This window comes from Waterburya sp., assembly GCF_058530065.1.
Genome location: NZ_JBZNBU010000183.1, coordinates 1 through 40,936 on the forward strand (window position 1 = coordinate 1; position 40,936 = coordinate 40,936).

Annotated in this window: 40 protein-coding genes; 23 read left to right on the forward strand and 17 right to left on the reverse strand. The window is 39.0% G+C overall.

Annotated features, from left to right (window positions below; all coding sequences use genetic code 11):
• Positions 1-30 precede the first annotated feature (30 nt).
• The 4 genes from cpeA to AC33VI_RS11610 all read left to right on the forward strand — a co-directional run bounded on the left by cpeA (position 31) and on the right by AC33VI_RS11610 (position 3,795).
• Positions 31-525, forward strand: a complete 495-nt coding sequence (gene cpeA, locus AC33VI_RS11595) for a C-phycoerythrin subunit alpha (RefSeq protein ID WP_491782456.1) — start codon at positions 31-33, stop codon at positions 523-525.
• A gap of 196 nt (positions 526-721) precedes the next feature.
• Entirely contained in the window at positions 722-1,327 is a 606-nt protein-coding gene (locus AC33VI_RS11600; protein WP_491782419.1) for a HEAT repeat domain-containing protein, read from the forward strand.
• Between the two features lie 62 nt (positions 1,328-1,389).
• Positions 1,390-2,046: a ComF family protein gene (locus AC33VI_RS11605; protein ID WP_491782420.1), complete on the forward strand. Its 657-nt coding sequence runs from the start codon at positions 1,390-1,392 to the stop codon at positions 2,044-2,046.
• Between the two features lie 531 nt (positions 2,047-2,577).
• Complete coding sequence (locus AC33VI_RS11610; RefSeq protein ID WP_491782421.1) at positions 2,578-3,795, forward strand: ABC transporter permease; 1,218 nt, start codon at positions 2,578-2,580, stop codon at positions 3,793-3,795.
• Here the strand turns inward: AC33VI_RS11610 and AC33VI_RS11615 are convergent.
• Entirely contained in the window at positions 3,792-6,542 is a 2,751-nt protein-coding gene (locus tag AC33VI_RS11615; protein ID WP_491782422.1) for a PAS domain-containing sensor histidine kinase, read from the reverse strand. The genes AC33VI_RS11610 and AC33VI_RS11615 overlap by 4 nt on opposite strands.
• Before the next feature lie 483 nt (positions 6,543-7,025).
• On the reverse strand, positions 7,026-7,775 hold the full coding sequence (locus tag AC33VI_RS11620) for a TIGR00297 family protein (RefSeq protein ID WP_491782423.1): 750 nt from the start codon (positions 7,773-7,775) through the stop codon (positions 7,026-7,028).
• A gap of 73 nt (positions 7,776-7,848) precedes the next feature.
• Here AC33VI_RS11620 and AC33VI_RS11625 point away from each other — a divergent pair, with 73 nt between their 5' ends.
• Entirely contained in the window at positions 7,849-8,073 is a 225-nt protein-coding gene (locus AC33VI_RS11625; RefSeq protein ID WP_491782424.1) for a hypothetical protein, read from the forward strand.
• A 126-nt stretch (positions 8,074-8,199) separates the two neighbouring features.
• Here the strand turns inward: AC33VI_RS11625 and AC33VI_RS11630 are convergent, their stop codons facing one another.
• A complete protein-coding gene (locus tag AC33VI_RS11630) occupies positions 8,200-8,859 on the reverse strand; it encodes an HAS-barrel domain-containing protein (RefSeq protein WP_491782425.1) in 660 nt (219 codons plus the stop codon).
• Between the two features lie 94 nt (positions 8,860-8,953).
• Complete coding sequence (locus tag AC33VI_RS11635) at positions 8,954-9,145, reverse strand: NAD(P)H dehydrogenase subunit NdhS (protein WP_491782457.1); 192 nt, start codon at positions 9,143-9,145, stop codon at positions 8,954-8,956.
• Between the two features lie 101 nt (positions 9,146-9,246).
• Here AC33VI_RS11635 and AC33VI_RS11640 point away from each other — a divergent pair, with 101 nt between their 5' ends.
• Entirely contained in the window at positions 9,247-9,558 is a 312-nt protein-coding gene (locus AC33VI_RS11640; protein WP_491782426.1) for a hypothetical protein, read from the forward strand.
• A gap of 57 nt (positions 9,559-9,615) precedes the next feature.
• Here the strand turns inward: AC33VI_RS11640 and AC33VI_RS11645 are convergent, their stop codons facing one another.
• Entirely contained in the window at positions 9,616-10,092 is a 477-nt protein-coding gene (locus AC33VI_RS11645; protein WP_491782427.1) for a DUF4079 domain-containing protein, read from the reverse strand.
• Between the two features lie 76 nt (positions 10,093-10,168).
• Here AC33VI_RS11645 and AC33VI_RS11650 point away from each other — a divergent pair, with 76 nt between their 5' ends.
• Both AC33VI_RS11650 and AC33VI_RS11655 read left to right on the forward strand, forming a co-directional pair.
• Positions 10,169-11,080, forward strand: a complete 912-nt coding sequence (locus AC33VI_RS11650) for a S66 peptidase family protein (protein WP_491782428.1) — start codon at positions 10,169-10,171, stop codon at positions 11,078-11,080.
• Positions 11,081-11,151: 71 nt separating this feature from the next.
• Positions 11,152-11,379 carry a ferredoxin family protein gene (locus tag AC33VI_RS11655; protein WP_491782429.1) on the forward strand — a complete coding sequence of 76 codons (228 nt, stop codon included), beginning with the start codon at positions 11,152-11,154 and terminating at the stop codon, positions 11,377-11,379.
• Between the two features lie 73 nt (positions 11,380-11,452).
• Here the strand turns inward: AC33VI_RS11655 and AC33VI_RS11660 are convergent, their stop codons facing one another.
• The 4 genes from AC33VI_RS11660 to AC33VI_RS11675 form a co-directional block, all read right to left on the reverse strand.
• Positions 11,453-12,646 (reverse strand): M20 family metallopeptidase, encoded by a 1,194-nt coding sequence (locus AC33VI_RS11660; protein ID WP_491782430.1) that lies wholly within the window; start codon positions 12,644-12,646, stop codon positions 11,453-11,455.
• Between the two features lie 68 nt (positions 12,647-12,714).
• Positions 12,715-13,443, reverse strand: a complete 729-nt coding sequence (locus AC33VI_RS11665) for a Stp1/IreP family PP2C-type Ser/Thr phosphatase (RefSeq protein ID WP_491782431.1) — start codon at positions 13,441-13,443, stop codon at positions 12,715-12,717.
• Positions 13,444-13,522: 79 nt separating this feature from the next.
• Positions 13,523-15,247, reverse strand: coding sequence for an ABC1 kinase family protein (locus AC33VI_RS11670; protein WP_491782458.1), 1,725 nt, complete (start codon positions 15,245-15,247; stop codon positions 13,523-13,525).
• A 274-nt stretch (positions 15,248-15,521) separates the two neighbouring features.
• A complete protein-coding gene (locus AC33VI_RS11675) occupies positions 15,522-15,878 on the reverse strand; it encodes a DUF6825 family protein (protein ID WP_491782432.1) in 357 nt (118 codons plus the stop codon).
• A 278-nt stretch (positions 15,879-16,156) separates the two neighbouring features.
• Between AC33VI_RS11675 and AC33VI_RS11680 the strand changes: the two genes are divergently transcribed.
• Complete coding sequence (locus AC33VI_RS11680) at positions 16,157-17,020, forward strand: LapA family protein (RefSeq protein ID WP_491782433.1); 864 nt, start codon at positions 16,157-16,159, stop codon at positions 17,018-17,020.
• Between the two features lie 201 nt (positions 17,021-17,221).
• On the opposite strand, the gene AC33VI_RS11685 is transcribed toward AC33VI_RS11680, so the two are convergent.
• Positions 17,222-18,319 (reverse strand): RDD family protein, encoded by a 1,098-nt coding sequence (locus AC33VI_RS11685; protein ID WP_491782434.1) that lies wholly within the window; start codon positions 18,317-18,319, stop codon positions 17,222-17,224.
• 826 nt (positions 18,320-19,145) lie between these two features.
• Between AC33VI_RS11685 and AC33VI_RS11690 the strand changes: the two genes are divergently transcribed.
• From AC33VI_RS11690 to AC33VI_RS11700, 3 genes are all read left to right on the forward strand, one after another.
• The gene (locus AC33VI_RS11690) at positions 19,146-21,371 is read left to right on the forward strand and encodes an OmpA family protein (protein WP_491782435.1); all 2,226 of its coding nucleotides are present in this window, start codon (positions 19,146-19,148) and stop codon (positions 21,369-21,371) included.
• 7 nt (positions 21,372-21,378) lie between these two features.
• Complete coding sequence (locus AC33VI_RS11695) at positions 21,379-21,912, forward strand: Rab family GTPase (protein WP_491782436.1); 534 nt, start codon at positions 21,379-21,381, stop codon at positions 21,910-21,912.
• Between the two features lie 95 nt (positions 21,913-22,007).
• On the forward strand, positions 22,008-22,325 hold the full coding sequence (locus AC33VI_RS11700) for a 2Fe-2S iron-sulfur cluster-binding protein (RefSeq protein WP_491782437.1): 318 nt from the start codon (positions 22,008-22,010) through the stop codon (positions 22,323-22,325).
• 9 nt (positions 22,326-22,334) lie between these two features.
• Here the strand turns inward: AC33VI_RS11700 and lepB are convergent, their stop codons facing one another.
• Entirely contained in the window at positions 22,335-22,892 is a 558-nt protein-coding gene (lepB, locus tag AC33VI_RS11705; protein WP_491782438.1) for a signal peptidase I, read from the reverse strand.
• Positions 22,893-22,903: 11 nt separating this feature from the next.
• On the opposite strand from lepB, the gene AC33VI_RS11710 reads away from it, so the two are divergent.
• The 3 genes from AC33VI_RS11710 (at position 22,904) to AC33VI_RS11720 (ending at position 25,213) form a co-directional block, all read left to right on the forward strand.
• Positions 22,904-23,653 (forward strand): phosphorylase family protein, encoded by a 750-nt coding sequence (locus AC33VI_RS11710; protein WP_491782439.1) that lies wholly within the window; start codon positions 22,904-22,906, stop codon positions 23,651-23,653.
• Positions 23,654-23,773: 120 nt separating this feature from the next.
• Entirely contained in the window at positions 23,774-24,523 is a 750-nt protein-coding gene (locus tag AC33VI_RS11715) for an SIMPL domain-containing protein (protein ID WP_491782440.1), read from the forward strand.
• Between the two features lie 63 nt (positions 24,524-24,586).
• On the forward strand, positions 24,587-25,213 hold the full coding sequence (locus AC33VI_RS11720; protein ID WP_491782441.1) for an esterase/lipase family protein: 627 nt from the start codon (positions 24,587-24,589) through the stop codon (positions 25,211-25,213).
• Between the two features lie 8 nt (positions 25,214-25,221).
• Here the strand turns inward: AC33VI_RS11720 and AC33VI_RS11725 are convergent, their stop codons facing one another.
• On the reverse strand, positions 25,222-26,148 hold the full coding sequence (locus AC33VI_RS11725; protein WP_491782442.1) for a lysophospholipid acyltransferase family protein: 927 nt from the start codon (positions 26,146-26,148) through the stop codon (positions 25,222-25,224).
• Between the two features lie 517 nt (positions 26,149-26,665).
• Here AC33VI_RS11725 and AC33VI_RS11730 point away from each other — a divergent pair.
• Positions 26,666-27,004 carry a hypothetical protein gene (locus AC33VI_RS11730; protein WP_491782443.1) on the forward strand — a complete coding sequence of 113 codons (339 nt, stop codon included), beginning with the start codon at positions 26,666-26,668 and terminating at the stop codon, positions 27,002-27,004.
• Positions 27,005-27,044: 40 nt separating this feature from the next.
• Here the strand turns inward: AC33VI_RS11730 and AC33VI_RS11735 are convergent, their stop codons facing one another.
• Positions 27,045-27,734 (reverse strand): glutathione S-transferase family protein, encoded by a 690-nt coding sequence (locus tag AC33VI_RS11735; protein WP_491782444.1) that lies wholly within the window; start codon positions 27,732-27,734, stop codon positions 27,045-27,047.
• Positions 27,735-27,792: 58 nt separating this feature from the next.
• Positions 27,793-28,392 carry a TetR/AcrR family transcriptional regulator gene (locus AC33VI_RS11740; RefSeq protein ID WP_491782445.1) on the reverse strand — a complete coding sequence of 200 codons (600 nt, stop codon included), beginning with the start codon at positions 28,390-28,392 and terminating at the stop codon, positions 27,793-27,795.
• 266 nt (positions 28,393-28,658) lie between these two features.
• Here AC33VI_RS11740 and carB point away from each other — a divergent pair, with 266 nt between their 5' ends.
• The gene (gene carB / locus AC33VI_RS11745) at positions 28,659-31,895 is read left to right on the forward strand and encodes a carbamoyl-phosphate synthase large subunit (protein WP_491782446.1); all 3,237 of its coding nucleotides are present in this window, start codon (positions 28,659-28,661) and stop codon (positions 31,893-31,895) included.
• 239 nt (positions 31,896-32,134) lie between these two features.
• On the opposite strand, the gene AC33VI_RS11750 is transcribed toward carB, so the two are convergent.
• The 3 genes from AC33VI_RS11750 to AC33VI_RS11760 form a co-directional block, all read right to left on the reverse strand.
• Positions 32,135-32,884 (reverse strand): class I SAM-dependent methyltransferase, encoded by a 750-nt coding sequence (locus AC33VI_RS11750; RefSeq protein ID WP_491782447.1) that lies wholly within the window; start codon positions 32,882-32,884, stop codon positions 32,135-32,137.
• Positions 32,885-32,961: 77 nt separating this feature from the next.
• A complete protein-coding gene (locus AC33VI_RS11755; protein ID WP_491782448.1) occupies positions 32,962-34,083 on the reverse strand; it encodes an ABC transporter permease in 1,122 nt (373 codons plus the stop codon).
• Positions 34,084-34,100: 17 nt separating this feature from the next.
• The gene (locus tag AC33VI_RS11760; protein WP_491782449.1) at positions 34,101-34,790 is read right to left on the reverse strand and encodes a hypothetical protein; all 690 of its coding nucleotides are present in this window, start codon (positions 34,788-34,790) and stop codon (positions 34,101-34,103) included.
• 216 nt (positions 34,791-35,006) lie between these two features.
• Here AC33VI_RS11760 and AC33VI_RS11765 point away from each other — a divergent pair, with 216 nt between their 5' ends.
• From AC33VI_RS11765 to dndD, 6 genes are all read left to right on the forward strand, one after another.
• Positions 35,007-35,930, forward strand: coding sequence for a pentapeptide repeat-containing protein (locus AC33VI_RS11765; protein WP_491782450.1), 924 nt, complete (start codon positions 35,007-35,009; stop codon positions 35,928-35,930).
• 27 nt (positions 35,931-35,957) lie between these two features.
• Positions 35,958-37,127: a n-acyl-d-glucosamine 2-epimerase gene (locus tag AC33VI_RS11770; RefSeq protein WP_491782451.1), complete on the forward strand. Its 1,170-nt coding sequence runs from the start codon at positions 35,958-35,960 to the stop codon at positions 37,125-37,127.
• A 421-nt stretch (positions 37,128-37,548) separates the two neighbouring features.
• Positions 37,549-37,779 carry a phospholipase D-like domain-containing protein gene (locus tag AC33VI_RS11775; RefSeq protein ID WP_491782452.1) on the forward strand — a complete coding sequence of 77 codons (231 nt, stop codon included), beginning with the start codon at positions 37,549-37,551 and terminating at the stop codon, positions 37,777-37,779.
• A gap of 79 nt (positions 37,780-37,858) precedes the next feature.
• Positions 37,859-38,338 (forward strand): hypothetical protein, encoded by a 480-nt coding sequence (locus AC33VI_RS11780; RefSeq protein ID WP_491782453.1) that lies wholly within the window; start codon positions 37,859-37,861, stop codon positions 38,336-38,338.
• 92 nt (positions 38,339-38,430) lie between these two features.
• Positions 38,431-40,050 (forward strand): DNA phosphorothioation system sulfurtransferase DndC, encoded by a 1,620-nt coding sequence (gene dndC / locus AC33VI_RS11785; protein ID WP_491782454.1) that lies wholly within the window; start codon positions 38,431-38,433, stop codon positions 40,048-40,050.
• Positions 40,051-40,125: 75 nt separating this feature from the next.
• The coding region (gene dndD, locus AC33VI_RS11790; protein ID WP_491782455.1) for a DNA sulfur modification protein DndD at positions 40,126-40,936 on the forward strand (811 nt) is incomplete at its 3' end.

Below are 40,936 nucleotides of genomic sequence, written 5' to 3' on the forward strand. Positions count from 1 at the left end.
CTCGATCAAATCCAATCTGGAGATAAAAACATGAAATCAGTTATTACCACGGTAGTTGCCGCTGCTGATGCAGCAGGTCGTTTCCCCTCCACCTCTGACCTAGAATCCGTTCAAGGTTCTATCCAGCGCTCTGCTGCTCGTATGGAAGCTGCTGAGAAACTAGCTAGCAACATCGATAACGTTGCTCAAGAAGCTTACGATGCTTGCATCAAGAAGTATTCTTACTTGAACAACGATGGCGAAGCTAACTCTACTGATACTTTCAAAAGCAAGTGTCTTCGTGACATCAAACACTATATGCGTTTGATCAACTACTGTCTAGTTGTTGGTGGTACTGGTCCTTTGGACGAATGGGGTATTGCTGGACAGCGTGAAGTATATCGTGCGTTAAATTTGCCTACTGCTCCTTACGTTGAAGCTTTAAGCTTTGCTCGTAACCGTGGTTGCGCTCCTCGCGATATGTCCGCTCAAGCTTTAGTTGAATACAACGCTCTTCTAGATTACGTAATCAACTCTCTTTCTTAAGAGATAAGCTGGTATCCAGTTTGATAGCTGTAGATTTAAGATTGATCGGCTAATGGGGGCTTTAGGTCTGTTGCTTTGACTTTGAACTAGTTTGAGTATCAGTCTTAAAGCCCTCATTGTTTTTTGACCGTATATTTTTTAACAATCAAAAAAATTTTAAGATAGAGTTATTAACTTTATTAGTTTAATTGGGTAAATGACCATAGACGCTATTTTTGAGAAACTCAAGCACCCTAACCCCAAGTTGCGGGGTAAAGCAATGTGGGAATTAGCCGAAGCCAGAGATGAGAATACTATTCCTCGTCTGATGAGCATTCTGGATGAAGAAGATGTGACATACAGAAGAACTGCCGTTAAGACATTAGGAGTGATTGGAGAAGATGTCGTTCCCTATGTAGTGGATTCTTTGCTTAATAGCGATAATCCTACAGTACGTTCTAGTTGTGCCAAAGCTTTAGCTCAAATAGTGGCTCACCATCCAGAGACACCAATGCCAGAAGCAGGTATTCAAGGATTGAAACAAGCTTTAAACGATCCTAATCCTGTAGTTTATATTCCTGCGGTAATGACTTTAGGGGAAATTGGCTCTCCTGTATTCGATTTATTGGTAGAAACTTTAGAAGCAACTGACAACCCCGCAGTAGGAGTAACAATCTTAAATGCTTTGGGTTCTATGGGCGATCCTAGAGCAGTTGAAGTTTTAAATAAGATTTCTCAAGATGATTCGGCAGATCCTTATATTAAAGAATCCGCTGTAAGTGCTTTGTCTCGTTTAGAGATGGTCATGAAATACAAAAATTAAATTAAGTTTTAAATTTCAATTAATACTTCGATCGCGATGGTTTTTTTGGGAAAACTAAGAATATGCTCAAACAATTTCTTTCAGTTTTCCTCGAATCTCCCTGTCCTTTGTGCCAAAGAACTAGTGCTAAAACAATTTGTCAATACTGTTTTAATAAGCTCATAACTCATCAATTCAAGCAACGCGATCGCAACTCATGGTGGGGAGATTTACCCGTCTTTGCTTGGGGTAGGTATGAAGGACAATTGAAGAGAGCTATTTTGGCGATGAAATATCATAATTCTCCCGAAATAGGTTTGGTTTTGGGAGAATTATTAGCTAAAGCTTGGATGGAGAACAAGTCAATTGATTTGCAAAAAGTTACTGTCGTTCCGATTCCTCTGCATTGCCAAAAAATGAAAGATCGGGGTTTCAACCAAGCAGAAAAAATAGCTCGCGGTTTTTGTCGGTTAACGGGATACGATTTATCTCCTCAAGCTCTAGTTAGGATACGAGAAACTAAAGCCATGTTCGATCTTAGCCCTGAAGAGAGAAGCCATAATTTAAAAGGTGCATTTGGTTTGGGCAAAAAATTACCTTCTCATCCCGTCTTGTTGTTAGATGATATTTACACTATGGGAACTACTGTTAAGGAATCGGCAAGAATTCTTAGACAGAATAAAATTCAAGTCATTGGCTCTGTGGTTGTTGCTAAAACTACTAGTTTTCGGCAGCTATAGAAAATTAATCAATTACAGCCGTTTTCAGTTGAATAACTCCCTTGGAAAATTTACTAGTTCGTAGTTCTTCACGACTTGGAAGGTTAGCATAATTATTCATCACGAAAGCAACGTAATTGCGTTGAAATAGTATTTGTGTTTGCCTTCCAAAACCCTTGTTAAGCATAGATTTTAGAGAAACCTTCCAAGTCGTGAGTTCTTAGTTTTCAGTTTTTAGTTTTTAAAGTTTAATTTATGTGGTCTACCCATGTGAAAAGCACAGTAAATTGATTTTCCATAAATAATTAAGTGGAAGGGAAAGATTTGTCTAGACATCTAGATGAAAGCGATAAATTTAAAGAAAATAAGCGATCCAGATGAAGGAGGAGAGAGTGATTCTAGCGTTGTAGAGTCAGAGATGAGTTTAATAAATTCAGATTCAGAATATGAGTTTGTTGGGTATTTTTTTCTACAATGTATTGTTAAGTCCGCGACTGAGTAACGATTGGTGCGATCGCTTGAATTGGCTATATTGAGTATTAATTATCTAAAATGAACATAGTAGAAAGCTTTAGAATGGCTGTGGCGACTTTGGTAGCCAATAAAATGCGTAGCAGCCTGACCATGTTGGGTATTATTATCGGTAACGCTTCGGTGATTGCGATGGTGGGAGTGGGGGAAGGAGCAAAAAACCTAGCTTCCGAACAGTTTGAGGCTCTTGGCCCTAATGTAATTTTTGTAGTTCCTGGTACACAAGAAGAAAGACGCACTACTTTTAATGCCCCCAAAACCTTAGTTTGGGAAGATGCGATCGCTATAGCCGAACAAGTCCCTACAGTTAAAGAAACTGCACCGCAAATTACTAGCAGTCAATTAATGACCTATCGCAATCGCAATGTCAACGAGCAAATTGTTGGTACGACTCCAGAATATCTGACCGTAAGGAGTTTTGAAGTAGATCGAGGGCGATTTTTTAATAATGTCGATATCAAGCGCAACCGTAGAGTAGTAGTTTTAGGTTCGGAAATAGCAGAGAAGTTTTTTCCTTACGAAAATCCTTTAGGTAAAAAAATTCGAGTTAAAAATATCAATCTAGAAATCATTGGGGTATTAGAATCGAAAGGAGCTTTTTTAGGACAAAATCAAGATCTAACTGCCTATGTACCCCTGACAACCATGGCAAATCAAATAGTCGGTAATGATTCTCCCTATGGTACTCAAGTAACTTTTATTTCTATTGCTGCTAAAGATGAAGATAGCATTCGCGCTGCTAAGTTGCAGATCGAAAACCTGTTGCGTCTACGTCACAAAATTACGGGAGAAGATGATTTTAGCGTCCGCACTCAAAAAGATGTTTTAGAGATTGTCGGCACTATTTCCAGTGGTTTAACGGTGCTATTAGCTGCGATCGCAGGGATTTCCTTGTTAGTTGGGGGAATTGGCGTAATGAATATTATGTTAGTTGCGGTCACTGAAAGAACCAAAGAAATCGGCTTGCGTAAAGCGATCGGTGCTAAGGAAAAAGATATTTTGTGGCAATTTCTGATTGAAGCAACGATTCTCTCTGCTGCGGGGGGCGCAATTGGAACGGCAGTGGGAATCACGGGAATTTTAATTGTGGGTTTGGTTTCTCCTCTTTCTCCTGCTATTTCCCCCATTGCCATTGTTCTGGCGGTAGGAGTTTCTGGGGCGATCGGTTTATCTTTTGGTGTCTTTCCTGCTAAGGCAGCAGCCAAATTAGATCCAATTGTTGCCCTCAGAAGTATTTAAAGGGAAAAATAAATAGTCGCACCGCGATCGTATTCTCCATCTGCCCAAACTTTTCCACCGTGACGGTAGATAATGCGTTGTACTGTAGCCAAACCGATTCCCGTACCTGGGAATTCTTCTTGAGTATGAAGACGTTTAAAAGCAGTAAACAATTTATCGGCATATTCTAAATCGAAACCCGCACCATTATCTCTCACGTAGTAAATAGGGCGATCGCAATCACTAAAAATTCCCTTAAATTCTATTAAGGCTCGCTCTCGCTTAGAAGTATATTTCCAGGCATTGTGCAATAGATTATTTAAGACGATCCTCAACAGCTGAGGGTCTCCATAAGCAGTAAGATTTTCCTGAGTAATAAATTCTACTTGGCGATCTGGTTCTGTCGAGCGTAATTCTTCAATAATATCTCCCGCCATTTTGCTGAGATTGACTCGAACCGATTTCATTTGAGTGCGAGTAACTCTAGACAGTTGCAATAAAGCGTCGATCAAGTCGCTCATTTTTTTGCTGTTGGCTTGTATGCGTTGTAAATAGTGCCTACCGCGATCGTCTAAATTGGGTTGGTAATTTTCCCACAGTACTTGACTGAAGCCGTTAATTACCCGCAAGGGTGCTTGCAAATCGTGAGATACAGAATAGGAAAAAGATTCTAATTCTTTGTTGGCAGCTTCCAATTGCAACGTACGCTGAGAAAGGGCTTTTTTGGTATCTGCCAAGTCGGGAATATCGTTAGAAGTATGCAACAAAGCATATATTTCGCCACTTTTGTTGCGTAAAGGAGTTATTGTCGTGTCAAAATAATGGACTCCATCGGCGAGAGTTACTTCTTCTTGAACTTTAATTTCTTTGCCGTAGGTAATAACTTGTTGTTGTTGCCAAACAGCTTGACGAGCATAATCTGAAGAGAAGTATTCGGCGATGCTTTTGCCTCGAACTGCTTTGGTATCGGACAAACCCAAACTCTTAGCTAGTTTGCGATTAACGAAAGAAATTGTTTCGTCGTGAAGATTAACTACAAAAATATAAGAAGGTAGTAAATTGATGATGTCGGCTAGATCTTCACAGGATTGTTTCGCTGATGTTGGGGATTCTAGTTGATTTTGATGTTTGATTTCTTTCGTTCTAATTTTAGATTCGGTAATATCCATTGCTGTACCAGTTAGTCCAGTTACTTCTCTAGCAGAATTGTAATTAATTTTACATTGAAGTTGAATCCAGGAAATGGCGTAATTTAAGCTGATAATTGGATATTCAATTTTTAGATTGCGATTGGTTTTAATGGCTTTAACCAAGCTCAAATCTACTTTCTCTATAGCTTTAGGGTGAATAGATGCCAAGAAACTTTTATAACTGCCATCAAATTCGGCTAAACCAAGAATCTTACGAGCGCGATCGCAAACTCGAACGGTATTATCTCTCAGATCCCAACTCCAATGACCAATATAAGAGGTTTCTGGGACTGAATCTAGTTTAGTTACTGTTTTTGCCAGTTCTCTAGTTTTATTGACTACTTCCGTAATATCTTTAACGATGGAGATCGTTAATTCTTCTTGTTCTTGTCCCCAACGAAGAGGGGCGGTATATAGTTCCCAAAAACGCTTTTTTCCATCGCTGGTAGTAATGCTGGCTTTGCTTTGAATGGCTTGTTCCAGGGAATATTCAAGCTTGATGTGATTCATTTCCTCCGCCAAATTGCTGAGGGAATGGGCAATGTCCTGCAATATATTTTTGGTTTGAGTTCCCATCAGAGGAACTTTATTTATTTTTTGAGTAATTGGCGGTGAAATTGCAGGAGTTATGAAGTCTGAATTTATTGGATTTTGCTTGACTCTTGCTTTTTGCTTCCATTCAGCGAGCGTCGAAATGTCAGAAATACTATAGCCCGTCACCTCAACCCAATTGCGATTGAGATAGAGAATACGATCGTCATGATTATGAATCATCACGGGAAAAGGTATATGTGCCAGACAATTGGCTAAAGTGGTATGTTGAATTTGCCATTTATCTGTAGAGTTAGACTCTTGACGAGGAGATAAGGAAGAAGGTCGTCTATTATTTCTGGCGATCGCCAGTTCTGGTTTAGCGAACTGAGTTTCTTCTAATTGAATATTGCTTTGAAAAAACTGACCCAATCTACTTTCGGCGAGTAACAAAGAGCCTAAATGCAGTTGAGAACGACGATCTTGTTGGTGAGAAATACTGGGATGGCTGGCTACCCATTGATGGCAAAGTTTGATATATCCTAAGAAAATTACTAAATAATTGTAATAAGTAGTTCCCAAGATTTTTTGCAGAGTTGAGATACTGGTATTGGCTTGAGAGGAATATAAAAAAATGTAATAGGCGCAACGCAACAAACTCTTTTCTAATTCGGGATCGTTTTGCCAACCTTTGCCATCTCCCCATCGATCGTCCAATATTTCTAAGTCTGGGGATATATCTTCTTCTTGATGGGGAGGCGTAATTTCTTCTAAGGTGAGAATTTCTGGCGCGCTCATTCCCAGAGATAAAAGAGTGCAACTATGGCAAATAGTGAAATAACTCACACCAAAATAACGAGATAAACAAACAAAAAGTTTTTCTTTAAATAAATTGGGTAGAGGATTATTGATATAAGCCGAAAAAGTTTGTTGAACTAAGCTGCGAAAAATTAGAGATGAATCGATCGCAGGAGTTAAAAATGCAGGAAAATAGCCTAATTGTTTGACCAATTCGGTTTTGGACAAATATGAATGAACATGATTCATTGAGATTGCTGTTGTGGGGAAAGGGCAATTATAAGCTGAGAATCTTGAGTCTTTGATAAATCAGCTTTTAGATTAACTTTCGATCTGAGTAATAGTGCTGTTAGTTCAAATTTTCTTTAGTAGTTTAGCCAAAAATGTATTTTTTGATACAGTTTATTCGCAACCCCATTGATTTAAAACCGTACTTTCAATTGATTTTAATTTAAGTCTGCATTACAGTTTTTCTATACTCCAAATTATGAATAATCTATACTTACAGCCGTTTTCAGTTGAATAGCTCTCTGGGAAAATTTACTAGTTCGTAGTTTTTAGTTTTTAGTTCTTAGTTTTTAAAGTTTAATTATGTGGTCTACCCATGTGAAAAGCGCAGTAAAATTAGTTCGAGAAATAAATCTAGAATAACTGGGCAATTTGCTCGATATTGTAACACTTTGTGACTTGTAGTTACAAAAATTAATATAAATATTTAAAACTAGCGATCTATCAGCCAGCGAGCCAACCTAACAAAATAGCGACAAACGCACCTATAATGGTGTTAATCAAGTTAACCAGATCGTTAGTCAGCCAACTAAAACGAGATTCTAAAGTTGCACCAATCAAACTTTCAATAGTAGTAGCCACAAAAGCAGCAACTACACACCAAATAATACCCAAAGAAGAGATCGTGCCAATTATCCAAGCGATCGTAGCTAATATGAGCGAAGCAACGATCCCCGCCATCGTACCTTCCAAACTAACCGCACCTTCCGTACCTCTAGGGACTATTTTGAGAGTAGTAATCAAATAAGTTGTCTTACCATAAGCTTTGCCCACTTCACTGGCAGTAGTATCAGAAAGCTTAGTACAAAAACTAGCTACATAACCCAAAACTAACAACTCTTGCCAAGGAGAATCCACAAACAAAGTCGCGATCGCACAAATAGTTGCTGTCAGTGCCGATCCCCAAACATTTCCCGCCCCCCGAACTCCAGAACGTTCTTCGGCAATCCCTTCTGCTTCTTTTTGCTCGATCCCCACAAAAGTTAAAGCCGAACCGCCCAAGAAAAACAACATCACAATGGCATAACCTTGCCAGCTTAAAGTACCCCAAACTAAAACCCCTAACACCAGAGCGTTTAAATATCCCCAGGGAGTCAATAATTTTTTGGGCAAAAACCAGGCAACACCTAATAAAATAGAGTTTACAGCTAAAGCGATCGTCCAAGAATTAGACAGGGGCAAAGTATCGAGCATCTCAAAGATTTTGGTAATAGATATTTTATGTCTTTAGCCTATCAACTAATCTTTATCTTTCTATTCAGAATTCATGTCTCTTGATAAAACCGAAGCCAAACAACTATTAGAACGAATGATTTTTGAAGATTTACCACCCCAACAGTGGGTAGAGGATGTTTGGGGAATCACACCAATCCTAGGAGATAGTGCAGCCAAACTTTATGAGGCTTTTGAGGCTTTAATTGAATGCTGTCCAGAAGATAAGCTAGACGGATTGTTACAGACTTATTTGCAAGAACAGATGGATAATAACTAACCACAAATTTCTTGGTAAATATCGTAGTCTTCTGTTGTAAAACAACAAAAAATTATCTTAGGGCGATCGCTCATTATTTTTTAAGATCGAATTTGAATTTATTTAGTGTAATTTGTTTCTTAAAAGTTAATAATGAATCTGACTGAGAATGTAGCGCAAGCGATCGTAATCATCTTTTAATAGGGTGCTGAGAGTTCGACCCACATTTACCAGCCAATCGCGATTTGCTTGTCTGAGACGGTAAATTTCTCGCACTGAAGCAGCTACTAAAGACTCGACTGGTATGTCTTTAGCTTGCAGGAGAGTCCGCAAAAAATCTAGATTTTCAGTAAAGTTAACCACTTCTGCTGGGTCGCAATGATAAACTGATTGGTGGATTTGAGGGGGGCGAGGGGGCAAATACTGATATACTCGCCCCAAACTATTACCATTGTTGTTGCTCGGAGCTTCAAACCCGACAATGGCAGCTTTAAACTCAGTTTTAAGCATGGCAAAAATTTGTGGTTGTTGTTCGCGCAATTCTGACAAAGACAAGCCCAATGCTCTGGCACGATGAACCGAATCTATAGGACTAGTAGTAACGTAGGTGACAACTGCCAAAATTTTGTTACCAGATTCTTCATCAAAAGACTTGATCCAGCTACCAAAAGGGGGCATTACAGGAAATTTTAAATCTTCTGGTTCGAGACATTGGGCTAAATATTGAGTTGTAGAAGTTTCAATTACTTCGCCAATATGTTGGGGATTGCGATCGTCAACTGTAAATTGAGGTAGTGGAAGACGCATTATTTATATAGCAAATAGCAGTTATGGAATAATACTAAATTACTCTATGTGGATTTGCCGAATATTATGACAAATTTAATCGATTGGCAAACAATTACTTTTTTTTCTTCTTAGTAAGATCTACTGGTTCTAATTCCGATAAATTAAAGGTAACTAGCTTATCCCAGTTGCCTCCTTCAAATAGTACTGCTACTCTGCTAGCATCTATCCGCTGTACTAAACCTTGAAAATTGTAATAAATATCGTCAGCATTAATAACTTTAACTGTTGTGCCAGGTAGAATCATCATTATTTTATTGGCGATCGCTCTGCTTATATTTGATTTTGTGTTTTATTCTATATTAAATCTGCGGTTATTATGGTTGAGACGCAAATAGGGCTAAAGATATGCCACGAAAAAAAACCAATCTACCCAAACAGCTTCGCCTGGGACGAAATAAAAAATCCTGCGACGCACAACCTCCTAAATATGATATAGACAAAGGAAGATACGGCATTAAAACCGATGTTCCAGATATTAATTGGACGTTCAGTAGATTAACCATAACTATTATTGTTTTATGTATTCCTTATTTGATTGCTGTTATTCTGTCTTTTGCCGTAAAAAATTATTTGATTGCAGGGGTATTCGTAGGAATTGGATTATTGGTGATTGGAATGTACTTTTTGATTCGTTTTTTAGACAAAGCTGACCTTTAAGCTAAAAGACTTGTCTTAAGTAACAGACAAGTCCACAATATATTTGAATATCCCCAACTAAGACATCATGCGATCGAGAATTTTCTGGACGATTTGCATACCGCTAAAAGCCTGCCAGCCAAATAATCCTAACAACACAACATTGAGGGATACGTGAGTAGTGCGAGCCAAATCATTACCTTTTTGCATATAAGGTACTAAAGAAGCAGAAACAGCAATCATCGCCGTCATCACTAATCCTGCTATTAAATGAGGACCAACAAATAATTTACCGTTATTAATATAGGTAACAGCCATGCCACCCATATTTCCGACCACCATTAAAGCCAATAGAATTGAACCCATTTGGTGATGTCTTTGGGTAAATTTTTTGCCGATTAATTCTTTTCTGGTTTCTTTATCTGCGCTGCGAATTTTAGAACTTTTAATTCCTAAATACAAAGCATATACAGTAATGCCAAATAAGACCCACATTAGAATGGGGTGACCGAATTGAGACCAAGTTTTAACTCCCTGGGGAATTTCAAACGCCATGATGTTCTCCTCTTGATATTTCAGATTCTAAAGACTTTATAAAAAGTAACTTAACATATATTCATATTGTCCTACGATGCTAAGTACGATTTATCCCTATCAACTTCCACCTCTACTAAAACCTGGAGATTTGGTAGTGGCGATCGCCCCCAGTGGTGCTTTAAAAACTACCGATGCTTTGGAGAAAGGCATAGCTATCTGGAAAAATAGGGGTTATTCCATTGAATTAGGCGATAATTATCAGTCCTGTTACGGTTACCTCGCAGGGAGCGATCGCCAGCGTCGCGAGGATTTAGCCGCAGCATGGCAAAATCCAGAATGTAAAGCGATCGTGGCAATTCGGGGCGGTTATGGCGCAGCTAGACTATTAGAAGATTGGCATTGGGATTCAAACTGTCAAAAATGGCTAATTGGTTTTTCTGACATTACTAGCTTGTTGTGGAGTTTAGGGACGGTAAATATTTCGAGTCTCCACGCACCAGTTTTAACTACCATTGCTGACGAACCAGATTGGGCGATCGCCAGAATGTTTGACTATTTAGAGAAAGGCGAGATCGAATCCTTACAAGGAAAACCAGGAGGGGGCGGAGAAGCTACAGGAATATTATTGCCAGGAAATTTAACAGTAATTACCCATCTTTTACACACGCCTCTCCAGCCCAATTTGCAAGGAGTAATTATCGCTTTAGAAGATGTCACCGAATATCCTTATCGAATCGATCGCCTTTTGACTCAATGGCATATGAGTGGAGTATTTAAGCATATTAAAGGCATTGCCCTCGGTCGATTTAGTCGTTGCACGCCCTATCCAGGTACAAAAAGCTGGACAATTGAAGAAGTATTGCGCGATCGCCTTCAAGACTTGAACGTTCCTCTTGTGTGGAATTTACCTTTTGGTCACGATGGGATAAATGCTGCTTTACCCGTAGGACAAATTGTTACTTTAAATGGCGATCGAGGTAGCTTGAGTTGGCAGCTTTCAACTTAAAGCTGTTATGAGAATCTGGTAGAATTTCAAACACAGAGAATGCTTAATAAAACTTAAAGGAGAATCCAGTTTTGTCTCATACTATTGTCACTGATGTTTGCGAAGGCGTTGCCGATTGCGTCGATGCTTGTCCCGTTGCTTGTATCCACGATGGGCCTGGAAAAAATGTTAAGGGAACTGAATGGTATTGGATCGATTTTGATACTTGTATTGACTGCGGTATCTGCTTGCAAGTATGTCCCGTAGAAGGGGCGATCGTTCCTGACGAAAGACCAGAATTACAGAAGACTCCCCAGTAGCTACCTACTACCGTAGGGGCGGTTCGGACGCAAAACTAATCCTTTAGGGCGAACCGCCCCTACCTACTACCTATTACTTATTACCTATCTCTTCGTTTCCCAATAAATACTTATAAGCAGCATAAGCTAGGGTGACTACTCCAGTCATAATTGCTGCCTCGTCTACTTCAAATTTGGGGTGGTGTAGGGGATAGTTTGTTCCTTCCCCCCCAATTCCCAAACGGAACATACAACCAGGAACTCGATCTAAATACACAGAAAAATCTTCTGCACCCAAAGAGGGTTCGGGCAGCAGTTGAACGCTCTCATCGCCCCAGGCTTCGCGGGTAGCTGCTTCTAAAATTTGAGTTAGTTTTTCGTTGTTTTGTACTGAAGGAACACCACGACGATAGTCCACTTGATATTTTGCGCCAAAAGTATCGCAAACCCCTTTGACAACGTTCTCAATCCATTGGGGTAGGGTAGCATGGCTTTCGGGATGAAGCGATCGCACTGTACCGACCATTCTCACTCGGTCGGCAATGACGTTAGGGGCGCGTCCTCCTTGTATTTGACCGATAGACAAAACAATAGGGTGTAAGGGGTTTTGAGTCCGACTGATGGCTTGCTGGAGGGTGTTAATTACTTGGGCTGCAATCCAAATGGCATCGATCGCCTGATGGGGACGCGCCCCATGTCCCGATTCTCCTTGAATGATAATTTCTAATTCATCGGCAGCAGAAGTTAAAGCACCATAACGAATGCCCACTTGACGGGCAGGAATTGAGGGAAAAACGTGAACGCCATAAATTGCATCTACTCCTTCCATCGCCCCATCTTTAACCATCCATTTTGCTCCTTGAGCGATTTCTTCGGCGGGTTGAAACAAGAAACGAATATTGCCTGGTAATTTGTTCGATAGCTGGGACAAAACCATTGCCGTACCTAAGCCCAAGGTGGAATGAACGTCATGTCCGCAAGCGTGCATAATTCCCTGATTGCGGGAAGCAAAGTCATGTTTGGGATACTCTTGTATGGGTAGAGCATCCATATCTGTCCGAATCGCTAGAGTACGGCGGTCGTTCCCCGAACCTGCTAATTCTCCTAATACTCCTGTTTTTCCTACCGCTTCAGTAACGTTCAAACCGCAAGAAGAAAGTACTCCTGCTATGTAGGCAGCAGTTTGATATTCTTCTCCACTCAATTCGGGGTGAGCGTGAATGTGACGGCGAATTTCGATCAGTCGCGGGGCAAAGTCTTGGGCGATTTTTTTGATTTCAGAGAGCATTAAGTTATGGTGGCGGTGAGCTTTATGGTTTCTCTCCTCGCCAGATTGATTTTGAGGATTGCGGGATGTTAATCCTGAGTAACTATTACTACAGTAATGTTATCAGATCCTCCTGCTGATTTGGCAGATTCAATCAACTGTTGTGCTGTAGTTTTGGGAGATTCTAAATTAGATAAAGCCGTTTCAATTTGCTCGTCAGCCACTTCTTCAGTCAAACCATCGCTGCAAATTAATAGGCGATCGCCAGATTGAATTTCAAATTCTTGAATATCTATGTGCTGTAGGTCTTCCCTACCCAAACACTGAGATAAAACGTGTCTCCAGGGGTGGAATTTCGCTTGTTCTGCGTCAATTTCGCCTTTTTTCAAAGCCATTCCCACCCAAGTGTGGTCGTCGGTAATTTGCTCCAAGTTAGAACTGCGCAGGCGATATAAGCGCGAATCCCCTACGTGAGCGCACCAAGGTTGCTCGTCTCGAAATATGAGAACTACTACAGTTGTCCCCATATCTCTTCTTTCAGGGTGAGAACGCTGGTCTTCAACGATCCCCAAGTTGGCTTTTTCTACTGCTTCTTTGAGTAATTCAGGAGAGGAAATAGAATTATCTTCCCAGTGTTGTTCCAAATAGTTACGGATAATTTCCGTAGCAATACGACTGGCTTCTTGTCCCCCAGCGTGACCGCCCATGCCATCAGCCACTATGAAAAAACGCCCTAACTTTTCATCGACGAAGTAGTTATCTTGATTGGCTGTTCTAACAACCCCGGTATCTGTAAGACCTATAAAATGACGCTTCATAAACAGTTAAGCTATAAACTGAAACAGAATGCAAGTAATAAACAACAATACAATAATGTTGGAAAAATTATTATCTTGCTTAGAACATACGGTCAATGCGATCGAGACGTTTTAACAATCGCACAAAAGCCCAACCAGGGATTAGGGCGATCGCGGCAACAACGGCTGCAACAATCTGATAATCGTTGACCAATAGGAGTGTGGCGCATATTAATAACGCACTCAACAACACAGTATAGTTTGTACCGAGTTGAATTGCACTCAAACGGCGTATTGTTCTTTCTGATTCTATCGAACGAACTCGAACTCGTAAATCTCCTCTCTCTAATTTATCGATAGTATCATCGATTCTTCTGGGTAGTCCCAGAGCAGTAGTACCTACCTGGGCAGCTTGCCTGCCCAATTCATCAAAGATGGTGTTGCCGTTAGGTCCATTACTAGTCATAAGCTGCATTGCATAAGGTTGAGCGACTTCCATAAAATTAAATTCAGGGTCTAAACCCTTGCCCACCCCCTCTAGGGTAGAGAAAGCTCGCATGACAAAGGTAAAGGTGGCAGGAAAACGAAAAGGCTGACCGTAGGCTATATCGTAGAGGTCTTCGCTGATAGCATCGATCGATTGTTCTTCAAAGGGTTTATCCATGAAGTTATCTAACATATATTGGATCGATCGCCTGACGGAAGTCATGTCTCCCGTGGGGACTAACGCTCCTAAATTGATTAGAGACTTAACTACCATATCGCCGTTTTTCTGACTGATGCCCATCAAAGTATCGATCAGACCTTCGCGAATGTTGTTTTCGATTTGCCCCATCATGCCAAAATCATAAAAGATTAAAGCCCCGTCGGTATTGACTGCTATGTTACCAGGGTGAGGATCGGCATGGAAAAATCCTCCGTTGAGTATTTGTTGGAGGTAGGCTTTTGCTCCCAAACGAGCTAAGATTTTTCGGTCTAAACCTGCTGCTTCTAAAGCTTCGTAGTGGCTGATTTTTATTCCTGGCATATATTCCAAAGTCAATACTTTGGGGGAAGCATATTTCCAATATACGCGGGGTACGCAAACCCAATCTTCACCACGAAAATTACGGCGGAAGGTATCTGCATTGCGACCTTCCCGAAGATAGTCGGTTTCTTCCCATAGAATACGACAACATTCATCGTATATGCCCATCCAATCTCTATTCTTGCCCCATTTGGGGTGATTCTGAAAATAACGAGCAATTTGGCGCAAGATAGCTAGATCGATCGTAAATAACTGCTTTAGCCCTGGTCGTTGTACTTTGACTACCACATCTTCGCCACTGTGTAGTCTGGCTCGATGTACTTGTCCCAAACTGGCTGCTGCTAGGGGAATCGGGTCGAAGCTAGCATATAGTTTAACGACTGGTTTGCCAAATTCCCCTTCGATAATTTGTTCGATCTGCTCGTAAGGAAAAGCAGGAACTCTATCTTGTAGCTTAGAAAGTTCCTCAACATATTCTACGGGAAACAGATCGGCACGAGTGGAGAATAGCTGTCCTAGCTTGATAAAAGTAGGTCCTAATTCTAGAAAGTTCTCTCTAATCCAAATCGCTTGCTTTCTGCGCCTAATTGCTTGTTTTTCTGGGGTAAAACCACCCTGATAAGTCCACTTGCGATTGTTACGCCAGTTTTTGAACAGAAAGGTGAAGACAAACAACCAAATATCTATGCGACGACGATTGCGAGAATAGTTACGCCGATTCCAGCGATAAGACTTGCCTGATGCCACTACGACCGATTTAGAGATTTGAGATGTTGGACTAGCAACATTCAAAACCATTGGGGAAGGGTTGGATTTGCTTGACTCGCGAGCGATTGAATTTTGATGGGGAAGGGCAGGAGACACAGAAATTATTAACTTATATTAAAGTAAAGTCTTATTGGTTAAGTAAAATTAACTAATCTAAATCTTAGCGATTTATGGCTCAAAAAACTCAATTTATGATACTCGATCGCATTAACTTAAGCTTTTCTCAAACAAGTTGGCTAGGGTCGAACCAGCACAAAGTAATTGATGACAGCCAAACTTAATTGTTGATTTAGTTTGATCGCCCTCAGTCTTGATATTGTTTTAATTCGGCTCTTAAAGTAGCAATTTCTGCCCTTAGTTTATCCAACATTGCCTGAAGATCGTCAGCATAAATGTCAATTTCGATCTTAGAGGTAGGAGTCGTGCTAGAGGAATTAGAGGAAGTAGAAGTGTTGGCAGGATTGGAATAAGTTGGATTCCCCGCTGCGCGATCGGCTCGCGACTGTACTTCTTCTAAAAATATTCTTAAATTTTCTCTTTGTTCGGCATCAAATTTACCGAATTCGCTCATAGCGTTGGTAAAAGATTCTTCTAGTTTTTCGCTGAATACTTCAGCTAATGCTCTCCCAAAAAAGAAAGCATCAGTAACGGGATTGCTCATAGAGATCGAGTTTATTTATGGCTATTTGTTACAAATTATATACTAGACCTTAGCGCAAAAGTTGGTTAATATTCCTGTTTATCTTTATACTTTGCCCCTTTCCCTGACTCTTGGCTAAAAATTTACTCGATCGCTTTTTTACTGCTGACTGGTAATTTAAAAAATTTATTTAAGTGTTTTTGTACTATTCAATTGAACGGAAAATATCGGTGACAGTTATTCGATAAAATTGATGGCATACGAAACAATATTATACTTTTTTATCTAAATTAATTTACATGGTTTTTTTAGTAATTATTGGTCTAGCCATGGCTATATTAGCCGTATTATTTGCCTTCCAAAATTCTACTTTGGTGACTATTAGTTTTGGTGCTTGGCAATTTGAAGAGTCTCTAGCAATTGTTTTAATTGTTGTTTTAGGTTTGGGTATTATTATTAGCTTGTTGTTATCTCTGCCAACTATTATTAAGCGAGGTTGGCAAAATGCTCAACAAAAAAAGAAAATTACCGAATTAGAAACTCAATTAAGGGAACAAAATCGAATCAATTCCCAACAAGAATCGGCAAATCTCGCCCGACAATCAGCTACTCAAGAGCTATTACAAGCATTTGAACTATCAGATAATGTTACGGGATTGCTCACTAAAGATGCCACCATCAAGGTAACAGATCGACTTTTACAACAAATTCAAAATCAACCGAATAACCCCCGCTATGGTTCTTTGTTGGTTGCTTTGTTAGCTGTCGAACCTGGCAAATCTTCATTGACTTTTGCCGACGTGGGAAGTGAAAATGCAGTTTATAAAGCGATCGCCAAAAGATTTAAAAATGCTGCTATTCCCGACAGTTTTTTGGGTATTACCGAACGCAAACGTCTTATTTGTTTGGTTTTGGGTTTAAAAGGCACAGAAATTACTCAATATACCAATTATTTGCTAGAGAAAATTAGCGAGTCTCCCTTGCAAAAAGCAGATGGAACTTCATTACCCTTAAAAGTAAGTCTTGGGGCAGTAATAGTCGATCCCACAGATACTCTCGACAGTCGTAGCATTCTCAAACAAGCAGAGCATAATTTGGATGTGTCCCAACATCAAAACCGCAACTCTCCAGAAATCACGGAAATAACTACTAAAACTCTTTAAAAGTCTAGCAGTAATAGTCTTTGACATCCTCCCATCGTGCATGGGCAAAGGATTCCTAAACCTAACGATTTAAGTTTCTGTTTCTTTCTTCCACTAGAAGTCCTTCGCAACTGCTATTTAACGCTGTTGAATTATACACATATTCCTCTAAAGCCTCAGAATTGAAAAACAAACGCTCAAGTAGTTTACGTAGAAATATTCTCACCGATTTATATCACAGTAAAAACGATAAGATAGAACCTTAGCAATACTGCTCTTCTTAACCAAATTAGTAAGGCTTGTTGCAAGTTCTTTTTCGTCTGCGGATTTGCTGATAAGAATTAAAGCTACATTTTCGTGGCAAGTTTCTGGCATCGACGGTATGTGAGGAATCATAAAAAGGTATGTTGCTACCTTTGGACGTTCGCCCTTAAGCATTCTTTCAATTCCAATAATTCTCTTTACTTCCTGATTATCTGCTTTCCAAGATCTTAATTGTTGTCCTAACTCTACAATAGAATTTTTATCGGAGGATACTTTTAAAGTAATTACGCCAAATTGAATTTCATTTTCTCTTAACTGGTAGGGAATATTATTTTCTTGCCAATATTTAATTAGAGCTTTTTGTTCGTTTTGTCTATTCATCCAGATATTATCATGGGGGGATTTTTTCTGAGAATAATTATTTTGTTGTTTTGTGTAATTAACTTTTACTTTTCTTTGTTTGCTCTTTTTAACTACTAAAGTATTTGCCATAATATCTTGAATACTTTGTTTTTGATTGCTAAAAGCTACAATCCTAAACTTATTAAATATAAAAAGTACCGCACAGAAATATTTCCCTAAATATCTTACCGAACCTTGACCAAAAGATATTCGTTTGCCATCCAAGTCAGTTACTTTAATACTCAGTAATTTCTTACCTAGAGTTGCTTGGTTTGTAGAACTTTCTAGAATCCCATTGTAAAGCCAGTCAATTACAAGAAATGTTGGAAATATCCAATCATCATTTGCTAATTTAATTTCCAAAGCATTCAAAACCAACATCAATAATGAAATTACGACAATGAAAATAATTACAGAGATCGCGCGATCGATAACTGCTGCCGTAAATCTCGACCAATAATTAGCATATATAGGTTTCTGCAAACCTTTCTTATTCAATGAAATTTTAGTATCAGAACGAACTTTATTAAGTCCTCTTTTGTGGATTTCAAAAAGTATTGCTTGTTGTGCGGGCTTTTCGTAATGGTCTAGTTCTCTTGCAGCAATCTCCAACTGATAATCGCTTTTCTGTTGCCAAACATCTTTTAAAGACACGATCTACAAACCTTAAACTATTGGATAATCTAGATTGAAAGCATTATAAATATTCAACCTAAGGTCTTTATAATTCGAGCGCAAATTATTTATATTTCAGACGAGGGTTCTATGCAGAAACTAACTTTATCGTTGAATTGATTTTCGTAAACTGTTTGTCATACTCATAATGCTTGAGACTGTAATATGTATTTTAGATGAAATTACCAGCTTCTCTATCTTCGTACACCATGAAAAAAAGCTCTACTATTTCCTTTACAGGTTAGTCTTTGCACTGTCGGTTATCTTTACACTTCAAGTAGTATTGCACAGGCTCAAGTCACATCAGACGGCACGGTCAATACTGGACTTGTTGAGAAATAAACATCGAGAATATCTTCATTAGCTATAGTTGTTGTAATTGGAACAGAATGTTAGTAAAACTTTTTACCCTTTTTACGCCACCAAATTAATTTCTATTTATCTCCCACTTGCTCTAGAAATCTTTCTAGAGCAATGCCAATTCGTAGGGGCGCATGGCAGGGAAGAAACAAATAATCCACATTCGAGCAATTGGATCTGGAAGCTTGTGTAAATTCTTTTCTATCTGTTCTCGAACAATGTCTGGTATTGGATCTGGATTACTAATTTTTTGTTTCGGATAATCGCTATCTCTAATAATGTCAGGGTCAATCTCGAACCAGCCTTGAATATTGTCTATTAGGAATAATTGCCGTAATTTCTCAAGACGATTTCTAGTAGTATAAATGCTAGGTTTATTCCAACTTATGAAATCCAGAATTATATCTCGGTTATTTTTTTGAAAACATAAAATATTTTTTTTTAGATGAATTTTTCTTCAGATCGCTTTTCTCTTGCTCCACAAAATTCTGCTACTGAAGCAGAATCAATTGATAATTTAATTGATATTTTATTGGATGATTCATCACTTCCAACTAATATCATCTCTGAGAAGAAAGTGGAGGTATCGGCAGAAAAAAATACCAATTTAGATCCAGAGTTACTAGCAGCAGAAGAACCAAAGGCGATCGACCATAATCCCCAATACTCCGATTTAGAAGTTGAAGTTGAAGCAGTAAAACAAGATCTCACTCCCAAAGAAGCAGTAGAGTATGAAGCATTTTTACGGCAAACTGTAGATTCAGCACCAAAGTTCGATGCCAAATTATCGAAGGACAATACTTTAAAATTAGAGGAAGGGGTTCTAGAATTAAAAACGGAATCCACCTCTACCGAAGAATTAGTCGAATCGGTTAATACTTTGATTCCCCTAATTGTAGAACTCTTAAAATATAAAGTTGACGAAGATCGCGAAACCCTTTTAGAAACGATCGCGCCAGTAATCGAGCAATTAATCGAACGAAGACATCTAGAAGAACCGAAAAAGATGGCAAGAGCGATCGCGGAAATTCTGCCATCAGCAATCGCCGCAAAAATCCAACTTTCCCCTCAAGAAATTGCCAAAGCGATCGCGCCAGAATTGGCACTATCCATTGAAGAACAGATTAAATTGGATGAAAATGCCATATCTAAAGCTTTGGGTTCGGAGATGGGCAAAGCCATTAAAACCCAAATAGAAGTAGAAAAAGATGCTATGGTGGACGCTCTTTATCCCGTGATTGGGGATACTATTTCTAAATATATGGTGGAAGTAGTCCAAGAGATCAATCACAAGGTAGAAAATACTCTTTCTCCAGAAGGATTTAAACGCAAGATTAGAGCCAAAATTAAAGGAGTATCGGAAGCAGAATTAATCCTCCAAGAATCCATCGGTTGCCACGTACAGGCAATCTTTTTAATTGATAAAGATTCGGGTTTGATAATTCAAGAAGTACAAAAGTTAGGGGAACAGCAACTAGATTCGGATATGGTAGCGGGAATGCTCACTGCGATCCGCAGTTTTGCTAATGACTGTCTTGTTTCGGGTTCGGAATTAGATACTGTTGACTATGGAAACTGGCAAATCCATTTAGAAGTGGCAGGATATTGCTATCTAGCAGTAGTACTTAGAGGAGATCCGACTAAGAGTTTTATCGATCGCATCAGACGTACTTTTGGCAAAATTATTTTAGAGCATGGTAAGGCGATCGAAGAATTTGCAGGAGATACAGCTACAGTTCCTCCTGAAATTAAACACCAACTAGAAGATTTGTTTCAAATAGAAGTAGAGCGACCAAAATCTTCCTCGCCCACTACTTTGTTATGGTTGCTGGCTTTTATTTTGGCAATAATTTTGATTCCTTGGGGTTGGGTTAGCTATCGCGGAAGGATCGCTCGTAATGTAGAAACCATAACGGCTGTGGAGTTGGATGCTACTCCTGAATTATCGGTATATCGTTTAAATTCCCAGGTAGAAGGAGGAAAACTAACTATTACTGGGAGAGTGCCAACCCCAGATTTACGACTTCAAGCAGGAGAAATTGCTAGTAACATTGCCGAAGCCAATCAATTAGAATTGGACAATCAAATCGTTACAGTAAATATACCCTATAACCCTCAGGCGATCGCGGGAGAAATTGCCAGATTGACCAAACTATTCAATCAACGAGAGGGAGTAGCAATTGATACTCAATATCAATCTCGTCGTTTATCAATTGATGGATTTGTGCTGGAGGAGGGGGAGCAAAAATCCCTCGTTGAAGCTTTTGCTGAAATTCCAGGCATCGAAACAACCTTAATCAACCTGAGAGATCGCCTGCCAATAGTTAATGAGCGGATTTATTTTGAGATCGGTTCGGATAAATTAGAGATCGCAGAAAATTCTAGTAAGATTAAATACATCGTGCAGTTTTTAGATCGATATCCAAAGCTGCATCTCAAATTAATTGCCCATAGCGATCGCGAAGGTTCGACGCAACTCAATCAAAAGTTGAGCATACAGCGTTGTTCTAAGGTGAGAAATGCCCTTGTAGATCGGGGTATTGAGTCTAGCAGACTAATAACAGATTGCGATCGACATCGTTTTTCATCCCAGCCCAGCCAAAGTGCAATTGACTCGATTCGTTACGTACGTTTTGAGCCTTTTATTCCCACGAAATCGCCCGAATCATAACTAAACAATGTCAATCATAACTAAAAAAATTTGTCTATTAGGAGATTTTAATGTCGGTAAAACTAGTTTAATTAGACGTTTTGTTGAAGATAAATTTAGCGATGAATATTTATCTACCGTTGGAGTTAAAATATCTCGCAAATCTATTCAAGTAAAAAATAATTTGGATATCGATCAAATTAACTTGATCGTTTGGGATTTGGAAGGAAATACTAAATTTAAAGGAATAACTCCCAGCTATCTTACGGGTGCTAGCGGTTCGATTATTGTGGCTGATTTATCTCGTACCAACACTCTCAGCAATATAAGCAATCATATCGAGCTTAGTTTAAAAACAAATCCCCAAGGAACTATTGCGATCGCTCTTAATAAGGCAGATTTAGTCCCAGAAGAAAAGCTAGCCCAGCTAAGGGAGAATTATAATTTTCTCGATCGCCCTGAAATACTCCTTACTCGTCTCACATCTGCTAAAACAGGAGAAAATGTAGCTGAGATATTTACCGAACTTTCTCAAGAGATGATCAACCCTCCCAGTGGTTAATCGGGATTTATCTTTTCTCCAAATTAAATAGAAAGACTTTTGTGAGAAAATAATAAGCTCAGTTAAATTAATCGAGCAAAAATTTATTTACACCAATGTCTAATACCTACACTGTTGAAATAAACCACAAAGGTGAAACCCACACTATTCAAGTAGCAGAATCCCAGAATATTCTCGATGCTGCAACGGATGCAGGTATTGATTTACCTTTCTCTTGCAGTGCAGGAGTCTGTACCACTTGCGCTGCTCAAATCCTTTCAGGGGAAGTAGAACAAAGTGATGGTATGGGAGTATCTCCAGAATTACAAGCGGAAGGATATGCTTTATTATGCGTAGCATATCCTCGTTCCAACATTAAACTAGAATCTAGTAAAGAAGAAATTGTATATCAAAGACAATTTGGCAAGCAGTAGTTACGACGATTAAACAGTTCCAATCCTTTCGAGAGGCCAAAAACGGAAGACTGCATGACCGATAACATTTTCCGCAGGTAAAAATCCCCAAACATGAGAATCGTTACTGTTGTTGCGATTGTCTCCCATGACAAATAATTGTCCTTCGGGTACGGTTACTGGTAACAGGTCATATTCTGGAGGAGCAGCAATATAATTTTCCGACTGGGGTATATCGTTAATATAAACTACACCATCTTTAACGGCTACTGTTTCTCCTGGGGTAGCGATCGCTCTTTTAATAAAAGCCTGATTTGGTTCGTATCCCAATAGCCTGAGTTTGGCAGGGGGTTGAAAAACAACAATATCTCCTTTAGCGGGAGGATGAAATCTATAATCGATCTTCTCGATTACCAAGCGATCGCCCGTTTCGAGAGTAGGAAACATAGACTCGGAAGGAATATAACGGGGTTCGGCGATAAAAACTCGGATTAAAAAGGCTAATAGTAAGGCAATGACTACTGTAGTGCCATTTTCCTTGAAACCACGCCATAAATTAGCTTTTTTATCTGATTCGGTCAAAGACATAAATAACTAAAATGAACAATTTATCTAAAATAGAAGCGATTTCTATAGATACTATTGTCGTGCCTCAAGGGGCAGAATACCAAGCAGTTTGTCGGGGAATAGCCCAAGCAGGTAGCAAGATTCCTGTTGTAGCTATTCCTTTGGGAACTAAAAATATCGCCATAACTTTGCAGAATTTGGGGATAGCATTAGACAATATCTGCAATCTTCTGATTGTGGGTATGTGTGGCAGTCTCGACGTAAATTATTCTCCTGGGGATGCTGTAGTTTATCAAAGCTGTTGGGATTTAGATGGTCAACAAGTTAATTTAGAGTCGGCATTAACTACTGCTATTGAGAGCAAACTAGCTTTAGATTTAGTTGCAGGAATTACGAGCGATCGCATTATCAATCGAACAGCAGAAAAATTAGCACTAGCTCAAACCTATCCTGTCAGTGTTATCGATATGGAAGGTTATAACTGTGTCCAACAATTACAGAAGAAAAAAATTACTGTAGCTATTTTACGGGTAGTCAGCGACGATTTATCGGGAGACATTCCCGATCTCAATCGAGCATTCGAGCGCAATGGTAATTTAAAACCTTTAGCCATGGCGAGCGCTTTTTTGCGGCAACCCATTGCTGCTTTACGGCTGATTAAAGGTTCTTTGACAGGTTTAAAAGTATTAGAAGAGATTGTTTATCGATTGACCAAAAGCCCTCTTGACTTCACACCAAAATTTGGTTCCTCATTTGGCGAAGGTATTGGATTTAATAAATAATTTTTACTCTAGCCGTATTGAAGACAAGAGAGTAAACGTTCTACCCTAGTCTATAATCAAGGAACTTGGCTCGTAATGTAATCGTCATTTAATCCAATACCTTTGCTGGAGGTAAAGCCAATGAGAACATCTTCAATTCAGGAGCATTTTCCCCAAATCTTTGCAGGATTGGCTGCCCTGTCTCTTTCTTTGGTTGTCAGTTCTTTTATCGGTGCTAAGGCAATTCGCGAATTTAAGCAAGCTAATGATGTTTTAGTTGTTACGGGGTCGGCAAAAAGACCGATCCGCTCGGACTACATTATTTTGCGTTTCTCTGTATCTAGCCAAGAAGCCACTACGAAAGCTGCATATCAAAATTTAAAAAATCAGATTGAGGAGGTGCAAGCTTATCTAAAAGAGCAAGGCGTACCTGACGGCGCCCTAACCTTGGGTGCGATTCAGACTGCTAATATTCCAGAAATTGGGGTTAATGGACGCAGTACAGGGCGAATCTTAGCTTACCGTTTGAGTCAAAACATCGAAATTCGCTCCCATGAAGTAGAAAAATATACAGAACTCTCCCAACAAGCAAACGAATTGATTGAAGCAGGAATTAACCTAGTTTCTCAACCCCCTGAATATCTATATACCAAACTCAGTGAACTACGTATTGAAATGACCGCAGAAGCATCCAAAGATGCCAAATCGAGGGCAGAAGCGATCGCCAAAAGTACGGGAAATAAAGTCGGTGCTGTCAGAAGTGCTAAAACTGGAGTATTTCAAATTACCTCCCGCAATTCAACGGATGTGAGCGATTATGGTATTTACGATACTTCTTCTTTAGAAAAAGATATTACTGCTGTGGTGTCGGTTCAGTTTGGTATGAAGTGAGAAGGGAATTAGCTAGAATTATTATTTGCGATCGCACCACAGAAATTATCAGCAAAACTCTAGATGAAAATACTTTTAATTCACGGTCTGAGCCGAACTCCTTTATCTTTAATTGGTCTGGAACAATCTCTAAAACAAACAGGACTAGCAACAGAACAATTTAGCTACTTTGCCTTAACTGAAAGTTTCGATCGCATTGTCGAGCGTTTGCGAATTCGCCTACAGACATTAGCCAATCGAGGTGATTACGGCATTGTGGCTCATTCTCTTGGTGGCTTGTTGACCAGGGTAGCTTTAGGATTACACACCATAAAATTACCCCAACATATTGTAATGCTCGGCACGCCCAACCAATTACCCCGCCTTGCTCCCCATGCTTGGCAGCTATTACCGCCTTTTCGCTGGTGGACGGGACAATGTGGATACAACTTAACCGATCCTAATTTTTTTGCCTCACTTCCCCAAATAAAGTCTCCCTATACCATCGTGGCGGGTACGGGAGGACATAGAGGTATCTTCAGTCCTTTTGGGGATGAACTTAATGACGGTATCGTTGCCCTAAGTGAAACTCGATTGAGCGATCGCGATCGTCTAGTGCAACTACCTGTTATGCACACCTTTATGATGAACGATCTTCGGGTAAAAGCAACTGTAAAACGGGCGTTCGATCGTCGAGCGAGCAACTTTTAACTCCAGACTCAATTACAGTTAGAATCTTGATGTTCGGTAAATAATCGATCTAATTCGGTTTGCATCTGGGACTCTACGAGACGATAACACTGCTCTACATAGTTGCGATCGCGGGCTGCTTCTACTCCATATCGCTCGAAAGCGATCGGGGGACAAACTCTAGTGTGTAATTTAATCGGTAAAGGAATATTCGGCAATGGGCCAATACCAACGCCCCAAGGCAAGCCCAAATAAATGGGAAATACTCCAGGATCGATTCCAGTTAACCAAGGCATCCCTAACTGATGTAATTGCTGCATCTGGGAGTGAATATCTGCCAAGACAATCAGAGTAGAATGCGCTCCGTGAGAGATAAAGGGAACTATGGGAACTTCTTCCTGTAAAGCTAGCTTGATAAATCCTTTATGACCGTGAAAATAAATCCGATCGCGTAAAGAATAAGGACGAAACACGTCTTTAGCTCCCCCTGGATAAATTAATACCGCAGCATCCTTGTGTAGTGCAGCCCGAATTAAATTGGGATGGGGTTGGATTGCTCCCACCTGTGCGGATAAACGACCCAATCCAGGAAAAAATTTCCAGATTTTGGGTTCCATCACGGCATATGCTAATCGCTCTGTCCCAAATTTTCGCAACCAATCATAGGTCATCATCACTGTATCGGGAGCAGCCAATCCTCCGTTATGAGAACCAATTAACAAAACTTTTCCCGTTGAAGGAATATGCTCCCAACCGTCGGTTTGTACTCGAAAATAATGTTGGTAGATCCAACCAAAAAAAGGCATCAATCCCTCGATTATCTGGGGATTGCGATCGCCTAAAGACCAACCAGTCAGCAGATTAGAGTTAGTATAGGAGGCTTGGAGATACAAATCCGCTACAACCCCCGCAGCTTGAAAGAAAGAAACTAGATTTTGAGGCGATTTGTAGTTCATCTTTTGACCCAGAAATACTGTCGCTTTCGAGGATTTAACCTATGTTTCTATTGTAAATCAATGATGCAATGACTATCTTTTTTACCAACAGGAAGTTTTTGAAGTAAGACGATCGCATTTTCCTCACAGTTATTTTCTAGTCTGAAAATAGATCTCTATATAAATAAGAGGAGGTACATTATGAGCGATCGCCAAAGAAAAGAAATAGTTAGCCATGTCACTCCCGAAACATTTTATGGAATCGCAATTGTTCTAATTTTAGGAATTCTCTTACTGACAGGATTTCTATCTGGATGAATTTCGATTCTGATTCCAAAGTTAAAATATACGACACGAGCTAGACTAGTGACTTTATCTACACAGTTTTAGATCGGCAACGATTGATAAATTATCCCAACCAACGCCATCAACTCAAGAAAAAGCAGCCAAATCCCAATCAACAGATAACTTTAAAGGCAAACCACCCAAAGAATTTGGGTGGCAAAAATTACCCTATATACTAGGCGGTTTGGGTCTGGTGGCTATCTTGATTTGGGCATTTCGTCCCGCACCGATTGCCGTAGATGTGGCAGAAGTCAAACAAGATGACGTGCGGGTAACTGTGGATGAAGAAGGAGAAACTCGTATTCGCAAGCGTTATCTAGTTTCTGCTCCCGTGACGGGTAGGTTAAGGAGAATCGATCTAGATGAAGGCGATCGCATTACTAAAGGGGAGATAGTAGCACAAATAGATCCTTTATCTTTAGAATCTGAAATTCAAGAGGCACGAGCTAGATTGCGTCAGTGGCAAGCGGAAAAAAAAGGAGTGGAAACTCAACGTCTTCGTCTTGATTGGCTTTTACCTCAATCTGCTTAACCCGAACTCAGGTTATTTATGTTTTGAAGATAGTTTTTAGCTACAGTTTCGAGTTGTAGAAATTCTGCGATCGCTTTTGAATGTGAGATTTTTTAGCAACTAGATTGGTTATATATTTTTGCCAAAGTGCAATTTGCTCTCGATTAGGCTGTACTGTTTGCCAAGCTTCGCGCTTCATCAAGCGATAAATATAGGCTTGAAGTTGGGGAAAGGAAGTTAAGTCTAAATCTAATAAATCGATTAAAACCAGACTATTCCCTACTACGATATCTCCTAAAGTTAAATGATTGCCTCCAAAATAATTTTTATCTCCTAACAAATCCGTTAAAAACTGGCAAACTCGTTTGAGATGTCGCTTGGCTTTAGCTGTTTCAATGGATTGAGGGTCGTTTAATATTAGGGGAATGACTTTAGAAACTAGTTCGTTACTGACAACCATTTGTGCCATCTTGATTTTAGCTAAAGCTTCTGGTTGTTGGGGTAATAAACTGGGTTGAGGATATTTAGCTTCTAAGTATTCCATGATTGCCATCGATTCAATTAATTTAAAATCTCCATCGACAATTGCTGGTACTTTGCGAAAAGGATTGATTGCTAAAAATTCTGGCTTTAGTTGTTCTCCTCGATCTAAGTTAACTACGATTGGTTCAAATTCGATATTTTTCTCTAATAAAGTTAGCCAGACTCTACGGGCTAAGGGAGACAACGGATGGTAATAAAACTGTAACATTTTTTCAATCTCCAAATAACTATTTCAAGACCGATCGGTCTGTAAAAACTCAAAAAAATTAATCGCTACGATCGGCAAGGCGATCGAGGTATTGATTCAAGCTGGCAATCGTATATTGCAAATGAACGGCATCTTGATATAACTTGCTCATCATCACCGCACCTTCAATAGCAGAGATTAAAAAGCTAGCGGTAACTTCAGGATCTACACTGGCAGCAATCTCTTGTTTTTTGATGCCTTTGTTAAGGATACGTACGATGAGACCTCGCCAATCATCCATCGCTTTTCTGGCACGATCGCGCAATAGAGGATGAGTATCATCACTTTCGATCGCCGTATTCAAAATCGGACAACCACCAGCCAGGGGAGGTTTATCCATATAACTTAAATTAACTCTCAGTAAAGCTTTCAGACGGGCAATAGCATTGGTTTCCTGTTTGACAGCATTCCAAGCCTGTTGTCTGACGATGCCGACAGCATATTCAAAAGCTTGAATGGCAAGATCGTCTTTACTTTTAAAGTGATTGTAAATACCTCCCTTTTTCAAACCCGTCGTCTGCATAATATCGGCGATCGAGCAACCCGCATAACCTTTTTGATTGAATAATTCTGCTGCTTGCTGAATAATATATTCTTTGGTTGTTTTGGCTTTGGGCATATAGATGAAGTTTTTCAGACCGAACGGTCTCGATAACTATACCGCGATCGACAACTAAAAGGCAAAAAATTATCCTGATTTCAAGATTTTTAGAGTTTACTAGATAATGGCTGTTAAAGATACAAGCTTTGGGACTTTACAGAACTACTATAAATTATCCTAAAATCAATATTCTTAAATGTAGATAAAGTAGAGGGTACTAAAGGGGTCAAGAAACTATACAATAAAACGCTAGCAGTTTAACGTAAGGCGAAAGACAAAGTAATATGCCCCGTCGCAACGATCTTCACAAAATCTTACTTCTTGGTTCGGGTCCCATTGTCATCGGACAAGCCTGTGAATTTGACTATTCTGGGACGCAAGCCTGCAAAGCATTGCGAGAGGAAGGGTACGAAGTTATATTGGTTAATTCCAACCCCGCTTCGATTATGACCGATCCTGAAATGGCCGATCGCACCTATATCGAACCCTTGACTCCCGATATGGTAGAAAAGGTGATTGCTAAAGAAAAACCAGATGCTTTGTTACCGACAATGGGGGGACAAACTGCTTTGAATGTGGCAGTAGCTTTAGCTAAAAGTGGAGTCCTAGATAAGTATGGTGTAGAACTGATTGGGGCAAAATTACCAGCTATTGAGAAGGCAGAAGATCGGTTGTTGTTTAAAGAAGCAATGGAAAAGATCGGCGTGCCAATGTGTCCGTCTGGTATTGCTAATAGTTTAGAAGAAGCGAAAAAGATTGCCAAGGAAATCGGCAGCTATCCTTTGATCATTCGTCCTGCTTTTACTTTAGGTGGTACTGGAGGCGGGATTGCTTACAATCAGGAAGAATACGAGCAAATTTCCGCATCGGGGATCGATGCCTCTCCCGTCAATCAGATCCTAGTCGATAAATCTCTTTTAGGCTGGAAGGAATACGAATTAGAGGTAATGCGGGATTTGGCAGATAACGTGGTAATTATCTGTTCGATTGAAAACATCGATCCGATGGGGATACATACGGGAGATTCTATTACCGTTGCCCCAGCCCAAACTCTGACTGATAAAGAATATCAACGCTTGCGAGATTATTCTCTAGCGATTATTCGAGAAATTGGAGTAGAGACGGGAGGTTCTAATATTCAGTTTGCGATCAATCCCATAAATGGGCAAGTAATCGTAATTGAAATGAATCCTCGGGTTTCGCGATCTTCGGCTCTGGCTTCTAAGGCTACTGGTTTCCCCATTGCTAAATTTGCCGCTAAATTGGCTGTCGGTTATACCCTAGACGAAATATCTAACGATATTACGCAAAAAACCCCTGCTTCTTTTGAACCAACCATTGACTACGTAGTTACCAAAATTCCCCGCTTTGCTTTTGAGAAATTCCCTGGTACGGAACCCATTCTCACTACCCAAATGAAGTCGGTAGGAGAAGCAATGGCAATTGGTAGAACCTTTGTCGAATCTTTCCAAAAAGCTCTCAGATCCTTAGAAACGGGTCATTATGGCTTTGGTTGCGATCGCAGTGAAACCTTGCCTTCTATTTCCCACATCCGTTCTAGTTTGCGGACTCCCAACCCCGAGCGGATCTTTAGCATCTATCAAGGGTTGAGATTGGGCATGACTCCTGAAGAAATCCACGAACTAACGGCGATCGATATTTGGTTTTTGGATAAAATGCAAGAGTTGTTATCCACTGAGAAATTCTTAGTTAGTACTTCTTTAACTAAAATTAGTGCCTCTCAAATGCGCTCGATCAAGCAACAGGGATTTAGCGATCGCCAGATAGCTTTCGGGACTAAAACTAGTGAAGATGAAGTTAGGGAATATCGCAAGGGTTTGGGCATTATTCCCGTCTATAAACTAGTGGATACCTGTGCTGCGGAATTTGAAGCTTTTACTCCTTACTACTACTCTACTTACGAAGAAGGGGAATCGGAAGTTACGCCCTCCGATAAATCTAAAGTAATGATTCTTGGTGGAGGACCAAACCGCATCGGACAGGGAATCGAATTTGACTATTGTTGCTGTCATGCTGCTTTTTCTCTTTCGGCTGCGGGTTACGAAACGATTATGGTTAACTCCAACCCCGAAACCGTCTCTACCGACTACGATACCAGCGATCGCTTGTACTTTGAACCTCTAACTAGAGAAGACGTACTCAATATTATTGAAGCAGAAAACCCCGCAGGAATTATCGTCCAGTTTGGGGGACAAACTCCGTTAAAACTAGCAGTACCTTTACAGGAATATTTAAAACAGCAGGATTCGGCAACTAAGATTTGGGGTACATCTCCCGATTCGATCGATACTGCCGAAGATAGGGAAAGATTCGAGCAAATTCTACGAGAATTAGATATCAAACAGCCTCCAAATGGTATTGCTCGTAGTTATAAAGAATCTCTCAAAATTGCTAACCGCATTTCCTATCCCGTAGTGGTGCGCCCCTCCTATGTATTGGGGGGTAGGGCAATGGAGATTGTCTATTCCGATGCCGATCTCAAACATTACATGACCTATGCGGTGGAAGTCGAACCAGATCGTCCAATCCTGATCGATAAATTCCTCGAAAATGCGATCGAGGTAGATGTGGATGCCCTCTGCGACAGTACGGGCAAAGTAGTTATCGGTGGCATTATGGAACATATCGAACAAGCTGGAATCCATTCGGGAGACTCTGCCTGTTCTATTCCTTATAACTCCTTACCTGAAACTGCGATCGCCACTATCAGGGATTGGACGGACAAACTTGCCAAAGCTTTAAAAGTTGTTGGCTTAATGAACATTCAATATGCGGTACAAGGAGAACAAGTCTATATCATTGAAGCAAATCCTCGCGCTTCTCGTACCGTACCCTACGTATCCAAAGCCACGGGCGTACCTCTAGCCAAAGTCGCATCTCTGGTAATGTCTGGCAAGAGTCTAGCTTCCCAAGGAGTCGAAACAGAAACTATTCCCAAACATATTGCCGTCAAAGAGGCTGTCTTACCCTTTAATAAATTTACCAATACCGATACCCTTTTAGGTCCCGAAATGCGTTCTACAGGTGAAGTCATGGGCATCGACAGCGATTTTGGCAAAGCCTTTGCCAAAGCAGAAATCGGTGCGGGGGTAGATTTAGCCCTGTCGGGTACGGTTTTTGTTTCGATGAACGAACGAGATAAACAAACGATCGTTCCCGTGATCCAAGATTTTATCGATTTAGGCTTTAAAATTGTTGCTACTTCTGGCACGCAAAAGGCATTGCAAGATAACGGAATTAAAAATGTAGATTTAATCCTCAAGCTCCATGAAGGTCGTCCTCACGTGGTAGATTCGATTAAAAATAACGAAATTCAACTAATTATCAACACACCTACAGGAGAAGAATCCCAAACCGACGCACAGTTAATCAGAAGAATGGCACTAGATTATAAGTTACCGATTATTACTACCATCGCAGGGGCAAAAGCTACCGTAGCAGCCATTCGTTCTTTGCAATCCGAACCTTTAGAGGTAAAAGCATTACAGGAATACATTTAGTTAGAGTCATTCCAATTAATTTCCGTACCTTCTAGGTTATCCTTTTTAGGTAATAGGTAGAGCGGAGATCCCAAGTCGCCGACGAAAGGCGTTTACCCCGAGCCAAACGGGGCAAGCCCAGATCGGTGACCTGGGCAAAGTAAGGCGATTCAGTTCGCTGCAACTAATGCTCCGCTCCCGAAGGGTAGGTAAGTAGCTCCAAGCTCCACTATTTCAGGTTTAATAAAGTGGGTTAAAAATTATGATTTCTTCTCAAAAGCCATAGAAAAAGTTTCTGCTGCTTGCTCTTTCAAAAGAAAATGATAAGTCAAAATCCATGTTCGCCAAACAAAGTAGGCGGGAACGAAAAAGTGAAAATAGTCACTCATAAAATAATATCGTTCTTCTATCGGAGATAAACCATTGTTAGAAGCTAACTTTTTAAAATCTCTGGGAGTACATTTATTGTAATAAGAAGGGAAACCTTGAACTTTTGCTGTTTGTGGATAAACTTTATGTAAGATAGCCTTTTTAGTTTCTTGTGGTAAGAGAAGATTCAATTGGGCAAACAGAGCATTCTTACTAGGTACAAAAATTAATGCCAATCCGCCAGGTTTTAAAATACTCGATATTGCTTGAAACGCACCTTCAATGTTTTGTACGTGTTCTAAGACTGCTTGACAAATTAATAGATCGGCATTTTGCTCCCCACGAAATTCCCCAATATCAGTACAGATAGTTTCGTCATATATTCCTTCAGGAGCATTATCTAACTCGTTTTGACTAATATCTAAGCCGATAACTTTGGCATTTAAAGATTTCTTTTGTTCTAAGGATAAATAAGGTCTTTTGCCACCACCTACATCATAAATTGTCAGATTTTGCTTTAAATAATTTGGCATAAGAGACTCTTTGTAATCGAGGTGACCATCAAGAGTATATTTTTTAGGCAGAAAACTATCGACCTTGTAACTGAGACGTACTTGACTATTGACGATCTTACGTATCATAGTTTTTTGGTTAATTTAATAACCGCTTATTTTTTTCATATACTACCCCTACCATGTTAAAGAGCGAAAATAAATCTTTATTTACTTTTATACAAGCTACGAGGATCTAAAGCATCTCTCAAACCATCTCCTAATAAATTAAAGGCTAAAACAGTCAAAATAATTAATAAAGCTGGAGGAATAATTAACCAAGGTTGCAATACTAAAATTGAAGCGTTAGTAGCATTAGAAAGTAAGTTTCCCCAGCTAGGATCTTTTGATTGGATACCCAACCCAATTAGACTTAAAACCGATTCGGCAATAATAAATCCTGGAACTGCTAAAGTAGCTGAAATAATAATATAGGTGGCTGTTTGGGGAAGGATATGGCGAACAATAATATAAAAAGGATTTGCACCCATAGCATTAGCTGCACTGACAAATTCCTGTTCTTTAAGAGATAATACTTGCCCCCGAATGACTCTGGCTAACCCAGACCAACTAATAAAAGAAGTAATTAAGACAATTAATAAAAATGTTTGCGCGCTACTTAAACCAGGAGGAAGCACTGAAGCCAAAGCAATTAAAAGATAAATACCAGGAATAGTCATCAATACTTCCACTACCCGCATCAAGACTGCATCGATCCAACCGCCAAAATAACCCGAAATTCCCCCCACCAGCATACCCAAGGGAAAAGAGATCGAAATACCTGCTAGTCCAATAAATAGGCTAATTCTAGCCCCAAATAACAAGCGACTGAATAAATCTCTTCCTTGTTCGTCAGTGCCTAAAATGTTGATTTTACCTTCTCCTAAAGTCCCAAATAAATGACGTTTTAAAGGAATACCAGGAAAGAGAGTTACAGTTTCAAATTTAGGTTGTAGAGGGAGAGAAATCTCAAATAAATTATAAGAATTTCCTGACACAAATAACCCCAAAGTAGCAGGATTGTCGCGATCTATAATTAACAAGCGATCGCCTGTTGCTAGATCCGTTGTCCCTTGAGTTGTAGGGTAAACATAGGGGGCAGTTAAATTTCCCTGCTCATTCTGCCAGTGAATAGCAGTAGGTGGTAGTAAAGAACCATCTTTTTGAGAAGCATAGGGAGAATAAGGGGCAATAAAATCGGCAAAAATAGCAGAAAGGTAAAATACGATTAATATTGTTGCTCCAAAACGCGCCAAAGAGTTTTTTTTGAGTTTTTGCCACCAATTCATTATTTTTCCTCTATGTCTTATTGTTCGGTTTCTTCTGGGGAAATAGGACTGACTTTGGCTTTATATAATAATTTATCTTCTTGTTGATAGCCGACATAACGGACTTCTACTATATCTCCTACTTCTGCAACTCCTTTCATCAATTGATGGTGTTGAGGATCGTAAGTAACTTTTTCTCCGACATTAGCAGTAGGTTTGATTTCCCACTGTTCCAATAGTTGTTCTAAAGGTTTCATTAAACCCAGCAATCTAATTGCAGGTAAATTAGGGTTTTTATTAATTGCCATAACTGCGGTAGGCCATTGCAACAGCCAAGATTCAATTGTTTCTAAACTAGATTTTTGAAACTCTGCTTCTAAAAATTCTTGCTGCTGAAGCATTTCTTGTTGTAATTTCTTGTATTCTTGCTGACAAGCTGCCAAGGCATCACTACCATCATCATTTTCCACTTTTTGAGGTCTAATTTTAATCTCTTGAGGCTGTTCGCTAAAAGTCTCAATTAAACTATCCGTAGAAATATTCAAAGCTTGGGCAATACGCACTAATGACTTAACGGATACATTTAAAATCAGTCCTCTTTGTATTCTGATTATTGGCAATCTAGCAACTCCCGCTACTTTACTCAATTCGTAAATATCAGCTATATTTACTTGTCGCATCAAGTCTTGTAGAAGTTGTTGGTTAGTTTCATAGGAATATTGATTCATTGTATATTGAAAAAACCGATTGTTTTGGAATATCTAAATAGCTTACATCAAGAATTAACAATGAAAATACAAAATTTTAAACAGAAAGAAACAAAAATTATTATTAACTAGCTACTTATTCGGATCGAGAGTAATAATAACAAATAAGAGAAATATTAATCGATCTACTTATAGTTAAATCCTATCTACGTAAAATTAATTAGTACTAAGTAATATATGAAAGCCAGTCAACTATTAAGGTTTTACGAACAAGGTTATCGAGATTTTACAGGAGTAGATCTCAGAGGAGAAGATCTATCTGGAGTTATGCTAATTTCTGTCAACCTCACGGGGGCTAACTTGATGGGGGCTAACTTGAGCAGAGCTTTTTTAACTAAGTCTAACTTTTCCCATGCTGTTCTTAACTGGGCGAATCTTAGTTATGCCAAAATGAGTGAAGCTGACCTAGAACAAGCAGATTTAACTAAAGCCAATCTTAAGGGAGCTTTTTTAGTTAAATCTCAATTAATTGAAGCAAAACTAAGCGGTGCAGATCTTTCCTATACTAATCTTCGCGGAGCTAATTTACTAGCAGCAAATATTTGTGGAGCTAAACTACAAAAAGTCAATTTAAGACAAGCAAATCTGAATAAAGTTAATTTTAATTGGGCAAATTTATTTGAAGGTAGATTGAGTGGAGCACAGTTAGGAAATGTTTCTTTAACTGATGTTAATCTCAGTCAAACATTTTTGATTGATGTAGATTTAAGTGGTGCTAATTTAACGGGAATTAATCTTAAAGAAGCTAAGTTGGCTAGAGCTAATTTAAGCAATGCCAATCTGAGCCATGCTAATCTGGAAAATTCTCGACTAAAAGAGATTAATCTTAGTCATGCCAACTTAACTAATGCTAATTTGGCAGATGCTCGGCTGAAAGAAGGTAACTTAAATAATGCTAATTTGAGAAATGCCAATTTAACCAATGCTGATTTATGTCAAGCTTCTTTTAAACAGGCAGATTTAACCAATGCCAAACTAGAGTCAGCCAATTTAGACAATACTGATTTTGAAATGGCAGTTTTAGACAAAACTATTTTGGATCGAGGTAATTTGGCTAGAAACTACTCCGATTATTCTTTTTCCGAAGCTCAGATTGCTTAATTGTTAGTAATTAGTGGTTAGTAGTTAGTGGTTAGTAGTCAGTTATCAATCGAAAATTTAGTTAAATTATACCGAAATACTTTACTAAATAATGTTCTTCCTTTTTGGTCGAATAACTCTGTAGACTGGGAAAATGGAGGATACTTTACCTGTTTAGATCGGGAAGGAAAAGTTTACGATACAGATAAATTTATTTGGTTGCAAAACCGTCAGGTATGGACTTATTCCATGTTTTACAATCGCTTAGAAAAGCGAGAAGATTGGCTGAAAATTGCTAAAAATGGTGCGGACTTTTTGGCAAAATACGGTAGAGATGAAACAGGTAATTGGTATTTTGCTTTAGATAAATCGGGACAGCCTTTAGTACAGCCTTATAATATCTTTTCTGATTGTTTTGCAGCTATGGCTTTTAGTCAGTATGCTTTAGCTACAGAAAGCGATATAGCCAGAGAAATCGCTCTCCAAGCCTATAATAATGTTTTGCGTCGTCAAAGCAATCCTAAAGGAAAATATAACAAAGTTTATCCTGGGACGCGATCTCTGAAAAGTTTGGCAGTGCCGATGATCCTCGCCAATCTATCTTTAGAAATGGACTGGTTGTTACCTGATAACCAACTAGAAGCAATTTTAGCTAAAACCGTCAGGGAAGTGATGGAAGACTTCCTAAACCGAGATGATGGTTTGTTATATGAAAATGTTACTCCCAATGGCAAACCTTTAGATTGTTTTGAAGGCAGATTAATTAATCCTGGTCACGGTATTGAAGCTATGTGGTTTGTGATGGATATTGCCAAGCGCAACAATAATTTAGAGTTAATCGATCGAGCCGTTGACGTAATGTTAAATATTCTCAATTTTGGTTGGGATAAAGAAGATGGAGGAATCTATTATTTTCTCGACGTGAAAGGATATCCTCCCCAACAACTAGAGTGGAGTCAAAAACTGTGGTGGGTGCATTTAGAAACCTTAGTTGCCTTATTAAAAGGATATAATCTGACTCAAAGATCGGAATGCTGGGACTGGTTTGAAAAAGTACACCACTACACTTGGCAACATTTTCGCGATCGCAATTATGGAGAATGGTTTGGCTATTTAGATCGTCGAGGAGAAGTATTATTAAATCTCAAAGGAGGCAAGTGGAAGGGTTGTTTTCACGTCCCCCGCGCTTTATATTTATGCTGGCAAGAATTAGATTGATTCAAGACTAAAACTATTTTCTTCAAGCAATTATTCGATCCCAAACTCATCTTTAATAGAGTAATATCAAGTCCGTTTGATTAGTTATATGAAATCTAAAAAAGAATGCTACATATGGGTGAGGTAAGTCAAAAGTCAGAATAACTTATTGTTTAGGATAGTTTATTTATTCCCTTCGATTGTTGAACACGATCGGAGGATTAACTATCTGGCAAAAAATATTCTCTTGTTATTTTTTCTATTATTTATAATTTAGTAAGTTTCTTCAAAAATATTTATATTAATGATTTAGTATTGTGATGTTTCAAAATAAATATTATTTTTTATGGGCTTAGAGAAAATAAATATTCAAGATGAATATCTTAGTAGTGAACATTCAATCATACAAGATTTTTATATTCCATGTTTTGAACAATCTATCATGTATAGAAGATCTGTAGGGTTTTTTACTAGTACTTCCATGGCTTTAGCGGCTAAAGGCTTAACCGCTTTGATTAAATCAGGAGGAACTATGCAGTTAATAGCATCACCTTTGTTATCTGATGAAGACATTAAAGCAATAGAAACAGGGATTCAACAAAGAGAAGAAATAATTGCTAAAGCCATAGTTCAAGAATTAGAGAAAGAGTTTAATCAAGTAACAGTCTTGTGACTGAAACTAGCAACGGAATTTTAGTTGAAGGAAAAGAATTCTTCGAGAAATTTGATTTAGAAGATGAGGTGTAGATTAATTGGGATTTGAATTACGACAAGACGCAAAAAGATGGTTTAGAGCCTTTGAGCAAGATATCAGACAAAAAACAATAATACAATTTGACCTCTATTACTTCTGCCTAATACCTGGGTTCTTTACTAAACGTAGAAATATCAATATTTCCTCAAATGAAGTTGATGAATTGTTTAGAGATTTTCCCAGTGCTTTTCGTTCTCGCGGAGAGTTACTGGTGGGTCTATTGATAAATACAGAACTTTCTAGAATCGGAATAGATTTACAAGAGCGCACATCTGTATACAGTAAAATATCGGAGTTAGTCATTACTTCTCCTCCATACTGGTCTAACGAAGGAATTAAGCGGATGAATGAGTATGCACATGGAGGCTTCGATGTACTTTGTGAAAAGATGGATGAACGCCCCAGGTCAATTGAAACTTTTATTAGGCAGTACCATAGATTAATTCAAAACCTACAGCAAAATACTCTGAATTATTAATTTTGCAGAATAGATTGAGTTAAAGAAGTTAATTTACTGCTATGGTCAATCATGACTATATTAGAATTTTAATAAAAAACCTAGTTGATAGCATGACACAAGGACAAACCTCACTGTCAGTTTCTCGTAATGTTTCAGATTTCTTCAGTCACGTCGATAAACTAATTCAAGAAATTCAAGCATTATATTGTCTTGATGCTGTGCCTTGGGTAATAGGCTATTCAGGGGGAAAGGACTCTACCGCTACTTTACAGCTTGTTTGGAATGCCCTAAAAACTCTTCCACCAGAAAAACTAACGAAAAAGGTTTATGTCATCACAACTGATACTTTAGTAGAAAATCCCATAGTCTCTCATTGGGTTGCAAAGTCGATAGAGCAAATAAGAGTAGCTGCTCAGGAGCAAAACTTGCCTATAGAGCCTCATTTGCTTGCACCAGAGGTCAAGCAGACTTTTTGGGTGAGTTTAATGGGTAAAGGATACCCCGCACCTCGTCATGGATTTCGCTGGTGTACCGAGCGTCTAAAAATTCGTCCTACTAATGATTTTATTCGTAACGTTATCAGAGTCAGTGGTGAGGCTGTTTTGGTTTTGGGTACTAGAAAAGCGGAAAGTACCAATCGGGCAGCTACTATGAATAAGTATGAATTGGGCAAAGTTAGCGAAATGCTGCAATCTGATTCGGATTTATTTAATTCATTGCGCTATAGTGATACGTTGCCTAATGCTGTAATTTACAGTCCCATTCAAGAATGGCGAGATGATGAGGTTTGGATGTATCTCATGCAGTGCGATAATCCTTGGGGGACGGGAAATCGAGATTTGTTTACTATGTATCGTGGTGCAACTGAAGATAATGAATGTCCTTTAGTAGTGGATACCTCAACCCCCAGTTGTGGAGACTCAAGATTTGGCTGCTGGGTATGTACGATGGTTAATAAAGATAGATCGATGGAAGCCATGATTCACAATGATGAAGAAAAAGAGTGGCTACAACCTTTATTAGATTTACGTAACGACTTAGACGTGCATCAAGATAGACATAGAAGAGATTTCCGTCGTCTAAAAGGTCAAGTGCAACTTTTTGAAAGGGAGCATAAAGGAAAAAAAACTGTTAAAAATATCCCTGGACCTTATACTAAAAAATGGCGAGAAACTTGGTTAAGACGAGTATTGTCGGCACAAATGGCAGTAAGACAAAATGCGCCAGCAGAATTCAAGAATATTTGTTTGATTACTCCTGAAGAATTAAGCGAAATTAGAAGGATTTGGCTGGAAGAAAAGCACGAGTTTGATGATAGTTTGCCCAAGATTTATCTGGAGATAATGGGAGAGGAATTTAAAGATATTAGGTTGGGTGCGGAAGAAAAAATAATTGGTAGTGATGAATGGGAAATCTTGGAAGAAATTTGTGATGATGAAATGCAGTTAGAATTGATGGCGAAGCTGTTAGATACGGAAAGACAATTTTATACTAAGAATCGTCGTTTGGGTATCTATGAAAGCTTAGAACAATGTTTTGCTACTAGTTCGAGAAGTCAGGAAGATGCGATCGCAACTGCCCATCAAAAACGCGATTTGAAAGTTGCTGCGGAAAAGGGAGATATTGAAGCAGTAGTTAGCAAAGTTGAAAAGTTAAATAAGGGTAATAATAAAGCGAAGCAAGATAATAAATCTGATTGGGCAAGTATTAAATTTGCTGGTAAATCTTAATCGTTTTTATCTGCTTAAAACTAAACATCAAGCGACATAATGTTTAATGATAAATGTTTAATGTTCAATGTATAGATGATTTTTACCGAATTAGTTATTGAAAATTTTGGCGCATATGCAGGTAGGCATAGTATTAATTTGCGTCCAGAAAATAAAGAGAATGTTCGCCCAATTATTTTGTTAGGTGGAATGAATGGTGGCGGAAAAACCACTTTAATAGATGCTATTCGTTTGGCTTTATATGGATCGAGGGCGAGATGTTCTACTAGAGGAAAATTGGGCTACTGTGAGTTTTTGTATCAATCGGTAAATAGTCAAGCTACATCGGGAGAGTTAACTAGAATTGAACTATCTTTTGAAGATAATTTTGGGGGAATTTGGCAACAGTTTAGAATTACTCGTGCTTGGAATCGAGATGTTAAAGAAAAAGATAGCTTGAGTATTAAAAGGGAGGATAGTTACGATCGCAATCTAGAAGATAATTGGGATGAGTATATTGAAAATATTTTACCCTTGGGTATTTCTAATTTATTTTTGTTTGATGGAGAACAAGTGAAAGAATTGGCAGAATTAGAAACTCCCCCTCCCATAGTTGTAGAAGCAATTAATAATTTGTTGGGTTTAGAATTAGCCGAAAAACTAACAGCAGATTTATCGGTATTGGTCAATCGCAAGCGCAAAGCAGTTGCCAATCAAGCCCAATTATTAACTATTGAAGAAATTGAACATAAATTAACCGAAAAAAGAAAGTTAAAAGTAAAAACCAAACAGGAAATTATCGATCTAGAACAGCAGTTAAAAAAGACCCGCAAGCAACGCGATCGCGCTGTTGCTAAATTCAATAAAGAAGGGGGTAAAATTGCCGAGGAAAGAGATAAAATTGAAG

Bases quoted from the DNA above. Each gene is read 5' to 3' on its own strand.
- AC33VI_RS11650 (WP_491782428.1), top strand. From the start codon at position 10,169: ATGCTAAGTACGATTTATCCCTATCAACTTCCACCTCTACTAAAACCT.
- AC33VI_RS11630 (WP_491782425.1), bottom strand. From the start codon at position 8,859: ATGCGTCTTCCACTACCTCAATTTACAGTTGACGATCGCAATCCCCAA.
- AC33VI_RS11700 (WP_491782437.1), top strand. From the start codon at position 22,008: ATGTCTAATACCTACACTGTTGAAATAAACCACAAAGGTGAAACCCAC.
- AC33VI_RS11720 (WP_491782441.1), top strand. From the start codon at position 24,587: ATGAAAATACTTTTAATTCACGGTCTGAGCCGAACTCCTTTATCTTTA.
- AC33VI_RS11660 (WP_491782430.1), bottom strand. From the start codon at position 12,646: ATGCTCTCTGAAATCAAAAAAATCGCCCAAGACTTTGCCCCGCGACTG.
- AC33VI_RS11620 (WP_491782423.1), bottom strand. From the start codon at position 7,775: ATGCTCGATACTTTGCCCCTGTCTAATTCTTGGACGATCGCTTTAGCT.
- dndC (WP_491782454.1), top strand. From the start codon at position 38,431: ATGACACAAGGACAAACCTCACTGTCAGTTTCTCGTAATGTTTCAGAT.
- AC33VI_RS11710 (WP_491782439.1), top strand. From the start codon at position 22,904: ATGAACAATTTATCTAAAATAGAAGCGATTTCTATAGATACTATTGTC.
- AC33VI_RS11760 (WP_491782449.1), bottom strand. From the start codon at position 34,790: ATGAATCAATATTCCTATGAAACTAACCAACAACTTCTACAAGACTTG.
- lepB (WP_491782438.1), bottom strand. From the start codon at position 22,892: ATGTCTTTGACCGAATCAGATAAAAAAGCTAATTTATGGCGTGGTTTC.
- AC33VI_RS11755 (WP_491782448.1), bottom strand. From the start codon at position 34,083: ATGAATTGGTGGCAAAAACTCAAAAAAAACTCTTTGGCGCGTTTTGGA.
- AC33VI_RS11715 (WP_491782440.1), top strand. From the start codon at position 23,774: ATGAGAACATCTTCAATTCAGGAGCATTTTCCCCAAATCTTTGCAGGA.
- AC33VI_RS11725 (WP_491782442.1), bottom strand. From the start codon at position 26,148: ATGAACTACAAATCGCCTCAAAATCTAGTTTCTTTCTTTCAAGCTGCG.
- AC33VI_RS11765 (WP_491782450.1), top strand. From the start codon at position 35,007: ATGAAAGCCAGTCAACTATTAAGGTTTTACGAACAAGGTTATCGAGAT.
- AC33VI_RS11610 (WP_491782421.1), top strand. From the start codon at position 2,578: ATGAACATAGTAGAAAGCTTTAGAATGGCTGTGGCGACTTTGGTAGCC.
- AC33VI_RS11665 (WP_491782431.1), bottom strand. From the start codon at position 13,443: ATGAAGCGTCATTTTATAGGTCTTACAGATACCGGGGTTGTTAGAACA.
- AC33VI_RS11605 (WP_491782420.1), top strand. From the start codon at position 1,390: ATGCTCAAACAATTTCTTTCAGTTTTCCTCGAATCTCCCTGTCCTTTG.
- AC33VI_RS11615 (WP_491782422.1), bottom strand. From the start codon at position 6,542: ATGAATCATGTTCATTCATATTTGTCCAAAACCGAATTGGTCAAACAA.
- AC33VI_RS11675 (WP_491782432.1), bottom strand. From the start codon at position 15,878: ATGAGCAATCCCGTTACTGATGCTTTCTTTTTTGGGAGAGCATTAGCT.
- AC33VI_RS11775 (WP_491782452.1), top strand. From the start codon at position 37,549: ATGTATAGAAGATCTGTAGGGTTTTTTACTAGTACTTCCATGGCTTTA.
- AC33VI_RS11600 (WP_491782419.1), top strand. From the start codon at position 722: ATGACCATAGACGCTATTTTTGAGAAACTCAAGCACCCTAACCCCAAG.
- AC33VI_RS11695 (WP_491782436.1), top strand. From the start codon at position 21,379: ATGTCAATCATAACTAAAAAAATTTGTCTATTAGGAGATTTTAATGTC.
- cpeA (WP_491782456.1), top strand. From the start codon at position 31: ATGAAATCAGTTATTACCACGGTAGTTGCCGCTGCTGATGCAGCAGGT.
- AC33VI_RS11690 (WP_491782435.1), top strand. From the start codon at position 19,146: ATGAATTTTTCTTCAGATCGCTTTTCTCTTGCTCCACAAAATTCTGCT.
- AC33VI_RS11640 (WP_491782426.1), top strand. From the start codon at position 9,247: ATGCCACGAAAAAAAACCAATCTACCCAAACAGCTTCGCCTGGGACGA.
- carB (WP_491782446.1), top strand. From the start codon at position 28,659: ATGCCCCGTCGCAACGATCTTCACAAAATCTTACTTCTTGGTTCGGGT.
- AC33VI_RS11670 (WP_491782458.1), bottom strand. From the start codon at position 15,247: ATGGTTTTGAATGTTGCTAGTCCAACATCTCAAATCTCTAAATCGGTC.
- AC33VI_RS11735 (WP_491782444.1), bottom strand. From the start codon at position 27,734: ATGTTACAGTTTTATTACCATCCGTTGTCTCCCTTAGCCCGTAGAGTC.
- AC33VI_RS11625 (WP_491782424.1), top strand. From the start codon at position 7,849: ATGTCTCTTGATAAAACCGAAGCCAAACAACTATTAGAACGAATGATT.
- AC33VI_RS11680 (WP_491782433.1), top strand. From the start codon at position 16,157: ATGGTTTTTTTAGTAATTATTGGTCTAGCCATGGCTATATTAGCCGTA.
- AC33VI_RS11645 (WP_491782427.1), bottom strand. From the start codon at position 10,092: ATGGCGTTTGAAATTCCCCAGGGAGTTAAAACTTGGTCTCAATTCGGT.
- AC33VI_RS11750 (WP_491782447.1), bottom strand. From the start codon at position 32,884: ATGATACGTAAGATCGTCAATAGTCAAGTACGTCTCAGTTACAAGGTC.
- AC33VI_RS11740 (WP_491782445.1), bottom strand. From the start codon at position 28,392: ATGCCCAAAGCCAAAACAACCAAAGAATATATTATTCAGCAAGCAGCA.
- AC33VI_RS11635 (WP_491782457.1), bottom strand. From the start codon at position 9,145: ATGATTCTACCTGGCACAACAGTTAAAGTTATTAATGCTGACGATATT.